The following is a 56463-nucleotide window of genomic DNA, read 5'->3' on the forward strand; positions in this document are numbered from 1 at the left end:
CCGGCATTGCCCGGCCATGAGCACTGCATCTTTTCCAACGAGGCCTTCGACCTCAAGGAACTGCCGAAGGCAATCATGATCGAGGGCGGCGGCTATATCGCCGTCGAATTCGCCAACATCTTTCACGGCCTCGGCGTCGACACGACGCTGGTCTACCGCGGCAAGGAGATCCTCAGCCGTTTCGACATGGACCTCAGACGCATGCTGCACGACACGATGGAAAAGAAAGGGATAAAAATCCTCTGCCACGCCGTGTCCGAGTGGGTCAGGAAGCGGCCTGACGGCCGGCTCGACGCGCTTGTCACCGGCGGCACGGTGCTGACGGTCGACCAGGTCATGCTCGCCATCGGCCGCATTCCCAATACCGAGAACATGGGCCTGGAAGGCGTCGGCATCGAGATGACCAAAACCGGGGCAATCCACGTCGACGAATACTCCCGCACCAACATCGACAACATCTGGGCAATCGGTGACGTCACCCATCGCGTGCAATTGACGCCGGTGGCAATCCACGAGGCGATGTGCTTCGTCGAGACCGCCTTCAAGGACAAGCCGACGGCGCCCGACCATGACACGATCGCTACCGCAGTCTTTTCGCAGCCCGAGATCGGTACGGTCGGCCTGTCGGAGGATGAGGCGGCAAAGCGCTTTTCGGATGTTGAAATCTACCGCGCCACCTTCCGGCCGATGCGGCACACACTGTCCGGCCGCGACGAAAAGATGCTGATGAAGCTGGTCGTCGACGGCGCCTCGAAAAAGGTCCTCGGCGCCCACATCCTCGGGCCGGATGCCGGCGAAATGGCGCAGCTTCTCGGCATACCGCTGAAGGCCGGCCTGACCAAGGATGATTTCGATCGCACCATGGCGGTGCATCCGACCGCCGCGGAAGAACTCGTCACCATGTACAAGCCGACTTACCGGGTGAGAGATGGTGAGCGCGTCTGACGCGACGACAACCCATCGCGGCAACGAAATTGCCGCGATGGAAGTGCGTGAGTTTTCTTACAGCAACGTTCCGCGCAGGATCACCAGCGCCACAGAAAAATAGATCACCAGCCCGGTGACGTCGACCAGCGTGGCGACGAACGGGGCCGATGCGCTGGCCGGGTCGAAGCCCATGCGCTTCAGGGCGAACGGCAGCATCGATCCAGACAGCGAGCCGAAGGTGACGATGCCAACCAGCGTGGCGCCGATCGTCATTGCGATCAGCGGCCAGTGCGGGCCGTAGTCGTAGAAGCCGAGATACTGCCAGAGCGCGATGCGGCAGACGCCGACCACGCCAAGAATCGAGCCAAGCACCAGGCCGGTGGGCAGCTCGCGCAATGCCACCCGCCACCAGTCGCCAAGGCCGATCTCGCGCAGCGCCAGCGCCCGGATGACGAGCGAGGTCGCCTGCGAGCCGGAATTGCCGCCGGAGCTCATGATCAATGGAATAAATAGCGTCAGCACGATCGCCTTTTCCAGCTCGCCCTCGTAACTTTGCATCGCGTTGGCGGTCAGCATCTCGCTGATAAACAGCGCGCACAGCCAGCCGGCGCGTTTCTGGATCATCGCCAGAAAGCCCATCTTCATATAGGGCTCGTCGAGAGCCTCCATGCCGCCGAAACGATGCACATCCTCCGTCGTTTCCTCGATCATCGTGTCGATAATATCGTCGATGGTAACGATGCCGAGCAGTTTGCCGTTGTCCACGACCGGAACGGCGAGCAGATCATATTTCGAGATCAACTGAGCAACCTTTTCACTATCGGTCAGCGGTGAAACGGTGATAGGCGCACGATCCGGCGCGATTGCCATGATCAGCTCGTCGGGCCCGCCAGCGATCAGTCGACGCAGGCTGGTCGAGCGCAACAGGACATGCGTTTGCGGATCGACGATGTAGATCGCGTAGACGGTTTCGCGCGTCCGCTCCACCTTGCGGATATAATCCAGCGTGCGGGCCACGCTCCAGTCCGGCGGCACGCTGACATATTCGGTCGTCATGAGCGAGGCGGCGCTGCCCTCGGGATAGCCGAGAATGGCAAGCAGCGTCGCGCGCAGCGGTGGCGCCAGGCCGCCGAGCAGTTCGGAACGAGCCGGCTCGTTCCGATCGCGCAGTATGTCGGCGGCGCGGTCGACCGACATGGCGGCAAGCAGTCTGCCTGCCTTGATGCGGGGCAGCGCCTCGACCAGTTCGGATGCGCCGTCGAGTTCAGGCTGGTCGAAGATCTCGACCAGCCGCTCGAACGGCACTTCGCAAAGCAGCTCCGATGCCGTCTCGCGGGGCTCCTGGTTCAAGGCCTCGACGATGTCGGCGACGTGTTCGTTGGCAAGTACGCGAGCGATGGCGATGGCATCGCCGCCCGCTGGGGGGGAAAACTCGTTCATGGCTCACTCCTTGCCGTCCGGCAGGACGTGAGCCTGTCAGGTCACGTCAAGCGGACGGCGGTTGCGTTCGACTGTGACTGTCGCCAGGCATGGCGCGGTGACCTTTCTGCTCGCGGGTTCGAGTTGAGATTCTGCAAGCCGGCGCAACATAGGAGCGCGCCTTGCCGAGTCAATCGCGAGAGCGGGTTAAAACGGCGGCAAACCGACTGGATCGCGAGACTGTGATCGGGCTACGTGGCAGGCTGGCTGGACGCTGGCAATGGTGCCGCAGCTATCTCTGCTTCAGCCGGCGGGGAAAGCGCAGCCACTTGTCCTCGGCCGGCCGCGTCGGCTGCGTGAGGATGGTGGTGAGCTCTACCGGCAAGCTCGGAACCAGCGGCTTCTTGGTGGCGACGCCGTCGGCGATCGCAACCACGCTGTGGTAGAATTCGGTGCCCGCGAGCGATCTCGGCGGCGTCGCCTCATGCATGATCGAGATCACAGTTGCATCAGGGCAATTGTCCTTGATCGCCTGGTGGAAGGCGATCCGTCCATCGGGGTCGAGCGCGCCGGTGGCTTCGTCGAGGAACAGCAATCCCGGCTGCTGCAGCACGATGCGGGCGACAACTAGCTTCTGTTTCTGCCCACCCGAGAGAACCTGATCCCATATCTTTCCTTCACGGCTCTCATCGGCCAAATGCTCGATGAAATCGCCGAGGCCGGCCTTGTGCAGGGCGGATGCGACCTGCACATCGGCATAGTCATGCTCGGAACCGGGCAGGCAGACCAGTTGCTTCAGCGAGACCTGCTGCAGCTTCACCTCCTGGGCGGCGTAGAAACTCTTGACCCCTTCCGGGAAGACGATGGTGCCGCGGCCATAAGGCCACAGGCCGTTGATCGCCTTGACCAGCGAGGTCTTGCCGCAACCGGATTCGCCCTTGAGGAAAGTCCACTCGCCACGCCGGAAGCGCAAGTTCGCGGCACTCAGGAAGGGCGTTGCGTCCTCGCCCTGATGCGCCAGTTCGAGCTTCTGGATGGTCAGGCCGAACACCGGGTTCTGGTGGTCGTAGCGGAACTCGGATCGGCCGGTCTGCTGATAGAATTCCTGCGGGTGCTGGACGTTTTCGATTGCCTGCGCCAATTCGATGACGCGCTGGCTGTTGGCGCGCAAGGTGGCGATCTCCGGCATCACATGGATGAACCACGAACAGTTGCTGATCAGCTTATCGACCTGGCCGGAAGCTGTCAGATAACCCTTGAGGTCGAGGCCGTTGTGGATGAAGGGCACCAGCCCGGGCCCGAAAGCGACAATCTTGGCACCGATGAAATTATAGATCAGCTCGAACGAGGTGTAGCCGGTATTGACGATGTTCAGTCTGGCCCAGGTACGGTCAATGTCTGCATAACGCTGGCTGTGTACAGTCTTCTGCACATTCTCGCCCTGCGATGCGGCGACATGAAAACTGCGGCGCAGGAACGTGATCAACTCGCTGCGGTAATTGCCTTCGGCCTGCTGCATTCTGACGTTTAGCCACTCCAGCATTCGGCCGAGTTTCAACGCGATCCAGGTGTTGAACGGCACATAGACAGCGATTGCCAGGAGAGCAAGGACGGCGCTGCCGTAGCTGCCGAGAAACTCCAGCCCCTTCACCTCGACAGAGTTTTTCAGCAATTCGCCGCCGAGAAAGTAGAACGAAGCGAAGACGCCTAGCACACCCGAAGCAAGCCCGATGGCTCCACCGGTCATGGCCTTGATGGATTCCTGCACGCGCTGGTCGATATTGTCGGGAGCTGCATTCCCGGAAGAGCCATGCTGGGCATGGAAATGGGTATGATTGGAGTCGAGCAAGGCCTCGTTGAATCGGCTATCCAGCCAGCCACGCCATTTGCGATGCAATGTCTTGGAAACAAGGTTGCGAATGCCGGCAATAACCAAGTCCTTGAGCACGACCAGCAGCACCAGCCAACCGGCGTTGGTCAGTATTGTCTTGAGTGGCGTCGTGTTCGCGGCATCGTGGAAAAAAGCGATCGAAGCCGCCAGCTCGGCCCCAGCCACCGTAAACCAGACGTCGGCTTTGCTGGACAGCGCGATGATCAGCGCGATCACCAGCGTCAGCGTCCAGGCTTCCCTCCAGCGGTCCGAGAACCAGTAGACCCGCATCAGCCCCCAGAAGCTGCGCATCGAAGATACGGGCGTCAGGGGCGACTGCCTTGCGGCACCGCGGAGCCATTTTTCCGATATTGAATGTCGCGTTGGTCTATCGACCCGAATCACTATCCCGCCCAAACGATTTTTCTTTTGTTACGGACAGTAACACCAATTGATCATTTTCCATTAGCTTTTCACCAGTCGCAGGTGGCTTAGCTTGCCGGCCGTTGCAGTGGAGCAACAGAATGAATGATCACGGCGCTGTGCCGTCACGTTTCGAGGGGCGGAATACCAACGCAATTTCAAATAGTTACTTGCCTGCGCCCGAGCAAGTAGAGATCTTCCCCAAGGGAAGGTCTTCACACAGCTTTGTGAACATAGAAGCGCCTTCCAGCGGCCGATCTTCACAGCCTGAACCGCCTTCACGGCCAGTCCGGCCTCGTCGGCGGGCAGGACGTGACCGTATGATTCGTGTTTGAAGCCGCCTTGTCAGGAACCCGTAATCGGCCAAGCAATGACTTTGCCGACACAGTCCAGGATGCGGATCAATATCAATTGGCCCGTGCTTTTTTAAAAGCGCGCCCAAACCGCGTTTGACAAAGATGCGCTTCGGATCGAACCTGCCGGACGCATCCAGGTTTGAACCGGGGGGAAGTTCTTCATGCTTGCACGGACATTGTTTGCGGCGATGCTCGCAACGTTCGCCTGGCTGCCGCAAACATATGCCGGCAGCCAGACCGTTCCCGCAAACGCCGAGGGACAGATCGAGTTCAACACGCCGTCCGGCAATATTGGCTGCATCTACACGCCGAAGGGCGGCACCAGCACCTACGAGCCACAGGATGGCGGACCGGAACTGAGCTGTTCGCGCGTCGAGCCCAGCTACGTCACCGTCATCCTCGGCCCGAAAGGTCCGGCGACGCTGATCAAGAATCCGGGCGAGCAAGGCTGCTGCGGCGACGTCACCAGGCTGGCGTACGGCAACAGCTGGAGCAAGGCGCCGTTTTCCTGCCAGTCATCCACCAAGGGATTGACCTGCACCGGCAAGCATGGCCATGGCTTTTTCGTCAGCAAGGCCAAGGTGACGGTGAAATAATCCGACTCAGTTCGCCGTCTCCAGTTCGCCGCGTGCCTTGGCCGCGGCGACCTGGCGCAGCGCATCGGCGAGCGTATCGGCGTCCTGGGCGCCCATCACCGCATATTTGCCTTCAAGCAGAAAGCACGGCACACCCGATATGCCCATGCGCGAAGCGGTGGCGATTTCGGTGCGCACCGCCTCGACATCGGCGTCGGTCGGCAGAAGCGTTTCGACCACGGACGCATCCATGCCGGCCTCGCGGGCGGCTTCGATCAGCACGGCATGATCGCCGAGATTGGCGCCTTCCTCGAAATTCAGCTGGAACAGCCGGCGCACCAGCCGGTTCTGAATGGCCTCGCCGGCCGTCCCGGCCCAGCGAATGAGACGGTGCGCATCCAGCGTATTGGGCGCGACCTTGATGGCGTCGAAGGCGAAGGAGATGCCTTCAGCCTCGCCCAGCGGTTCGATCCGGGCATGGATTTCGCGGATGCGTTGCTCGCTGCCGAATTTCGCCACCATATAGTCGCGGCGGTTCTTGCCTTCGGGCGGGATTGTCGGGTCGAGTTGGAAGGGCCGCCAGCGTATGTGAACGTCGATATCGACGGCGGCAATCGCCTTGTCGAGCCGTTTCTGGCCGATAAAGCACCAGGGACACACGACGTCGGAGACCACATCGACGGTAATCGAGTTCTCGTCGTTCATCTTGATCTCCTGTTGTGAAGAGGTCACTTCGGTTTGCGCCACCAGGTCGGCAACTGATAACCGTATATGGGCGTCTTTTGCGGATGTTCCAGATAGTTCCAATAAGCGAGCCATTGCTGGTTGTTGTGCTGCGTCGGCACCATGTAGTTGCCGGAGATCAGCAGCCGGTCGAGAACGCGGACGGCGGCGACGGAGTCCTCCTTCGAACGAGCTCTCAGCATCGCCTCGATCGCCGCATCCACCGCCGGATCGGCGACGCCGGCGAGGTTGAACGATCCTTCGGCCTTGGCGGCAGCGGATCCCCAGCGCCCGGTTTGCTCGATACCGGGCGACAGCGAGTTGTTGAAACCGGTCGAGCCGACCAGCACCTCGAAATCGAAACGCTGCTTGCGCGACTGGATCTGATCACCGTCGAGGCTGCGGATGCCGACATCGATGCCGAGCTTCTCAAGGGTGCGCTGATAGATAGCGGCAAGTCGCTCTTCGTCCTGCGAGGCGGTCAGGATCTCGAAACCGAACGGCTTTCCCTCGGGATCGAGCATCGCGCCGTCCTGCACCGTATAGCCCGCGCTCTTCAGCAGCTCGAATGCCGCCTTCAGCACCTTGCGGTCCTGGCCGGAGCCGTCGGTAACGGGCGGCCTGTAGGTGCCGTCCATGACATCTGCGGGCACGCGGCCGGGATAGGGGGCCAGCAGGGCCTTTTCCTTTTCGCTGGCCGGGTGGCCGAGCGCGGACAGCTCGGAATTCTGCCAAAAGCTCATCGTGCGCGTGTATTTGCCGCCGAACAGATTCTTGTTGGCCCATTCGAAATCGTAGAGCATGCCGAGCGCGCGCCGCACGACCGGATTGGAAAATTTCGGCAGCCGCGTGTTGAACAGGAAACCGTTGACCACCGGCGGAATGCCGGTATCGAAAGTTTCGGCGATGACCTCGCCCCTGTGGAAGGCCGGAAAATCGAGATCGCGCTCGCGTTTGACCGGGTCGCTGTCGTCGTCGATGGCGCAGATGCCTTTCTTGAACGCTTCCTGCTTGGCGTTGGCGTTGAGGAAATATTCGATGGTGATCTGGTCGTAATTGTCGAAGCCGCGCTTGGACGGCACGTCCTTGCCCCAATAGTCCGGATTGCGCTTGAACACGATGCGCTGACCGGGCACGACTTGCGCCACCGTGTAAGGCCCGCTGCCGATCACCGGCTTTAGCGTCGTCCTGTCGAAGGTGTCCTTGTTGAAGGCGTGTTTCGGGATGATCGGCGTCAGCGCAATGATCAAAGGAAATTCGCGGTCGGCCTTGTCGTTGAAGGTGAAGCGCACACTGCGGTCGCCGGTCTTTTCGAGCTTGGCAATCGCTTTCATTCGCTGGCTGTAAGGTGGGCGGCCCTTCTCGGTGAAGACGTCATAGGTAAACAACACGTCTTCCGGCGTCACCGGCTCGCCGTCCGACCATTTGGCGTTGGGATCGAGGTGGAATTCGATGCTCTTGCGCTCGGGATCCATGTCGGCGGTATCGGCGAGCAGGCCGTAGAGACTGAAGGCCTCGTCGTAGTTGCGCTGCATCAACGGCTCGAAGACAAGATTGCCAAAGGCTTGATCCATCATGCCGCGCGCGGTGGTGCGCAGGCTTCTCAGGATGAACGGATTGATATTGTAGAAGCTTCCTACGACGCAATAGGTAATGCTGCCGCCTTTCGGCGCGTCGGGATTGACGTAGTTGAAATGATCATAGTCGGCCGGCAGCGCCGGCTCGCCCTGCATGGCAAGCGCGTGCACCGGTTCCGACAGGGCCGGCTGCAGGGAAAGGCCGACAAACAAGATTGCGGCGATCAGCCAAACGACAACGCGGCCCATGACCGTCTCCTTCCCGATTCGATGCGCAGCATACATGAGCCGGTCGTGCACCGGCCAACCCCTTGAGCCTATCCCTTGGCCAAGATTCGCGAGACCCGGGCTGGATTCGGCACCGCTTGCAGTGTAACACGCCGTCCGAAGTCATTCTGTTGCCTCATTTCGGCAACAGGTAGCTGGACCACACGGCATGAAAAAAGCCGGTTCCGGGATCATTTGAGAGGAATGCACGACATGACGAGCCTTAACAGCAACGCGTACCGCCTGTCGGTCATGGCCGCGGGCGTGGTCGGCATTCTGGGCGCCGGGATTCCCGCTGCTTCCGCGCAGCAGCAACAGCAGATTCCGCAAGGCTGGTTCAAGGCCTGCACCAAGCAGGAAGACGTCGACATCTGCAATGTCCAGAACATCACCACCGCCGGCAACGGCCAGCTCATCACTGGCGTCAGCCTGATCGAATTGAAGGGCAAGGTGAACCGCAAGGTGTTCCAGGTGACGGTTCCGACCGGCCGTCTCGTTCCTCCCGGCATCGGCCTCCAGATCGACGGCGGCAAGGCGCAGAAGCTCGACTATGTGATCTGTTTTCCGGATCGCTGCGTGGCGGAAGTGCCGCTGACCGATCAGCTCGTCGCGTCCTTCAAGAAAGGTTCGAACCTGACGCTGACCTCGGTCAATTTCCAGAACCAGCCGAACCCGATCAAGATCGCGCTGACCGGCTTCAGCGGCGCCTTCGACGGCCCGCCGCTGCAGCAGTCGGACATCGAGGACCGACAGAAGAAGCTCCAGGAGTTCGTCGCCAAGAACAATCAGGATTTTGCCAAGAAGCTCAAGGAAGAGCAGGAAAAGGCGAAGGCCGCCAACTGATCGACGGGTTTTCGAACCAACAAAAAAGCGGGGGCTCATACCCCGCTTTTTTTGTTTGGACCGGCCGTTTGTCGGGTCCAGCCAAGTCTCAAGCCAGTCCCAGCCCGGCCAGATCCCGGCTAAGTCAATGTCTCAATTGGTGCTTCGGCTCGTAGCGCCCGTCCGGCTTCTTGTCGAACATTTCACCTATCTGCGGATGCCGGACCGGTTCGCCCGACCGGTCCTCGAGTAAATTCTGCTCGGACACATAGGCGATGTATTCCGTTTCGGAATTCTCGGCGAGCAGATGATAGAAAGGCTGGTCCTTGCGCGGCCGCACGTCAGCGGGGATCGCCTCGTACCATTCGTCAGTATTGGCGAATTGCGGATCGACGTCGAAAATGACACCGCGGAACGGAAACAGCCGGTGCCGAACCACCTGTCCGATCGAGAATTTGGCTGTCTTCATCGCACTCACCACTTGAACTTCTTGAACGCCACGCATCCTGGAACACGCAAGGAACGCTCCAGGACTTTAGATTCTTACGCACCCGTCCGGCAAAGATTGGCCCAGACCTTAAGGTCGACATCGTCATTATTTGGCGCAGACGCCGCGTCAATTCAATCCCGATCCCCTTGATGCCGGGTTGAGCATCGCGAGATGCGGATCAAGGGCGGTGGCCAAGATCGCTATCGCTCAGCCGGTTTTCGCAATCCGCCAAAAAAAGCCGCAAAACCGCTGCCGGGTCGAAGACCCTCGCGCATGAAAAACGCCCGTAACGGCGCAAACCCCTCAAGCGCGCCCAGGCCAGCGCTGCGCGCCAGCTGGGCCGGCAGCATGTCGGAAAGCAACGACATGTTCAGCAGGTTGACCGCGCTGCTGCGCGCCAGAATGTCCGGCCGCCGCTTGAAATCATAGGCTGCAAGCGCCTTGGCGACGCCCGGGTCCGAGCGGTTTCTGCTTGCTGCACCAATCAGGTCGTCGATGTCCCGGATGCCGAGATTGAGGCCTTGCGCGCCGATTGGGGGAAACACGTGGGCGGCTTCGCCGACTAGGGCTACGCGGCGCTGCGCAAACCGCCACGGGCTCACCGCTGAAAGGGGGTAGACCTGCCGGCCGGGCTCAACCGACACGCGGCCCAACATCGATTGCATCCGCTGTTCGACCCGCGTCGAAAGCTCGGCGTCGTCGAGTGCTGCAAGGTCCTTGGCGATATCGGGTTCGAGCACCCAGACAAGGCTGGACCGGTTGCCGGGCAGGGGAACCTGTGTGAACGGACCGGTCTCGGTGTGGAATTCGGTCGAGGTGAAGGCATGGTCGCTGCGGTGACCGAAATTGAGCACCAACGCCGCCTGCGGATAGGATCGGATCGAGGTCCGGATGCCGGCTGCCTCGCGGGCCGGCGACTGACGGCCATCGGCGGCAACTGCCAACGATGCCTCAACCTCGCTGCCGTCGGCGAGAACGGCATGGGCATGGTCGGCATCGAGGCGCCATGCCTCCACCATCGACTTTCGCCATTCGATGCCCGAATGCGCGACAGTCTCGGCTAGCGTGCGGTTGAGAACGCTGTTGGGCAAGTTCAGCCCGAATTGCTCTTCGTTGATCTCGCTGGCGCGAAAGGTCACTGTCGGGCTGCGGATCAGCCGGTTGGTTGCGTCAACGATACGCATCACCTTGAGCGGCGCTGCGTGCGGCCTGATTCCGTCGAAGATCCCTAGCCGTTCGAACATCTTCAGGGCAGGGTTCATCAAGGCTGTCGTCCGGCCGTCGGGGCCGGCTGCATCGGGTCCGACGAGCGTCACGGGAAAGCCCGCCTCGGCAAAGCCAAGCGCCGCGATCAGCCCCGCAGGGCCGCTGCCGGCGACCAGTATCCGTGCTGTTTCCCGATGGTTCAAATTCGGCTTCCGGATTGCGAGGTGAGGCCCGTCCGACCTGCTGGTCCATATAGGTCAGGTGATGCGGCTTGATCAACGCGGCGATTCGGCCCATTCGGTTGCCATGACCGGCCAACAAGACGATTTCAGCCACCTCGACGGCACCGGCCGCGCGATGGCGAGCGTTGCGTGCAGCCCTCGACTGACGGTGAGCGTCGTTGCCGGCATGGGCATCGCCCTTGCCTGGCTCCTTCTCGGCGCAATGGCAGTTCGTGGTGCCGTAAGCCGGCTCCCGGGCACCGATGCACCCGGCGACACGATGCTGGGGAACCTGCCGCAACTGCCGCTGCCGGATTTCCTTGCGCGTTTCTTCGCCCTTTGCCTTGCGCCGGCGCCGCTTCGCGCAAGCGTAGGGGCGCAAGGCGGGGCACTCACCGCGATGTGGCTGTTGATGGCCATCGCGACCATGCTGCCCTCCGCGGCGCCGATGATCCGCACCTATTGCGAGATCGCAGATACCGCCAGGATCAAGGGGGAACCCGTTGCCCATCCGTTGATCCTTGTCGCTGGATATTTGAGCGTCTGGCTTGCCGCCTCGGCAATATTCGCTGCCCTGACGCTCGCAGTCCATGCATTCGTGTCATCCGGGCAGATGCTCGATCCGCTGCTTGGAATTGCCGGAGCAGCCGCGCTGTCGATCGCTGGCCTCTATCAGTTCAGCTGGCTGAAGAAAGCCTGTCTGGAGAAGTGCAGAAATCCGTTCTCGGTCCTGTTCGCCAACTGGAGCGCCAGGCCCATTCGCATTTTCCGGCTCGGTATGGAGCAGGGCCTGTGGTGCCTTGGATGCTGCTGGGCGCTGATGCTGGTAATGTTTGCCGTCGGTGTGATGAACGTGTTCTGGATGGCGCTGATCGGCTTGTTCAGCCTGGTCGAAAAACAGACGGCAGGCAATCTGCCGACGCGGTTGGGCGGTGCGATACTGCTTGTCTGGGCAACCGCGCTACTAGTAGTCTCGGCATGAGGGGGAGAATTCGATGACAGATCAAAACTGGGCAATGAAGGGAGAGCTCATCCTTTCCTGCAATTGCACGGTTTTTTGCCCTTGCGTTCTGTCGCTCGGCAATCATCCGCCTACGGAAGGCTATTGCCAAACCTGGGCGGGGTTCCGGATCGATGCCGGCCATTTCGGCGAGGTCGACCTGTCCGGTCTCAATCTTGGGCTGGTCATGGAAATCCCCGGTTATATGAGCCGCGGCAACTGGACGGCGGGCCTGTTCATCGACAAGCGCGCCTCGGTTTACGCTGTGAAGGGACTGACGAAGATATTCACCGGCAAGGCCGGTGGAACCACATCGCTGCTCTCCATCCTGGTCGGACAGTTCCTCGGCGCCGAGCAGGTGCCGATCACCTACGAGACGCGTGAAAAAACACGCATCTTTCAGATACCGAAGATCATCGATGGTGCGGTGACGCCAATCACCGGCAAGGATCGCGACAAGGATACGGTCATCAGCAATTCGGAATACTGGATTGCGCCGGAAATCATCGTCGCCAAATCCGACAAGAGCAAAATGCGGGCCTTTGGCCGCAACTGGAACTTTGCTGGCCGTTCGGCCGAAATCTGCAAGCTGGACTGGCGGGGCCCGTGAGCAAGAAGACGACGGCCAGGAAAATCGCCGACCGGATTCCGCGGCCGAAGAAGAAAGTCACATGGCCTCAGGCGCGGGCGTTCTCGGTCCATCTCTTGACCGCGTCGGGCTCATTTCTGGCGTTTCTGTCGCTAGTGGCAGCAAGCGAGCAGCGCTGGACGGCGATGTTCTGGTGGCTGGGGCTGGCGCTTTTCGTCGACGGCATCGACGGGCCGATCGCCAGGAAGCTCGATGTCAAGGAAATCCTGCCGACTTGGTCGGGCGAACTGCTCGACAACATCATCGATTACGTGACCTACGTGTTGATTCCGGCCTTCGCGCTCTATCAGCGCGGTTTCATGGGCGAGCGCCTGTCGTTCCTGTCGGCGGCGATCATCGTGGTGTCGAGCGCAATCTACTATGCCGATACCGGCATGAAGACGAAGGAGAATTTCTTCAAGGGCTTTCCGGTCGTCTGGAACATGGTGGTGTTCACGCTGTTCGTCATCGAGCCCGGACAATGGGTTTCTTTCGCCGTGGTCGTGGTGGCCGGCATTCTCACCTTCGTGCCGATCAATTTCATCCATCCGGTGCGGGTGAAGCGGCTGCGGCCAATCAATCTCGGCATGACGCTGCTTTGGTGCGCTTTCGGCGCGCTGGCGCTGGCGCAGGCCGCACTTGCCTCCTTCTACGACCAGATCGGCGTGCTGGGCGAGCAGGTCAGCGATTTCATCAAGTTCGGGATTACGTTCACCGGGCTTTACCTCGCCTGCATCGGCGCTATCATGCAGTTCTTCCCAAATCTCGGCGCCAAGCCGGATAAGAAAGCCTGATCCCAAGAGAGCCAGAAAATGTCCAAAGCGATCCGCATCCATGCCCATGGCGGCCCGGAGGTCCTGACCTATGAGGATGCCGATCCCGGGCAGCCGGGCTCGGGACAGATCCTGGTCAAGCATACCGCGATCGGTCTCAATTTCATCGACGTCTATTATCGCTCTGGCCTTTATCCGCCGCAGGGCGGATTTCCGCTGATCCCTGGCGGCGAGGCGGCCGGCGTGGTCTTGGATGTCGGCTCGGATGTCGACTGGCTCAAACCCGGCGATCGCATCGCCTACGCCGTGACGACCGGCGCCTATGCCGGGCAGCGCGTGATCGCCGCCGACCGCGTGGTGAAGGTGCCGGACGGCATCAGCGACGAACAGGCTGCAGCCATGATGCTAAAGGGCATGACCGCCGAATATCTGTTGCGCCGTACATTCAAGGTGAAAGCCGGCGACACGATCCTGTTTCATGCGGCGGCCGGCGGTGTCGGGCTGATCCTCGGCCAATGGGCCAAGCATCTCGGCGCGACAGTGATCGGCACGGCGAGTTCCACCGACAAGATCGAGCTCGCCAAGGCGCATGGCTTCGACCACGTGATCAACTATCGCGAACAGGATTTCGTGGCCGGCGTTGCCGCTATCACCGGTGGCAAGAAATGCGACGTTGTCTACGATTCAGTCGGCAACGACACATTTCCAGCCTCGCTCGATTGCCTGCGGCCGCTCGGCACTTTCGTCAGCTTCGGTCAATCGTCTGGGCCGATCCCGCCCTTCAGCATCTCGTTGCTGGCGCAGAAGGGCTCGCTGTTCGCAACGCGGCCGACGCTGTTCGTCTATAATGCCAGGCGCGAAGACCTCGAGGCTTCCGCCGCCGCCTTGTTCGGTGTGGTGCTCAGCGGCGCCGTCAAGATCAAGATCAACCAGCGTTACGCGCTCAGCGAGGCCGGCAAAGCGCATTCCGATCTCGAAGGGCGCCGGACCACCGGGACAACAATACTTATCCCTTAGGCGCCCGCAGTTTCGGGCCGCCGATGCCGCCGTTCTTGCGAACTGCTCTTTACCGCTTGAGTTTCCGCTGAAATTCTTGAAGCTCTTTCAAGTCGTGAGGCGCTTACCGTAGAGAGCAGCCCGCGCATACGATGCTTGCGGGAACACAGAACATGTCTGGCAAACCAGATGGAGGCACCGTGAGTGCAGATCAGGACGGCGCAAACCTGCTTGAGGTTCGCGGCCTCACAAAGATATTCGGCACGTTGACGGCGTGCGACCATGTCGATCTCAACATCGCCAAGGGCGAGATCCATGCGTTGCTTGGCGAGAACGGCGCCGGCAAGTCGACCCTGGTGAAAATGCTGTTTGGATCGCTGGAACCGAATTCCGGCGAGATTTTCTGGAATGGCCAGGCGGTCAGGATCACCAGCCCCGGCACCGCAAAAAAGCTCGGCATCGGCATGGTTTTCCAGCATTTTTCCCTGTTCGAAGCGCTGACGGCGGCGGAGAACATCGCGCTGTCGCTGGATGACGGCTCGCCGATCAGCACGATCGCGGCCAAGGCGAGGGCGCTCTCCTACAGTTACGGCCTGCCTCTCGATCCGCTATCGCTGGTCGGTGATCTGTCGGTCGGCGAGCGTCAGCGTATCGAAATCATCCGCTGCCTGCTGCAGACGCCGCAACTCATCATCCTCGACGAACCAACTTCGGTGCTGACGCCGCAGGAGGCCGATAAGTTGTTCGAGACGCTCGAACGGCTGCGTTCGGAAGGAAAGTCCATCCTCTACATTTCGCACCGGCTGGAAGAGGTCAAACGCATCTGCGACCGCGCCACCGTGCTGCGTCACGGCAAGGTGGTCGGCCATTGCAATCCGCGCCAGGAAACCGCGTCTTCGTTGGCGCGGATGATGGTCGGCAACGAGGTGCTGGCCGTGGTGCGGGCGCCGGCCGAGGGTATCGAGACCGCGCCGGTGCTGCTTCAAATCCGCGAACTCACCCGCAAGCCGGCGACCCCGTTCTCGATTCCGCTCAGGAACATCAATCTCGAGGTCCGCGCCGGCGAGGTGATCGGCATTGCCGGTGTGGCCGGCAACGGCCAGGGCGAATTCTTCGAATCCGTTTCCGGCGAGGTGCTGCAGCAGGATGCCGGCTCGGTCCGCATCCGCGGCAAGGATGCCGGCGGCCTCACCATCACCGGCAGGCGCCTGATGGGCGCTGCCTTCGTCCCGGAAGAGCGGCTCGGCCATGGCGCAGCACCGCGCATGAAGCTTTCGGAGAACCTGCTTCTGTCGCGCCACGCCACCGATGGCAAGATGTTTGTCGGCGCCGGTGGAATGGTCAAGGGCGATGCGATCCATACCGCTTCGCAGCGCATCATAAAGGCAATGGACGTGCGCAAGAGCGCGCCGGATCCGGAGGCTGCGGCTCTTTCGGGCGGCAATCTGCAGAAATTCATCGTTGGCCGCGAACTCGACCGCCGGCCGAGCGTCTTGGTGGTCAATCAGCCGACCTGGGGGGTCGACGCGGGTGCGGCGGCCCACATCCGCCAGGCGCTGATCGAACTGGCGCGCAGCGGCTCGGCGGTGCTGGTGATCAGCCAGGACCTCGACGAGCTGTTCGAGATTTCCGATGCGATCACGGTCATGCACAATGGCGAACTGTCGAAGCCGCTGCCGATAGCTGAAGCGACGTTCGAGAAAATCGGGCTGCTGATGGGCGGCGCCGAACCCGGTCATGCCGAACATACGCTGGAGACGGCTTGATGCGCCTCGAACTTGTAAAACGCCCGCAGCGCTCGATGCTGTTTTCGGCACTCTCGCCTTTCATCGCTTTCGTTTTGACGATCATTGCCGGCGCCATCATGTTCGCGCTGCTCGGCGTCAACCCGTTGACTGCGTTCCGCATCTACTTCATCGAACCGATCAGCCAGGTGTGGCAGCTGCATGAGCTGGCGATCAAGGCCGCCCCCCTGATCCTGATCGCGGTCGGACTGTCGGTCTGCTACAAGGCTAACATCTGGAACATCGGCGCCGAAGGCCAGTTCATCCTGGGCGGCATTGTCGGCTCGATCATCCCCGTGCTGTTTCCGCAGTTCGAAGGCCCATTGGTGCTGCCGCTGATGCTTCTGCTCGGCATGGTCGGTGGGGCCGCCTATGCTGCAATCCCGGCACTGCTGAAGACGCGCTTCAACACCAACGAGATCCTGACCAGCCTGATGCTGGTCTATGTCGCCCAGCTCTTCCTCGATTGGCTCGTACGCGGGCCGTGGCGCGATCCGCAGGGCCACGGTTTCCCGCAGACCATCCAGTTCAACGACTCGGCCATCCTGCCGGAACTCCTCCCGGAATCCGGCCGGGCAAACTGGGGATTTGTCTTCGCGCTGATCGCGGCGATACTGATCTGGATCCTGATGAGCCGTATGCTGAAAGGCTTCGAGGTCCGCGTGCTCGGCTCAAGCCCGAGGGCAGGGCGCTTCGCCGGGTTTGGCCTTAACCGCATGGTCTTCTTTGCCTTCCTGCTGTCGGGCGCACTGGCCGGACTTGCAGGGATTTCGGAGGTCTCGGGAGCCATCGGACAATTGCAGCCGGTGATCTCGCCCGGCTACGGATTTACCGCTATCATCGTGGCATTTCTCGGCCGGCTCAATCCGCTCGGCATCGTCGCCGCAGGCCTTGTACTGGCGCTGACCTATCTGGGCGGCGAGGCAGTGCAAAGCGCGCTCGGCATCTCCGACAAGGTGGCGCGCGTATTCCAGGGCATGCTTTTGTTCTTCGTGCTCGGCTGCGACACGCTCATCCATTACCGCATTCGCCTGACCGGCTTTTTCGCGCCGAAGCTCGAGGCAGCGCCGAAGCTGGAGGGAGCCCGCTGATGGACATCACCGTCAACATCCTCTTGACCATCGCGACGGCGGCGACGCCGCTGCTGATCGCGGCGATCGGCGAACTGGTGGTCGAACGTTCGGGTGTGCTCAATCTCGGCGTCGAAGGAATGATGATCATGGGTGCCGTCGGCGGTTTCGGCGCCGGCTATCTCACCGGCTCGCCTTGGATAGGGCTGTTGGCGGCAATCACCATGGGGGCAGTGTTCTCGTTGCTGTTCGCCGTCATGACGCTGTCGCTGGCCACCAATCAGGTGGCCACCGGCCTGTCGCTGACACTGCTCGGCCTCGGCCTTTCCGGCATGATGGGAACGAATTTTGTCGGTCAGCCCGGCGAAAGGCTGCCAAACCTCGATATTCCCGGCCTGACCGCAATCCCGGTCGTCGGCAGGCTGCTGTTCGGCCAGGATCCAATCTTCTACATCTCGATCGCGCTGACCGCCGCCGTCATGTGGTTCCTGTTCAAGACCCGCACCGGGCTCACGCTGCGCTCGATCGGCGACAGCCATGCATCCGCCCATGCGCTTGGCATCCACGTCATCCGCTACCGCTATCTCTCAGTGATTTTCGGCGGCGCTTGTGCCGGCCTCGCCGGCGGTCACCTATCGCTGGTCTACACACCGCAATGGGTGGAGAACATGACCGCCGGTCGCGGCTGGATCGCGCTGGCTCTGGTCGTCTTCGCCTCCTGGCGGCCATGGCGGGTGCTGGCCGGCGCCTATATTTTCGGCGCGATCTGGGTTGGCCAGCTTCACGTCCAAGCCATTAATCTGCAGGACTTCGTCGACGCGCCCTGGTTGCTCTACAAGTTAATTGCGTTCTTAAAATCGTTTCCCTCGCAACTGCTTTCTTCGCTGCCCTATCTGGCAACCGTCGTGGTTCTCGTTCTAATCTCGCGCAACAAGCGTTTGACGATGATGAACACGCCGGCCTCCTTGGGCCAGCCATTCGTTCCGGATCGTTGACAACAAAAAGACGGAAGCTCCAAGGCTTAACTCAGAGAGGTAACACAATGAAAAAACTGCTTATTGCCCTGATGGCGACGACGGCCGCATTGTCGCTGGCGGCATCAGCCCAGGCGGCGGACAAGCTGAAGGCGTGCTGGGTCTACACCGGCCCGATCGGCGATTTCGGCTACTCCTACCAGCACGACCAAGGCCGCCTCGAGGTGGAAAAGGCACTCGGCGACAAGGTCGAGACCGCCTATCTCGAAAACGTCTCCGAAGGCCCCGATGCCGACCGCGCCTTCGAGCGCCTGGCGCGCGAGGGATGCAAGATCATTTTCGGCACGTCCTTCGGCTTCATGGACCCGGAAGTGAAGATCGCCAAGAAATTCCCCAAGGTGATGTTCGAGCACGCCACCGGCTACAAGACGGCCGAAAATCTCGGCATCTACAATGCGCGTTTCTACGAAGGCCGCTACGTGCTTGGCCAGATCGCCGCCAAGCAATCGAAGTCGGGCGTCGCCGGCTACATCGTTTCCTTCCCGATCCCGGAAGTGGTGATGGGCATAAATTCCTTTATGCTCGGCGCACAGTCGATCAACCCGAACTTCAAGGCGAAGATCGTCTGGGTGAACTCCTGGTTCGATCCGGGCAAGGAGGCCGATGCTGCCAAGGCATTGTTCGACCAGGGCGCCGATATCATCGTCCAGCACACCGACTCGACCGCTGCCTTGCAGGTGGCGGAGGAGCGCAAGCTGCACGGCTTCGGGCAGTCCTCCGACATGATCAAGTTCGCGCCGCACGCGCAGCTGACCTCGCTGACCGACGAGTGGGGTCCCTACTACATCAGCCGCGTCCAGGCGGCGCTCGACGGCACCTGGAAGCCCGACAATGTCTGGCTCGGCATTAAGGACGGCGCCGTCAAGCTGGCGCCGTTCACCAACATGCCCGACGACGTCAAGGCGATGGCCGAAGCCACCACCAAGAAGATCGCCGACGGCTGGAACCCCTTCACCGGGCCGATCGCCAAGCAGGACGGCACACCTTGGCTGAAGGAGGGCGAGGTCGCCGACGACGCCACGTTGCTCGGCATGAATTTCTACGTGAAGGGCGTCGACGACAAGCTGCCGCAGTAGGCGGTCGGAAACATATCGAACGAAAGGGCGCCACGCGGCGCCCTTTTCATTTTGGACGGAATATCAGACTGCTGAGCCGTAAAGGTCGTAAGCGTCGGCGCGCTCGATCTTGACCGTGACGATGTCGCCGGCGCGCAGTGGCCGCCGCGACTGGATATGGACCGAACCGTCGATTTCGGGCGCGTCGTATTTGGTCCGGCCCTTGGCCGAATTGCCATGCGCCTCGTCGATCAGGACCGGCAGGCGCTTGCCAATTTTCTTGGCTAGCTGCGTTGCCGAAATCTTCTGCTGGCGCTGCATGAAGCGGTGCCAGCGGGCTTCCTTGATCTCCTGCGGCACTTGCTCGAGGCCGAGCTCGTTGGAGCGGGCGCCTCTGACCGGCTCGTATTTGAAACAGCCGGCGCGGTCGATCTTGGCCTCGTCCAGCCAGTCGAGCAGCATCTCGAAATCGTCGTCCGTCTCGCCGGGGAAGCCGACGATGAAGGTGGAGCGGATAGCAAGGTCCGGGCAGACGTCGCGCCAGCCGCGAATACGCTCGAGCGTCTTTTCGCCATGAGCGGGCCGGCGCATGTTCTTCAGCACCTGCGGCGAGGCGTGCTGGAACGGGATGTCCAGATAGGGAACGATCTTTCCTTCGGCCATCAGCGGGATGACATCGGCGACATGCGGGTAGGGGTAGACATAGTGCATGCGCACCCAGATGCCGAGCTTGCCGAGTTCCTCCGACAGGTCGAGGAATTTTGCCCGCACTTCGCGATCGCCGAACATGCTGGTCTGGTATTTGATGTCGATGCCGTAGGCGCTGGTGTCCTGCGAAATGACCAGGATTTCTTTGACGCCGGCCTTGGCCAGTTTCTCGGCTTCGCGCAACACGTCGGCCGCCGGCCGCGAAACGAGATCGCCGCGCAGCGCCGGGATGATGCAGAAGGTGCAGCGGTTGTTGCAGCCTTCCGAAATCTTGAGATACGCATAGTGGCGCGGCGTGAGCTTGACCCCTTGCGGCGGCAAAAGGTCGATGTGGGGATCATGGCTCGGAGGGGCAGCCTCATGCACCGCCGCCATCACGCTTTCATAAGCTTGTGGTCCGGTGATGGCGAGGACGTTCGGATGTCTTTCACGGATGACGTCCGGCTCGGCGCCGAGGCAGCCGGTGACGATAACTTTGCCATTCTCCGAAAGTGCGGAGCCGATGGCGTTGAGCGATTCGTCGCGAGCCGAATCGAGGAAGCCACAGGTGTTGACGACGACCAGGTCGGCGCCGTCGTGCTTGCGGGCGATCTCGTAGCCTTCGGCGCGCAGGCGGGTGATAATGCGCTCCGAATCCACAAGGGCTTTCGGGCATCCAAGGCTGACGAAACTGACGCGAGGGGCGGACATCTAAGCTTTTCCGGATTTTCAGGATTGGCGGCGCAGTATCACACTTGTCGCGGCATTGGTATGGGCAGCGGCTGCGGCGAAACGCAACCGCCAGCGTCGCCGAAGGCTCGCCGAAGCTGAAAGGCCGACCGATGAGAATTCGAGTCGGCGTGTCAGCTCACCGCACTGCTGACATGCGGCAAGACTTCCACCGCGCCCCGGTAGATCATATCGAGTGCGACATAGAAGATGATCAAAAGGCCGATATAGGCGATCCAGCGATGGCGGTGCAGCAGCTTGGCGATGAAGCTCGCGGCAAGGCCCATCAGCGCGATCGACAGGACGAGGCCTATCACCAGCACCTGGAAGTGATCGCGCGCCGCGCCGGCGACCGCCAGTACGTTGTCGAGCGACATCGACACGTCGGCGATGACGATCTGCAATGCCGCCTGACCCAAGGTCTTCTTGCGCGCCTTGCCGGCCACCATATCATCGCTGTTGATATCGGAATTGGACAGCGCTTCGGTCGCCTCCACCTCGTCGGCATACGACGTGCGCAGCTCGCGATACATCTTCCAGCACACCCACAGCAGCAAGATGCCGCCGGCCAGCAGCAGGCCGACAATCTGTAACAGGGTGACGGTGATCGCAGCAAAACCGATACGCAGCACCGTCGCCGCCACCACGCCGATGAGAATCGCTCTCTTTCGCTGCTCGACCGGCAAGCCCGCCGCGGCCAAGCCGATGACGATGGCGTTATCGCCTGCAAGCACGAGGTCGATGGCGATGACCTGGAGCAGGGCAGAGAAGCCCGCGGCAGTGAAAATTTCCATCGACTGGAAGTCCCTTGCTGGTTGGCCGACCGTTCGCGTCGAATGCCTGGAGGGCCTAACGTGTATGGTTCCCGCGCGTCAAGGGACTGGTTGGAACAAGGCTGGCAATATACAGAGTTTGCGACGATCGGCCCGAAACACCGGCAAAATGCGGCCACAGGTCGCGAATGCCTAGTTATAGAGGTTGTATTTGGGCCAGTCGCTTTCCGGAATTTCATCACCGATCCGATAGCGGAGCTGCAGGACTTCCATATGGTCCGGCGCTGTTTCGCATTTGAATTTCAGCCGGTACCACTGTCCCTTGCTGCGAAACGCAGCACCCGGGCTCTTGATCGCATCGGCGCCCATTTCGGGCGTCGCAAAAGCGTAGGCGACGACACGATCGGCTTTGTATTTGTGGTCGTCGCGGGTAATCCGGTCGAGAATTTCGGCGTCGCATCGCTGCTCCAGCCGGGTTTGCGGATCGAGTTTCAGCAGGCCGGCGCGCAATGCGCTGTCCATTGCGCTGGCCGGCCAAGCCACTATCGTCCATCCGAGGACCGCAGAAAATAGTTTATTCATGGGCGGGAGAAGCATCATATTCGGGCGGAGAAATCAACCCGACGAGCGCGGCTGCGCGGCGGGTGACAGTCTTCGCTTTGTGGCAGGTTGTTGATTACGCAATAGTATCACCGGTACTTTGGTATCGTTGCCACGATCAGCACCTGTCGCATTTCAGCGACGCGAGAGGTGGTGCGCTGCATGGGGCAGAGCGGCGGTTCTCCCCGAAGCGGACCGGCCTGTTAAACCCAGGCAGTCGAGAATCCGACGAGCGGAAAACTCGACGTCATGCCTGCAGGATTGAAGAAATTGGCCGGATATGGCGGAGGGAGTGGGATTCGAACCCACGGTGGGCTTGCACCCACGCCGGTTTTCAAGACCGGTGCCTTAAACCGCTCGGCCATCCCTCCAAGGTGATTTTTCAATCACTTAGGATATCGCGAGAGGAGCGGGTTCGAGCTGTCGGTACCGGATTGGCACCAGGACGTTCCCCGACCGGTTCGCGCTCCATTCCTGTAAAGCCGCATTCAACACCAAGTCAACCGTGGCGGCCGCACCTTTCGGCGCGATCCAGGGCGGTGAGCAGCGTCATGGCGAGCTGTGTTTGTGCTGAGTGTGGAAAATCGTTTTTAAAACCCGCACGGACTATTAATCGTTGAGCGTCGATATGTGGAGCGCATTAGGCACATGTAAGTAAATCGTATTCTGGAGTTGATTTTGGCCGTACTTGGCGCTCTCCCGCCCGGTCTTCGCTGTAGACCAATCCGCGAAACCGACTGGGAGGGAGTGGTTGATTGCCTGTGCAGGGGCTTTCCGGCGCGTAACCGGAGTTACTGGATACACGCTCTGACCCGCTTGTCGCAGCGGCCTGTGGTTGCCGAGTTCCCACAATATGGCTTTGCTTTGGAGCATGCCGGTCGGATCGTCGGCGTTGTGCTCACCCTTTATGCTCGCTATCAGGGGTCGGAGAGCGAGGAAATCCGCTGCAATCTTTCAAGCTGGTCAGTCGATGCAGATTTCCGTCCCTATGGCGCCATGTTGGTTGCGGCGGTTCTCAAGCGGAAGGACGTGACCTACACGAACATTTCGCCTGCACAAGCGACATTGAAAGCCAACCGGGCGCTCGGCTTTCGGCTCTTCTCCAGCGGACAATTTACCTTCTTGCCGGCTTTGAGTTCGGCGCAGCGGTCATGTCGCGTGGTCGAAGTGCGTCCCGATCTTCCGGAATTGGCGATGCTGCCCGAGAGTGAGAGATACATACTCTCGGAACACGCCGCGCTGGGCTGCCTGTCGTTGATCTGCATTTGCGACGGAGCAGCGTTCCCCCTGGTATTGATGCCGCGCCGAATGTTGCACGGTGTTATCCAGTGCCATCAGGTCATCTATTGCCGCTCGCTTGCGGATTTGAGCCGCTGCGCCGGTGCGATGGGGCGCTTTCTCTTGCGAAGCGGAATCCTGGTTTGCTTTGTCGACGCCAAGGAGCCGATTCCAGGCTTGGTGGGATGGTACCGCCCAAACAAGGGGCTGAAATACTTCAAAGGTCCCAGACCACCCGCACCTGGAGATCTGACGTTCACCGAACTTGTGATATTCGGTCCCTGAATCTGCACTCGCAGCCACGCCAAGCCAGGGGCAAAGTGCGCCACGAACGGCGTTTCTGATCGATAAGCGATGGTTTTCATGCCGATCGGCGAGGCGGTCCGTGCCACAATCTCGCCCGGTTCCGACCACAATCGGTTAATACGGTGATAAACAATTCCTGCGCACAAAAAGGATTGGGGTAGGGCGTCGCCGGCGTTTCTGGAGTGGGTGCTTTGGCATCGCTGACGTTCATGCTGCGGTGCCTTCGTCGATGCTATAGGGGACAATCAAAATATGCAGACCACGGCGCGCCCGCGTCTTCGTCGCGCTTCCGCTTTCGCGCTGTTTGCCTTGTCGGCAGCCTTTCTTGCAGCATGTGCCGGGCCGCAGCAAAAGGCGATGGTCAACAAGAGACCTCGCTCCAAGGAATATTTTTCCGAAGCCGAATACGGCGTGAAAGCCAGCCCGCGCGTCATGTTCAAGACGTCTCGCGGACGCGACCAGCTCGGCAAGCCCTATCAGGTGCGCGGCAAGTGGTATTATCCGAAGGAAGACAAACGTTACGCCAAGGTTGGCCTCGCATCCTGGTACGGTGAGGCCTTCCACGGCCGGTTGACCGCCAACGGCGAAGTCTACGACATGGCAGATCTGACGGCGGCGCATCCGACCATGCCGCTGCCGAGCTATGCGCGGGTCACCAACATGAAGACCGGCAGCTCGGTGATCGTGCGCGTCAACGACCGCGGACCCTATCATGATGGACGCATCATCGATGTGTCGAAGCGCGCTGCTGAAATGCTCGATTATGCCAACATCGGTACGGCCGAGGTGAAGGTCGAATATGTCGGCCGTGCGCCGCTCGAAGGCAATGACGGGCAGTATCTTATGGCTTCGTATCGTCCAGGCAACAGGGCGCCGGATCCGTCGGACGGCCTGCCCAGCGGTGTCATGGTCGCGATGAATGGGCCGTCGCCAAGCCTGCCGGTGAGCGCTGCTGCCGTGCCGTTCCCCGTTCAGCTGACGAATTCCGGGCAGGGATCCGATGCAGGGCCTGTCATGGCAGTGCAAGCATCTGCTTTGGGAGACATTGTACTGCCCGATTTCGGCCCGATCGTGCCGGAGCGCCCGGAGATCAACCTGCCGGCGCAATCGCCGTTCACCATGGCGTCGCTGTCTTACGCCGACGAGCGCGTGCAGCGCGCCTCCAACGCGTTTGCCGGGCTGAATGGCACCGGCATGTCGCCCGCCGAGCTTCTTCAATCGTGGAAGCGGCAAGCCGCTCCCACCAACTATGTCGCGGCGGGTTCATTCGAGAATGCCGCCGAAGCGGAGCGTGTGGCTGCCCAGCTTTCCAGCTTCGGCAAGACCGAAATCCAGCGCTCGGAACTTGAAGGCAAGGACTGGTACTCGGTCAACCTCTTTGCCGACGGTCGTGGCAGCCTGGACGAGATGCTGCAGGCAGCGTGGTCGCATGGTGCGCCGGATGCGCTTGCGGTACGCAACTGAGCTTGGGCTGCCTGGTTTTTTCGCGCGCGATTGATACGCCAGGCAAAAGCCTGATAGCTTCTGCCAACTTGCAAAAGCGCCGGCTCACTGGTCGAACCTGATGAAATCTTTTCACCCTTTCACCGGGCTTATGGCGCTCGGCCTGCTGCTGCTCTCGCTTGCGCAGGCCTCAGCTCAGCTTTTCGAGACCAAGGCCGCGCAGGCCTTCATGATCGATGCCGAAACCGGAACCGTGCTGTTTTCCAAGGACGCCGACAGGTCGATCCCGCCGGCCTCGCTGGCCAAGCTGATGACGATGGAAGTGGTTTTCGACGCCATCAAATCAGGGCGCATGACGCTCGATGACACCTTCGTGGTGAGCGAGAACGCCTGGCGCAAAGGCGGCGCTCCTTCGGGGACATCGACCATGTTCGCCAAGATCAAGTCGACGATCCGGCTGGAAGACCTGATCCAGGGCGTGACCGTGCAGGCGGCCAATGACGGCTGTATCGTCATCGCTGAAGGGATGGCCGGGTCCGAAGCAAACTTCGCGGCGCAGATGACCGAGCGTGCCCGCCAGATCGGCTTGCAGAAATCGACTTTCGTCAATTCCACCGGTCTGCCGGCCGATGGGCAGCAAACGAGCGTTCGCGAACTCGCGCTTCTGGCGCTGCATATCTGGCGCAACTACCCGGATCTCTACCGCTATTACGGCCAGAAGGATTTTACCTGGAACAAGATTTCCCAGAGGAACCGCAATCCGCTACTGGCCATGGACATAGGCGCCGACGGGCTCGCGGTCGGTGCCAGCGAGCAATCCGGGTTCGGCATTGTCGGCTCGGTCAGCCACAACGGCACAAGGGTGATCGCGGCGATGAGCGGCCTGGCAAACGACCGTGAGCGTGCCGAGGAAGCGCGAAAGCTGCTCGACTGGGGCGTTCGCTCCTTCGAGAAGACTGAAGTATTCGCCAAGGACGAAGTGGTTGGCGAAGCCCAGGTCTTTGGCGGCGCCAAGTCCGGTGTCACGTTAAAGGCAAAAGGACCGGTGCAGATCTTCCTGCCGATCACCAACCGCGACAAGCTCACCGCCAGGATCGTCTATGACGGACCGGTGGCAGCGCCGGTGGAGGAGGGGCAGCCGGTGGGTACGCTGCGCGTCTGGATCGGCGATACGCTGAGCCAGGAGACGCCGCTGTTTGCCGCCGAGTCGATCGGTGTCGGTTCGCTGCCGCAGCGCGCGCTCGACGCCGCCAAGGAACTGGCCGTCGGCTGGCTGCGTTAGCACCGTCGCGGTGGACCTTTTTTCCCGCCGGGACTATACGGTCCCCGAAGTATGGACAAAGGCTTTGGCGCGCGGATTTTTCATCACTTTTGAAGGCGGCGAAGGAGCAGGCAAGTCGACGCAGATCGAGCGGCTGGCAAAGAAGATGCGCGCCAAGAAATACGATGTGCTGGTGACACGTGAGCCGGGTGGCTCGCCGGGCGCGGAGGCGGTCAGGCATGTCCTGCTTTCAGGCGCAGCCGAGCCGTTCGGCCCCAAGATGGAAGCGCTGCTTTTCGCCGCTGCGCGTTCCGACCATGTCGAACAGGTCATCCGGCCGGCAGTCGAGCGCGGTTCGGTCGTACTTTGCGATCGTTTCATGGATTCCTCGCGCGTCTACCAGGGCGTCACCGGCGGCCTCGACCCGGCATTCATGGACGCATTGGAGAAGGTCGCCATCAACGGCATGGTGCCGGACATGACACTGATCTTCGACATCGACCCCGCCGAGGGCCTGAGGCGCGCTACCGCCCGGCGGGGCAGCAGTGACGGACCGGACCGCTTCGAGAAAGAAACATTGGCCATCCACCAACGCCGGCGCGAGGCGTTTCTCGCGATCGCCTCAGCTGAACCCGAACGCTGCGTTGTCGTCGATGCCTCAGCCGACCTAGATGCGGTGGAGGATGTCGTTACCGCCGCGGTCTTCGCGGCTCTCGAGAGGATGATGCCGGCACAAAGAAGGCAGGCGGCGCCAGCATGATTTTCGAACGCATCGCGCCCGAACAGCACGACACGCTGGACGGGGTGCCCGAGCCATCCGAGACGCCGCGTCTTGTCGGTCACCTGCAGGCGGCCAACATGCTCGCCACCGCTTACCGCTCGGGAAAGCTGCCGCACGCACTGATCTTTGCCGGACCGGTTGGCATCGGCAAGGCGACGCTGGCCTTTCACCTGGCGCATCATCTGTTGAAGCACCCGGTCTTCGAGCAGGCGCCGGAAAGCCTTGCCGTTCCAGATCCGGCTTCGTCGCTGTTTCGACAGATCGCCACCGGCGCGCATCCTTCGGTGCTGCATCTTACACGCCCGGCGAACGACAAGACCAAGAGCTTCAAGACAGTGGTCACGGTCGACGAAATCCGCAAGGTCAGCCGTTTTCTGTCGCTGACCTCCCACGACGGCAGCTACCGGGTGGTTATCGTCGATCCCGCCGACGACATGAACACCAATGCTGCCAATGCCTTGCTGAAGAATCTTGAAGAGCCACCCGCGCGCACCTTGTTCATCCTCATCGTCCATGCGCCGGGCAGTCTGCTGCCGACGATCCGGTCGCGCTGCCAGATGGTGCGGTTGGCGCCGCTCGATGCCGAGAGCTTGATGACGGTTCTGGAAGGCATCGAGCCGCCGCCACCGGAGGATCCTGGGGCGCGCGCGGCGCTGGCGGAGCGGGCAGGGGGCAGCGCGCGCAATGCGATCCTGTTGACGCAGTATGGAGGGCTCGAAATCGCCGCCACCCTCGACGCCCTGGTGATGTCCAAGAAGATAGATGTCGCAGGCGCCTACCGTCTTGCCGAGGCGGTCGCCGGCCGCGACCAGGCAATCCCGTTCGAGATATTCAATCGCCGCGCGCTTGATCTGCTGTCGGCCGGCGCCAGCCAGGCCGCGCTCGCCGGCGATCTCGCGCGGGCCAAAACGCTGTCGGATACTTGGCACGAGGCTTTGAACGCTATATCTGAAACCGAGACCTACAATCTCGACAAAAAGCAGCACGCCCTGACCATGATCGACCGCCTGAATTCTGCAATGCGAATGTGACGGCCGCTGGCGTGGCTTTGAAGCCCCTGGGTATTGATCCCAATCAGTCGCAGGAACTTCGAAGCCACCACATTGGCGTCGGATGGCAATTGCCGTTTCGATGCGATATCTCACCGCGACATCTTTCATTCAGACATTCATGACGGCTCATCCATGGCACGCGAAAAATACTACGTCACGACGGCTATTTCCTATCCGAACGGCAAACCGCATATCGGCCATGCCTACGAGTTGATTGCCACCGACGCGCTGGCCCGCTTCCAGCGGCTCGACGGTAAGGACGTGCTCTTTCTCACCGGCACCGACGAGCACGGCATCAAGATGCTGCAGACGGCGAAGAGAGAAGGTATTTCAGCGCGCGAGCTGGCAGACCGCAACTCGGCCGATTTCGAGCGCATGGCCGTCGCGCTCGATGCCTCCAACGACGATTTCATCCGCACCACGGAAAAGCGGCACTACAAGGCCTCGCAGGCGATCTGGAAGGCGATGGCCGCCAATGGCGACGTCTATAAAGGCGGCTATGCCGGCTGGTACTCGGTGCGTGACGAAGCCTATTACGGCGAAGAAGAGACCGAGGTGCGTGCCGACAATGTCCGCTATGGGCCGCAGGGGACGCCGGTCGAATGGGTCGAGGAAGAGAGCTACTTCTTCCGGCTGTCGGCCTATCAGGACAGGCTCCTTGCACTTTACGAAAACCAGCCCGATTTCGTCGGTCCTGCCGAGAGGCGCAATGAGGTGATGAGCTTCGTCAGGTCCGGCCTGAAGGACCTATCGATCTCGCGCACCACGTTCGACTGGGGCATCCCGGTGCCGGGCGACGAGAAGCATGTGATGTATGTCTGGGTCGACGCCTTGACCAACTACATCACCGCCGCCGGCTATCCGGATCCGGCCAATGAGAGATGGTCGTTCTGGCCGGCAAACGCGCACGTCATCGGCAAGGACATCGTCCGCTTCCACGCGGTCTACTGGCCGGCTTTCCTGATGTCGGCTGGCATCGAATTGCCGAAGCGCGTGTTCGCGCATGGTTTTTTGTTCAACCGCGGCGAGAAAATGTCGAAGTCGGTCGGCAACGTCATCGACCCGTTCGCGATGATCGAGCACTACGGCCTCGACCAGGTGCGCTATTTCTTGCTGCGCGAAGTGCCGTTCGGCCAGGACGGCAGCTACAGCCATGATGCGATCGTCAACCGCACCAATGCCGACCTTGCCAATGGCCTCGGCAATCTGGCGCAGCGCTCGCTGAAGATGATCGCCAAGAACTGCAGCGGCGCGGTGCCAAAGCGCGGCGAACTGACCGAAGCCGACAGCGCCATCCTCGACCAAGCGGTGGGGGCACTCGCCGTCGCGCGAAAGGCGATGGCGGATCAGGGCATCCATTTGGCGCTGGCGGCGATCTTCGGAGTGGTGGCCGAAGCTGACCGCTATTTCGCCTCTCAGCAACCCTGGGCGCTAAGCAAAAGCGATCCAGAGCGTATGAAGACAGTTCTGTGGACGACGATCGAAGTCGTCCGGCGCGTGACGCTGCTCTGCCAGCCCTTTGTTCCGGGGTCGGCTGCTAAGCTGCTCGACCTGCTGGCGGTGCCGGCAGACAACCGTGACTTTGCGCATGTCCACGCCGACTATGCGCTGGTGCCCGGCACAGCATTGCCTGCGCCGGAGGCGGTCTTTCCGCGTTACGAAAAGCAGGACGCGAACGCCTGATGCTGGTCGACAGTCACTGCCACCTCGACTTTCCGGATTTCGCCGAAGAGCGGGCGGCCATTGTCGCCCGCGCCCTAGCGGCCGGCATCGGCCGAATGGTGACGATCTCGACGAGGGTGAGGCGATTTAACCAAGTGCTTGAGATTGCAGAGACTTTCGATGAGGTCTATTGCTCGGTCGGCACCCATCCGCATAATGCGGCCGAAGAGCTTGATGTCACTGTCGATGATCTGGTGCGGCTCTCTGCTCATCGCAAAGTGGTGGCGATCGGCGAGGCCGGACTCGACTATTTCTACGATCATGCGCCGCGCGACGCACAGGCGCAGGGCTTTCGCACCCACATCGCCGCGGCGCGCGTGACCAGCCTGCCGCTGGTCATCCATTCGCGCGACGCCGACGACGACATGGCTGATATCCTCGAAGAAGAAACGGGGAAGGGCGCCTTCCCCTTCATCCTGCACTGTTTTTCGTCGGGGCGCCGGCTGGCCGAGATCGGCGTGGCGCTCGGCGGCTACGTCTCGTTTTCCGGCATCCTGACCTTCAAGAACTCCGCCGAGCTGCGCGCCGTCGCCGCCGATGTGCCGCGCGACCGTCTGCTGGTCGAAACCGACGCGCCATACCTTGCGCCGATCCCGTTTCGCGGCAAGCGTAATGAGCCCGCCTATGTCGCGCATACAGCCAAGGTGCTGGCCGAGACGATCGGCTTCAGCGAGGCCGAGATCGCTAATATCACCACGGATAATTTCTTCCGGCTGTTCAGGAAAATGCCGCGCCCGAGCGCGCCGGGCGCCTGACGCATGAGCGACCGGTTACGTCTTACCGTCCTCGGCTGCGGCTCATCGCCGGGCACGCCACGCATCACCGGCGACTGGGGCAATTGCGATCCCGCGAACCCCCGGAACCGGCGCACGCGCACCGCAGCGCTCGTCGAGCGGATCGCGGCGAGTGGCGCCCGGACCACGGTCGTCATCGACACCGGCCCGGATTTCCGCGAGCAGATGCTGCTGGCATCGGTCAAGCGCATCGATGCGGTGGTCTATACACATCCGCATGCAGACCATATCCACGGCATCGACGATTTGCGCGGCTTCGTGCTCGAGCAGCGCCACCGGATCGACATCCATGCGGATCAGGCTACCATGCTGCGCCTACGCGAGGCGTTCCGCTACTGTTTCGAAACACCGAAAGGCAGTTCGTATCCGCCGATCGTCAACGCCCATGTCATCGACCACCACAGGCCGGTGGTGATCGCAGGCGAGGGCGGCGCCCTCACCCTCGAACCGCTGCTGCAGCTCCATGGCGACATCACCTCGCTGGGTTTCCGCATCGGTGGGCTGGCCTATTGCCCTGACGTCAGCGACTTTCCGGAGGCGACCGCCAAGCGTTTGCGCGGGCTGGACATGCTGGTCATCGACGCGCTGCAATACACCGTCCATCCGAGCCATCTGTCGCTTGGCCAGGCGCTTGGCTGGATCGAAAGACTGGCGCCGAAGAACGCGGTGCTGACGCATATGCATGTGCCACTCGACTACGCTACGGTAATGGCCGAGACGCCGGCCAACGTCGAGCCTGCTTATGACGGCATGACGATCGAAATCCCTTACGAATCAGCGTGAAAGACTAAGTTTTTACGGCCTGGGTTCCCGAGTTGGATATCGCGAGGTGCTATCTTCACGTCACATCCAATCGGCCAAGCTAGTTCCATAATCTATCTTATGCGACTACGCCTATAGCATCCGTTGGCGGTGAGATCAGGCCGGTCACTCTTAGACATTCGCAACAGCGCTGTGGGGCAACGGGCATGCTAGGGTTGCGACTCATGAACACGCTTCCGCTGCTTGCAAGTCTTGCCCTCACCCTCGCCTGCGCGCTCACTGGCGCGCGAGCGCAGGACCTTGATCGTGCGCCAGGCGAGAACGACTTGGCTTTCGCCAAACGTGTTGTTGGGTTCGCCGACAATGCTGATCCGCACACCACAGCCGTGAGCTGGAACGGCCTCCAGACACTCTTCGTCGATTACCAGACCGCTGAGGACTATCCGGAACGCCCGCTCGTCGCGCTGCAACGGCTAGCTGACAATAGATATCGCGCAATCCAGGTCACGATCGGTGAACAAGAGGGTGACACACCGGACATAGCGCTCGGCCTCGCCAACGCCGACCACGACCCGGCGAAGGAACTGATCGTGATACTTTCCTGGGCTCAGATGCACTACGATGTCGAAGGGACGCTCTACGAAGTTCGCATCTTCGATGGCCCCAAGCCAGGCCAGAAGGCGCTGACTCAATTGAAAGCGAGCCGGAAGTTCGACGCCACATGCGACTGCCATTGGCGCGACGGCACAACGAAGCACTTCCGCTTCAAGACGATCGCAGCGGTCAAGGCTGAACTGAAGCGCCTGGGTTATTAGCCGCCGGCGAGGGCTCGCTTCCCGGATGTTGCCCTCGCCATCTCGCCTATGCTGACCCGCAATCGTCCCCAGCGCCGGTACAGGCACAGTCTGGGTCACTCATCAGAACTCCATATCACCGAAGTCACCATCACCGAAGTCACCGCCATTGTCGGAGCTGGCATCGCCTGCCTGATCGGCTTCGTCCGGCTGCGGCGTCGGCTGTTCAGCTGCCTTCGCTTCGCTGCCGCCAAACATGCCGGCGATCGCGTTGCCGAGCAGCACGCCGCCGGCCACGCCCATCGCGGTCTGCGCAGCGCCGGCAAGAAAACCGCCGCCTGCCCGCTGTGGCGTGTCCTGCGGCCCTTCAGTTGCAACGGAGGCGGCGCGCCCTACCCGCGGCACCGAGCCTGAGCGCCTGCCGCCGCTGCGGCCGAAGAAGCCGCTGAGCGGTCCACCGCCGGCCGGCTGCCGCGCCTGCTCCTCCAGTTCTTCGATGCGCGCCTGAGCTGCGTTCAGGGCCTGCTCCTGCACCACGATCGTCTGGGCCATGTAATATGGCGCCCCAGGCTGCTGGGTGATCTGGTTCTGGATGAAGCGCTCTGCTTCGGCATCGCGCGGCGGCGCCTGGCGCTCGGCGCTTGCCAACTTCTCGAAGAGCTGTCCGATCGCTTGCTGATCGTTTCTGTCCATGATGTCCAACTCCGGTCTTGGTTCAACGCCGGCTATTCGCGCTCGCCGGTGAAGTTCAACAGCAGTTGGAAGATGTTGATGAAGTTCAGATAGAGCGAGAATGCACCGAAGACAGCGAGTTTCTGCTGTGATTCCGCGCCGAAGTTTTCCGCATACTGCTCCTTGATCGTCTGGGTATCCCAGGCGGTGAGGCCGATGAAGACGGCGATGCCGATCACAGAGATCGCGAATTGGAGCGCGGTCGAGCCCAGGAAGATATTGACGATGCTGGCGATCACCACGCCGATCAGGCCCATGATCAGGAACGACGAAAACTGCGTCAGGTCGCGTTTGGTCGTGTACCCGTAAAGGCTGGTCGCGCCGAACATGGTGGCGGCGATGAAGAAGGTGCGTGCGATGCTGGTGCCGGTAAAGACCAGGAACACGGAAGCCAGCGACAGGCCCATGACCGCGCAGAATGCCCAGAACATCGCCTGGGCGCCGGCTGCCGACATCGCCTGCATCCGAAACGAGAACAAGAGCACAAAGGCCAGCGGGGCCAGCATCACCACCCATTTCAGCGGTGTGGAGAAGATCGGCACGTAAAGGGCGGGCGTGGAAGCCACCACGAACGCGATCACGCCCGTAACGACGAGGCCAAGGCCCATATAGTTATAGACGCGCAGCATGTGCCGGCGCAGGCCTTCATCGTAGACGGCTCCGGCTCGGGCTCCGGCCCCGATATATCCGAGATTGTTCATGTGGTTCTCCTTCTTGCAGGTCGATCAGTAAAGCGTTTTGGCGAGCGCTTCGGCCGTGCGATCGAGACCGCCGACATCGCTGCGTCCGACGACCGCGTAGGCGACCTCGCCGATCTGGAAATAAGCCGAGGAAACTTCGCCCGAGGGAACGACGGTCGGCTTGACGACGTCGAATGTTCCGGGCCTGATCGCGAACAACGAGACCAGCCCCATCTCTTTCGTCTCGACAGCCATCTCGACGCTCGGTCCGAATTGCGATGGATAGATCTGCACGTCACGGACCGTCCAGTCCGCTGGCAGCGATGGCATCACGATCGCCGTCACGGCGCGGATTTCGTCGGCATTGTAGTCAGGCGCCTCGAGTTGTGACGACATCGCCTCGCGCACGAGCGTCGTCCGATGCGCCCGGACTGCGTCCTCCACATAGGCGGGCGGATGGGTCGAAGCGACGACTTCCGTCACCGATATCGGTCCGATGAGCCCGTTCGCAAGCCAGCCGGCAGCGACGAAGACAGCGACTGCCGCAGCTCGCTGCAAAGCACCAAGGACGCGGCCGCGCGCCAATCCTCGCTCCAGCCGCCGTGCAGCATCGGCCGTCGCGGGCCGCGCCATGCCTTTCGATCCGGCAAGCGCCACGCGCAATTCGTCACGCATCCGCAGGTCGGACATCACCCGCGCGGCCGCGTCCGGGCGGGCCGAAAGGAACGCCTCGACCTCGATGCGACGAGCCACGTCCAGCTGATCGTCGACATAGGCGTCGAGATCGGCGTCGGTCACGGGATCGCGCAGTTGGTTCATGATCCACCTCCGACGATCTTCAGATGGCCTTTCGCGCGTGCCGGCACCGCGTCCTCCATCTCGCGCAGGGCCGCACGCGCCCTGCCGATGCGCGACATCAGCGTGCCAAGCGGCACGCCACTCACCTCAGCGGCCTGGCTGTAGCTAAGCCCCTCGATGGCGACGAGATGCAACGCCGAACGCTGCTCCTCCGGCAATTCGAAAAACGCTTCGCGCACCTGCGCCAGACGGACCGAATGTTCCTGCGGAGCCTGGACATTCGCCTCGGCGAGATAGCCGGCCTGTTCGATTCGCATTGCTTCGGATTTGCGGGACCGCAGACCGTCGATGAATGCATTATGGACGATCGACAGCAGCCATACGCGAAGATTTCCGCCGGAGCGGAAGCTGCCGCGTCGCTCATAGGCACGCACCAGCGCATCATGCACCAGATCCTCTGCATCGGCGCTGTCGCGCGTCAGCGAGCGTGCATAGCGGCGCAGCGAACCGAGCTGTCCCAGAATATCGAAGCGTGGCATCGGCCGTTTCATGTCCTGTTTACGGAGCAGGTCGGGATGTTAATCCCGCTCTCCCCGAAATTTTCTTACGGCTCGCCGCGTTCTCGTCCTGGGAGATATCGGGCCGCTCTCGCCCGCCAGATAGTATCGGCCGCCCTCGAGGCAAACCGGCGCCGAGTTGACGCATATGAAACTGCTGGCAAAGTACGGCCGGTTTGCGTATCACTCCGCCGCCAACGGAACCTTATCGATGTTCGAAAATCTCCAGCCCGCGCCTGCCGACAAGATCCTGGCCTTGATCGGCCTCTATCGCGCCGACCCGCGTCCCGACAAGGTCGATCTTGGGGTCGGCGTTTATAGGGATCGCGACGGCAAGACGCCGGTGATGCGCGCGGTGCGCGAAGCCGAAAAGCGGCTGCTGCAGGGCCAGGATACCAAGACCTATCTCGGCCTTGCCGGCGATACCGCCTTCAACGCGGCGATGGCCAGGTTGGTGTTCGGCCCAGCCGCCGACATGACGCGCATTCGTGCGGCGCAGGCGCCAGGCGGCTCCGGCGCGCTGCGGCTGGTAGCAGAGCTGCTGAAAAGGACCCGCACCGACGCGATGGTCTGGCTGTCGGATCCGACATGGCCGAACCACATGCCGGTGATGCGCGCCGCTGGCCTGCAGACACGCGAATATCCCTATTTCGACGCTGCTTCTGGTGCGGTTCGCTTCGACGACATGCTGAATGCATTGAGAACCGCGAATCCTGGCGACGTCGTATTGTTGCATGGCTGTTGCCATAACCCGACAGGCGCCAATCTAGACATCTCGCAATGGGCTGCCATTGCCGATCTTGTCGTTGAGCGCGGCCTGCTGCCCTTTGTCGACATCGCCTATCAGGGCTTTGGCGAGGGACTTGATGCGGATGCCGCCGGCTTGCGCCTTCTGGCGGCAAAAGTTCCGGAAATGGTCGTTGCCTCCAGCTGCTCGAAGAACTTTGCCGTCTATCGCGACCGAGTCGGTGCAGCGCTGATCATGGCGAAAGGTGGCGTGCAGGCGGATTTGGCGATGGGCCAGATGCTGTCGGCGGCGCGCGCCATGTATTCGATGCCGCCGGACCACGGCGCGGCGGCGGTGCGCATCGTGCTTGAAGACCCCGCATTGCGTTCCGACTGGGAGGCAGAGCTTGAAGAGATGCGGCTGCGCATGCTGCGGCTGCGCGTCCAGTTCGCCGAGGCGCTGCGGCGGCAGTCCAACTCCGACCGTTTCGATTTCGTCGCCAGCCATCGCGGCATGTTTTCCCGGCTTGGCCTGTCGGAAGCGCAAGTCGAGCGGCTGCGCGCCGAGCATGCCATCTATATGGTCGGCGACAGCCGCATCAACGTTGCCGGCCTGCCCGAGGACGGCATGGATGCGCTCGCCAAGGCGATAGTCTCCGTGCTCGACTGATACTTTTTGCTAGTTAGGATCTTTTCCGGAAACCGGCTTCCACTTTCGGATCATGGTCTGGCCGCCCATCTGTGGACAAGACGCCCTCGCCGGCTGAAGCCGTTGGCCGCGCGGCCAGGTACAGGATAGCGTTCGCCTGATGAAACCCTCGAAAGACATTTCCCGGCTGATCGAGATCATGGCCGCGCTGCGGGCGCCGGAAACCGGCTGCCCGTGGGATATCGAGCAGGACTTTTCGACAATCGCGCCGTACACGATCGAGGAAGCCTACGAAGTGGCGGACGCCATTGCGCGCGGCGATCTGGACGATCTGCGGGATGAACTCGGCGATCTCCTGCTGCAAGTGATCTACCACGCGCAAATGGCCGAGGAGGCCGGCGAATTTTCATTCGGCGATGTGGTCCTGGCCATCACCACAAAAATGATCCGCCGCCACCCCCATGTCTTCGGCGACAACAAGGCGCGCAGCGCCGGCATGGCCAAGGGCATGTGGGAAAAGATCAAGGCAGAGGAAAAGGCGGAGAAGCGCAGTGCGCGCCTCACCCGTGGGCTCGACCCGGAAGACCATGGCAAGGGCTTTCTCGACAGCGTGCCGGTCGCCCTGCCCGCACTGACCCGAGCGCTCAAACTGCAGGAAAAGGCCGCCCGCGTCGGCTTCGACTGGAGCGAGGCGGCACCGATCCTCGAAAAGATAGAGGAGGAGATCGGCGAATTGCGAGAAGCGCTGGCCAAAGGCGACAGCGCGCCGATCAAGGATGAGTTCGGCGACATGCTGTTTGCGGTCGTCAATCTCGGCCGGCACCTCAAAATTGATTCCGAAGCGGCACTCAGCGGCACCAACGAAAAATTCCGATCGCGCTTCCACTATGTCGAGCGGACGCTGCAAGCGTCGGGAAACAGCCTCGAAGAGGCGACGCTGGACGAGATGGAAGCGCTCTGGCATCAGGCAAAAAGCGCGAAGTAAACGCCTCTACCCGTTGTTTTGACGGCGCAATCGGCTTTCGATCTCCTGCCGAGCGCTGTGTGTAGCCTTGAGCGCGACGGTCACGCTGCCATCCTCATTGTCGTCGCGCGAGACGATGTCGCCGTTGCGGTAAAGCCAGTCGACGACGCCGAGTTGGTCGGGCTTGAGTGTGACGGTGAACGTCTCCAGTTCGCCCGACATCATCGTCTCGATGATCGTCTTCAGCGCATCGATGCCCTCGCCGGTTACCGCCGATATGGCGATCGGCGGTGCCTTCTTGCCGTCAGCACCATCGGCAAGCAGCCGCGCCCGGTTGCCCTCGTCGAGCCGGTCGATCTTGTTCCATACTTCGATGACGCGCTTGCTATCGCGGGCATCGACGCCGAGATCGGCAAGGATGCGCTCGACATCTTCGGCCTGCGCGGCCGTATCGGGATCGGAGATGTCGCGCAGATGAATGACGAGGTCTGCCTCGACCACTTCCTCCAGCGTCGCCCTGAAGGCCGCGACCAGATGCGTTGGCAGGTCGGAAATGAAGCCGACCGTATCGGAAAGGATGATCGGCGTGCCGTGCGGCAGACGCACGCGGCGCAGCGTCGGGTCGAGCGTGGCAAACAGCATGTCTTCGGCCAGCACCCCTGCTCCGGTCAGCCGGTTGAACAGAGTCGACTTGCCGGCATTGGTGTAGCCGACGATCGCCACCACCGGAAATGGCACCTTCTTGCGCTTGGCGCGGTGCAGGTCGCGGGTGCGGCGCACAGTTTCGAGCTCGTGCTTCAGCTTGGTGATCTTGTCCTGCAGCACACGCCGATCCGACTCGATCTGGGTCTCGCCAGGGCCGCCGAGAAAGCCGGCGCCGCCACGCTGGCGCTCGAGGTGGGTCCAGCTCCGCACAAGGCGGCCTTTCTGGTAGTTGAGATGGGCAAGATCGACCTGCAGCGTGCCTTCCTTGGTGCGGGCGCGCTCGCCGAAAATCTCCAGGATCAGCCCGGTGCGGTCGAGCACCTTGGCGTTCAACTCTTTTTCGAGGTTGCGCTGCTGTACCGGGGTCAGCGGATGATCGACAATGACCACTTCCGCGTGGCCCTCTTTGACGATCTCAGCGAACTCCGCCACCTTGCCGCTGCCGAGCAAGGTCGCCGGGCGTGGATCGTTGACGGTCACCACCGCCGTGTGGACCAGGTCGAGGTCGATTGCGCTGGCGAGGCCGACGGCCTCGTCGCGACGAGCCTCGGCGGAACGGGTCAGGCGGGGGCGGTTGGTGTCGTCGTCGCCACGAGGCTGCCGGGTAAGCACCGGCACGATAACCACCGCCCGGGTCGGGCCGTTGGCCTCTGTCCCGGTCTGATGTGCTGGTTTTCCGCGAATGCTGCGGTCCGCGTCTTTCTCACGTGCCAATCAGGCGCCCTGGCTTTCCTCACCATCGAACATCTGAACCGGCTGGCTCGGCATGATCGTGGAAATAGCGTGCTTGTAGACAAGCTGGGAATGGCCGTCGCGACGCAGCAGAACGCAGAAATTGTCGAACGAAGTGACCACGCCGGTCAGCTTCACGCCGTTGATGAGAAAGATGGTGAGTGGATTTTTGCTCTTGCGAACTGAATTCAGGAACAGGTCCTGAAGATTTTGCGATCGTTCCGCCATTGTTCTTGTCTTTCGCCGATCCCCTTCGGTTTGCAGGCCAATGCGCCAAATTAGCCGGCACATGTCAAGCACGCAAACACCATCTTGCCGTCAGTAACGACAAGCAGAACGAGATATATTGATGTTCATTCCATCTGTGCGGTTATCAGGCTGGACTTTTTTCCGCAACGTCAAAAAAGGCCTGCCGTAATGAAACTGTTATCGAGCCCGGGTGGCCGTTGGCGACGGGAGCGCCATCGATCGCCACCACCGGCATGGCAATCGTGGTCGCGGAGCTGATGAAAACCTCGCGCGCGGCCTTGGCTTCAGCCACCGAAAAACCGCGCTCCTCGATCTTCAGGCCGAGCTTGGCGGCCACGTCGAACAGCGTCGTACGGGTGATGCCGCGCAGGATGCCGTGGTCGGCCGGCCGCGTCACCAGCACGCCATCCCCGGTGATGATCCAGGCGTTCGACGATCCACCTTCCTTGACGGTGCCGTCGACATCGACGAACCAGGCCTCCTGAGCGCCGGCTTCCTTGGCTTTCTGCTTGGCCAGCACGTTCGGCAGCAGGCCGACCGACTTGATATCGACCCGATCCCACCGGTTCTCCGGCACCGTGATAACCCGGATCCCGCTCTCGGCGCGCTTCGCGGCAGCTGCAGGATCGGCTTTTTTGGCAGTCACCACCAGCGACGGCTTCGTGTCCGCCGGCGGAAAGAAAAACTCGCGGCTGGCGACGCCGCGTGTCACCTGGACATAGACCAAGCCGTCGACGACATGGTTGCGGCGCACCACCTCGCGCATGACGAGCGGCAGCACGCCGCGCGTGATCGGCCAATCGATCGAGAGTTCGGCAAGTGAGCGGTTCAATCGGGCGAGATGGCGCGGCATGTCGACGATGAAGCCTCGTGCCACCTCGCAGACCTCGTAGACGCCGTCGGCGAATTGATAGCCACGGTCCTCGATATGCACGGAAGCTTCGGCGTGAGCGACGTAGCGCCCGTTCACATACGCAATGCGCGGCATGGCTGATCCCTGAAAGAAGTCCAGCTTTCTTATGCGATTCCAAGACCGCCGTAACCGATAATTGGGTGGGCCACGACTGGTTTGGCTGTCAGACGCCCAGCGACTTCAGCTTGCGGTGCAATGCAGAGCGTTCCATGCCGATAAACTCTGCCGTCTTCGAGATATTGCCGCCAAAACGGTTGATCTGGGCGATCAGATAGTCCTTCTCGAATTGTTCGCGCGCTTCCCGCAGCGGCAGCGCCATTATGTGCTGATCGGATTTGTTTGGAGTGCGCGGCATGACGTCGCCGATCTCGGCAGGCAGGAGATCGGCGGTGATCGGCGCATCGACATCGTCGCCGCGCGCCAGGATCATCAGCCGCTCGACATTGTTGCGCAACTGGCGAACGTTGCCCGGCCAGTTATGCGCCTGCAGCACCGCCAGCGCGTCGTCGCCGATGCGGCGCGGCTTGATGCCGGCCTGGCGAGCGATCTGCTTCATGAAATTGTCGACCAGATAAGGAATGTCCTCGCGACGCTCGGCCAGTCCCGGCACCATGACCGGAACCACGGCCAGGCGATGATAAAGGTCCTCGCGGAAACGGCCGTCGGCGATCATGGCTTCCAGGTTCTGCGAGGTCGACGAGATGATGCGCACGTCGACCTTGACCCGCTTGGTGCCCCCTACCCGCTCGAACTGCTGTTCGACCAGCACGCGCAGGATCTTGTTTTGCGTCTCGCGCGGCATGTCGGCCACTTCATCGATGTAGAGAATGCCGCGATGGGCTTCCTCCAGCGCGCCGACCTTGCGTTCGACGCCGTTCGATTCGGTGCCGAACAACTCGATCTCCATACGCTCAGGCGTGATGTTGGCGGCGCTCAGCGTCACAAACGGTGCACTCTTGCGCGCTGAGAGCGCGTGGATGGCGCGCGCCGCCAGTTCCTTGCCCGAGCCGGAGGGGCCGATAATCATGACGCGGCTGTTGGTCGGCGCGACGCGCTCGATGGTCTGGCGCAATTGGCTCATTGCCGATGACATGCCGATGAGGTCGAAAGTCTCGCCGCTGCGCAGCTTGAGATCCGAAACCTCGCGTCTCAATTTGGAGGTTTCGAGCGCCCGTTCGGCGATGAGGATCAGCCTGTCGGCCTTGAATGGCTTTTCGATGAAATCATAGGCGCCGCGGCGGATGGCCGAGACTGCCGTTTCGATATTGCCGTGGCCCGAGATCATCACCACCGGCAGGTTCGGGTGCATCGTCTTGATCTCGTCAAGCAAGACAAGGCCATCGAGCCGCGAGCCCTGCAGCCAGATGTCGAGGAAAATCAGCCTGGGTGCCCGGTCGGCAACCGCCGCAAGCGCGCTGTCGGCGTCAAACGCCGTGCGTGTTTCGTGACCTTCGTCGCTCAGGATACCGGCGACGAGTTCGCGGATGTCTTCCTCGTCATCGACGATGAGAATATCAGACGCCATTACCGACCTTTTCAGTTTCTTTTTCGTGTTCCGTCTTGCCCTCGCCGCGTACCGGAACGGTGGCGGCAACCGGCAGGATGATGCTGATCATTGCACCCCGCCCATCGTGGAAGTCCGCTGGTGCATCGTGCAATTCGAGTCGCCCGCCATGGTCCTCCACGATCTTCTTGACGATAGCGAGGCCAAGCCCGGTGCCTTTCTCGCGTGTCGTCATGTAAGGCTCGAGCAAGCGCTGCCGGTTTTCGCGCGGCAAGCCCCTGCCGTTGTCGATGACGTCGATTCGAATCGCGCCATTCTGACGCCCGGCTTGAATCCGGATTATGCCGTGCGGACGATCCTCTGCATCAAGTCCGTCGATGGCTTCGGCAGCATTCTTGATGACGTTGCCGAACGCCTGCGCCATCAGGCGGCTGTCGAACGTGCCTTTGAGCGGCTCATTGCCGAAGACGCGCTCGAAGGTGATGTCGGCGCGGCTCACCTCGACCAGGAACGAGGCCTCGCGCAACGAATCGCGCAGATCGATTGCCTTCATTTCCGGTTTCGGCATGCGGGCGAACGCCGAGAACTCGTCGACCATGCGGCCGATGTCCTCCACTTGCCGGATGATGGTGTCGGTGCATTGATCGAAAACCTCACGGTCCTCGGTGATGACCTTGCCGTAACGGCGCTTGATGCGCTCGGCCGAAAGCTGGATCGGCGTCAACGGGTTCTTGATCTCGTGGGCGATGCGCCGCGCCACGTCGGCCCATGCAGAGGAACGCTGTGCCTGGACCAGATCGGTAATGTCGTCGACTGTCACGACGTAGGATTTATCCTCCGAACCGTCGTCGCCGGCTTCAATCGTGATCTGCACGTTGAAGGTCCGTTCGGTGCCGGCACGATAGAAGGTGACCTGTTCGCGATAGACCGGCTTGCCCGATTTGCGGCCGATCTCGAAGACGCGGCCGACATGCGGCAGCACGGCGGAAAGGTTCTGCCCAAGCGCTGCCGTGGCGGATATGGCCAGCATCGTTTCGGCCGAACGGTTGACGATGGTGACGATGCCATATGGATCGACGCCGATGACCCCGGCGGTGACGCCGGCAAGCACCGCCTCCGAAAAGCGCCGCCGCTCGTCGATCAAATCCTTGGCCGACAGGATCTCGTTGCGCTGCGATTTCAGCTCCATCAGCATCTTGTTGAAGGTGTCGCCGAGCGAGGCGACGTCACCGTCGGAGGGGCGGACAGGCACGGCTACGTCGAGATTGCCGGTAGCGACCTCATCGGCCGCGCCGATGAGCTGACGAATCGGCCGCACCAGGCGGTCGGCCACCGCAATGCCGGTCCAGATGGCGGACAGGATGATGATCAGCGTCAGCGACAGATAGGGAAGCGCGAAAGCCACTTGCGAGGTGCGGCGATTGTCTTCGAGACCGCGATATTCGGCGGTGTTGGATTTGACGATCTGCCGCGCCTTGATCACCTCGGGATCGACGAGGCGGATGGTGTAGAGATAGAGGCCGTCGATCTCGCGCAGCTTGACGATGGCACCCATGATGTTGCGGGTGCGCGGTTCTATCAGCACCGGCTTGCCGTCGGCAGCGCTTGCCACGGCGCCCTCAGGCGGCTCCGGCATGGCAAAGTCCGCGTCGGTCTTGGCGCTCATAACGAAGGAACCATCGGGCTTGATGAGTGCTGCGTGCGCCAGCGAGCGTCCCACCGCCTCCTTGTTCATGAGGTCGAGAAAACCGGTACGATCGAGGCCGTAAAGCGTGCGCGAAGCGTCGAGGTCGTAAGCCATCGACAACGTCGTGCCCTGAAGATTTCGCGCGTTTTCCTGCACATAGGCGTCAGCGATAGACAACGACGAATTGACGATCGTCTTGGTGCGGATCTCGAACCAGCGGTCGAGGCCGATGTCGAGCGTGATCGACGCGATGATCGCCACCATGATCGCGGGGATGGCGGCGACTAGCGCAAACATCGCCACTATGCGCACATGCAGGCGCGACGCAGCCTTGCCATGCCGTCGTGCCATCAGGATGCGATGCACCTCGCGGCCGACCAGCAAGATCAGAAACAGGACGAACGCCGCATTAAGCGCAATCAGCGCCAGCGTCGTCCTCGCGTCGGGCGTGATCGGCGTCGCGCCGACCAGAATGGCGAAGGAGATCGCCGCCGTCACCAGCGCACCGGCAACGGCGATCACGCCCGGCAGCGCAAGCAGCCGGCGACCGTCTCGCGCGCCCGTATTGCTGAAAAGCGATTTGCTCAGTGTCGGTGCGTGCAGGGCCATGTCGCCGTCTAGAGCCAGTGATTGCGTCGGATGTATGCAACGCATTGTGGCGATTATGCAACAAGTGTGGCCGAGACGGAAATCTTTCGGTAATCGATCCCCTGGAAAGCGCTCGTAAAGGGATTCGTCTAGACCTGCCTGGACGATTTGTAGACGTTGACGCCGAGTTCGCGAATCTTTTTGCGCAGCGTGTTGCGGTTGAGCCCCAGCAATTCCGCAGCCTTGATCTGGTTACCGCGCGTTGCGGTCATCGAGGCGAGGACCAGCGGGTATTCGACCTCGGAGAGGATTCGCTGATAGAGCCCGGCCGGGGGCAAGTCGCCGGCAAACGAGGCAAAATAGCGTTGCAGGAAATGCTCCACCGCCTGGCCGATGGAAAGGTCATCGGGAATGAGGTTGCCGCCACCTGGAACCACAGGCCTTTCGCCGGTCTTCAACTCCGCCTCGATGATCTCGGCGGAAATCTCGTCCTGCGAATACAGTGCGGCCAGCCTGCGGATGAGGTTTTCGAGTTCGCGCACATTACCGGGCCATGGGTAGCGCTTCATCAGTTCGATGCCGCCGGTGGAAATGCGCTTGGTCTGCAGGCCTTCACTGGCGCCGAGCTTGAAGAAGTGCCGGACGAGGTCCGGAATGTCCTCCGACCGCTCGCGCAGCGCCGGCAGCCTGAGCGGCACAACGTTCAAGCGGTAGAACAGGTCCTCGCGGAAAAGCCCCTGATTGATCAGTGTGCGCAGGTCCTTGTTGGTGGCAGCGACGATGCGCACGTCGGTCTTGATCGGCGTGCGGCCGCCGACCGTGGTGTACTCGCCCTGCTGCAACACACGCAGCAGCCGCGTCTGCGCTTCCATCGGCATATCGCCGATCTCGTCGAGGAACAGCGTGCCGCCTTCGGCCTGCTCGAAACGGCCAGTGGAGCGGTTCTGTGCGCCGGTAAAGGCGCCCTTCTCGTGCCCGAATAGTTCCGATTCGATCAGGTCGCGTGGGATCGCCGCCATGTTGATGGCGACGAAGGGGCCACCACGACGACGGCCATATTCATGCAGCGCGCGCGCCACCAGTTCCTTGCCGGTACCCGATTCGCCCGAGATCATCACCGTCAGGTCGGTCTGCATCATGCGCGCCAGCATGCGGTAGATGTCCTGCATGGCCGCCGAGCGGCCGACCAGCGGCATCGTTTCCGGCGGCTCGTCGGCCCGCGTATCGATCTTGGGCCGCCGCGGTTCGGAAAGCGCGCGGTTGACGATGTTGAGCAACTCCGTCAGGTCGAACGGTTTCGGCAGATATTCATAGGCTCCGGTTTCGGAGGCCCGGATCGCGGTCATGAACGTGTTCTGCGCACTCATGACGATGACCGGCAGTTCCGGTCGCGCCTTCTTGATGCGCGGTAGCATGTCGAAGGCGTTCTCGTCGGGCATGACAACGTCGGTGATGACCAGATCGCCCTCGCCCGCCGCCACCCAGCGCCACAGCGTCGAGGCATTGGAGGTGACGCGCACGTCGTGACCGACGCGCGAAAGCGCCTGGTTGAGGACTGTGCGGATGGCCGCATCGTCGTCAGCGACGAGAATATTGCCGCGAACGGTCATTTGCGGTCTCCTTCACCGTCGTCGTCGGTGCCAAACTGAGTTTCTTTCCACGCCGGCATCAGGATACGGAAGGTGGTGCCGCGCGGCGTCGATTCGCATTCAATGATGCCGCCATGTTCGCCGACGATCTTTGCGACCAGCGCCAGACCGAGACCGGAGCCGTTCGGCTTGGTCGTGATGAAGGGATCGAACAGGATCGGCAGGATATCCTCGGAGACACCCGAACCGTTGTCGCGCACGCAGAATTCCAATGGCAGCGACACGCGGTCCTGCGTTCCGGGCACGGAAACACGGATGCCCGGGCGGAAGGCGGTCGACAGCATGATCTCGCCCTGCGGATCACTGCCGATCGCCTCGGCGGCATTTTTCACCAGATTGAGGAAGACCTGGATGAGCTGGTCGCGATTGGCAAAAACAGGAGGCAATGATGGATCATAATCCTCCAATATCTTGATCCGCTTGGCAAAACCGTTCTTGGCGATTGCCTTGACATGGTCGAGCACGACATGGATGTTGACGGGGTAGCGGTCGATCGGCCGCTCGTCCGAAAACACCTCCATGCGGTCGACCAGCGAGACAATGCGGTCGGTCTCGTCGGTGATCAGCCTGGTCAGTGCGCGATCCTCGTCGGACGCCGACAGCTCAAGCAGCTGCGCGGCACCACGAATGCCGGACAGCGGGTTCTTGATCTCATGGGCAAGCATCGCGGCAAGGCCGGTGACCGAGCGCGCCGCACCGCGATGCGTCATCTGCCGGTCGATCTTGTCGGCCATTGAGCGTTCCTGGAACATTACCACGACGGAGCCTGGAAATTCCGTCACAGGCGCGACGTAGAGATCGACCACCTTCTCGATGCCGAGCCGCGGCGACGACACGTCCACCCGGTATTCGTTGACTGGCGCCCGGCGCTCGCGCACCTGGTCGACAAGCGTCAGCAGCGGACTGCCGAAAGGAATGAGCTTGTGTAGCGTATTGCGCGCGAGCATCGTGGCGCTCGACCGGAAAAAATCCTCGGCATCGGCATTGGCGAAGGTGATGAAGCCTTGCGGATCGACCATGATCACCGGCCGACGAATGGTGTTGAGCACAATATGCGCGGCGTCCGCCATATCCGTGCTCTGTGTGACGGTGGCGTTCATGCCGCACTCCGCAGGTTCGCCGCTTCGGGAGCGCTTGAAAATACGTCGCGCAGCAAGGAAATGACGCGCCCAGGCTCGAAAGAAGTGAGTATGGCCTTGCGCCGGTCGTCGCTTGTGGTGGCGTGGCGGTCGAGATACCAGCCGAGATGCTTGCGCGCCTGGCGCAATCCGCTTTCCACGCCATAGAGCGTCAGCATGTCTTCGTAATGGGCAATGACGTAATCGGTCAGCGCTTGCGGGCTTTCCGGCATGCCGGATAGTGCCTCGGCCAGCGCGGCCGCTACAATGCTGCCGGCGGTCCACGGCGCGCCATAGTGCGCACGGCCGATCATCACCGCGTCGGCGCCGGATTGGTCGAGGATCGACGCAGCCTCTGCCGGCGAGCCGACATCGCCATTGGCAACTACAGGGATCGAGACGGCCTGCTTGACGCGTGCGATGGCACGCCAGTCGGCCGTGCCCTGATAGAACTGGCAACGTGTGCGGCCATGCACCGTCACCATCATCACCCCGGCCTGCTCGGCGCGTCGCGCCAGCATCGGCGCGTTGAGCGCGCCTTCGTCCCAGCCGAGCCGCATTTTGACCGTGACCGGCACGTCGACCGCGCCGACTACCGCTTCGATCAGCGACAGCGCGTGGTCGAGGTCTCGCATCAGTGCCGAACCGGCATAGCCGCCCGTCACTTTTTTGGCCGGGCAGCCCATGTTGATGTCGATGATGTCGGCGCCTTCGCCGACCGCGATTCGCGCGCCCTCGGCCATGTGCATCGCCTCGCGGCCGGCAAGCTGGACCATGTGGACAGGCAGCCCGGAATGACGGATGCGCAGGCCCGAGCCAGCCCTGCCCTTTGCAAGCTCACCGCTCGCCACCATTTCCGAAACGACCAGCCCGGCGCCATGCGCATGGGCGCGCTGCCGGAACGGTTCGTCGGTGATGCCCGACATCGGCGCGAGAAACACGCGGTTGCGGATTCTCACGCCACCCACATCCAGCGGCGAAGCCAATTTGGTCACATCAGGCATGCACAAAAACCAAGCACCTTCGGTTGCTGCACATTCTCTAGCCAGAACGACGGCAATGTGCAACGCGCAATGTCGTGACATTAAGGCGCATTTGGGAAAAAAAGGATCGCCGCACCGCATCAATCCTGGGTCTTCTGAAAGCGATACCACTTTTCTGGATCATGCGCTAAGCGTCTCGGCATGAGAGACGTGAGCGAAAAGCATGCTGCCGACGACAAGGTCGCCGTGGTCATCGTTGCTGCCGGTCGCGGCGCGCGCGCCGGACAGGCCAATGGACCGAAGCAATATCAGCAGATTGGCGGCGGCGCCGTTATTGCACGCACACTCGACGCCTTTCTGACGCATCCGAAAATTGGAGCTGTCGTCGTTGCTATACATGCCGAAGACGACGCGCTTTTCCGCCGCGCCGCCGGCGCGAACGCCGACCGTGTCGTCGCTGTGATCGGCGGTACGTCACGCCAGGAGTCCGTCCGGCTTGGACTGCTGGCGTTGAGAAGCCATGCGCCGGGCCGGGTCCTGATCCATGATGCGGCTCGGCCGTTTGTCGATGCGGAACTGATAGACCGTACGATCGCCGCCATTGAAGAGCGCCAGGGAGCGCTGCCTGCTTTGCCCGTTGCCGATACGCTGAAGCGCGAAACGGCCGAAGGCATGATCGGCGAAACAGTGTCCAGGGCCGGGCTCCATGCCGCACAAACACCACAAGGCTTTCCCTTCTGGCCGATCCTGGCTGCGCACGAAAAGGCTCATCATCTGGGCAAGGCGGATTTCACCGACGATGCGGCTATCGCCGAATGGGCGCATATTCCGGTGAAGATCGTTCCCGGCTCGCCGGACAATGTCAAACTGACCTGGGCGCGGGATATTGCAATGGCGGATCAGCGGCTTTCCAGCGCCCCACGTTTTCCCGACATCCGAACCGGCAATGGCTATGACGTGCATGCGTTCGAGCCCGGCGACCATGTCACCCTGTGCGGCGTCGCCATTCCACACGACAGGAAGTTATCCGGCCATTCGGATGCCGATGTCGGTCTCCATGCCTTGACCGACGCCCTGCTGGCCACCTGCGGCGCCGGTGACATCGGCACGCATTTCCCGCCCTCCGACCCACAGTGGAAAGGGGCCGCTTCACGCATCTTCGTCGAACACGCGGCCAAGCTGGTGCGCGCGCGCGGCGGGCGCATCGCCAACGCCGACATCACCCTGATCTGCGAGGCGCCGCGCGTCGGCCCACATCGCGAGGCAATGACCGAAGCGCTTTCGGCAATGCTGCGAATTTCGCGCAATCGCATCTCGATCAAGGCGACAACCAATGAGAAGCTCGGCTTCGTCGGCCGTGAGGAAGGCATAGCGGCCATCGCGACCGCCAGCGTTGTGTTTCCAGGGGATGTCCCCGAGTGAGCAATAGCGATCTCGCAGATGCCCTGCTTCAGGCCTGCCAGCAGCGCGGCATCATGCTGGCGACGGCGGAGAGCTGCACCGGCGGCATGATCATCGCCGCGCTGACCGACATTGCCGGCTCTTCCACGGTGGTCGATCGCGGCTTCATCACCTATTCCAACCAGGCCAAGACCGAAATGCTCGGCGTCTCGGCCGCTACGCTCGAAGCGCACGGCGCGGTCTCGCGCGAGACTGCGGTGGAGATGGCGGCCGGGGCCTTGGCCCATTCGCCGGCCGGGCTCGCGCTCGCGGTGACCGGCATCGCCGGTCCGGGCGGCGGCTCGGCGGAAAAACCTGTCGGCCTGGTCTGGTTCGGCGTTGCCGTGGCTGGCCGGCCGGTAGTCAGCGAATGCCAGCTGTTCGCCGACAAGGGCCGTGATTTCATCCGCCGGGAGACGGTCCAACATGCGCTTGAACTGGGTTTACGCGCGCTCGCCGCGGATCAGGCTGCCGATGGCGCGCCGTAGATGATTTCGGCACGTTTCTCGAACGCCTCGGAGAACATGCGGAAGGCGCGGTCGAACATGGTTCCCATGAGCGCACCCAGAATGCGGCTCTTGAACTCGTAGTCGATAAAGAAGCAGACGTTGCAACCGCCGCCGTCCGCCGGGTCGAAGCGCCAGACATTGCTGAGATATTTGAACGGGCCGTCGATATATTTGACGTCGATGGCGTTCTCGTCAGGCTTCAGCAGCACCTGCGTGGTGAAAGTCTCGCGGATCGCCTTGTAGCCGATGCTCATGTCCGCGATGAGCAGGGTGCGTCCGTTGCGTTCCTTGCGCGAACGAACCGTAAGTGCCTCGCAAAGCGGCAGGAATTGCGGATAGGATTCGATATCGGCAACCAGAGCGAACATCTGTTCCGGCGTATGCGCAACGCGGCGATGGGCTTCGAATTGTGGCATGAAACCAGTGTGTTAGGCGGACTTCCTGAGAAACGCTTCGCGCGCCGCGCGCAACCTGGCAAAGTCGTCCCCGGCATGGTGCGACGAGCGCGTCAGCGGGCTCGACGCTACCAGCAGGAAGCCCTTGGTCCTGCCGATCGTCTCAAAGGACTTGAATTCCTCCGGCGTGACGAAGCGGATCACCGGATGGTGCTTCTTCGACGGCTGCAGATATTGGCCGATGGTCATGAAGTCGACATTGGCCGAACGCAAATCGTCCATCAGCTGCAGGATTTCGTTCCGCTCCTCGCCAAGGCCGACCATGATGCCGGACTTGGTGAAGATCGAGGGGTCGAGTTCCTTGACCCGCTGCAAGAGCCTGATCGAGTGGAAATAGCGCGCGCCCGGCCGAACCGTCAGATAGTTAGACGGCACGGTCTCGAGATTATGGTTGAAAACATCCGGCTTGGCCGCCACGACGATCTCCAGCGCACCGTCCTTGCGCAGGAAATCGGGCGTCAGGATTTCGATCGTCGTCGACGGGGTTGCTGCCCTGATCGCACGGATGACATCGGCAAAATGCTGGGCCCCGCCATCGGCGAGATCGTCGCGATCGACGGAGGTGATGACGACATGGCTCAAGCCCATTTGCTTGACCGCATGTGCGACACGCGCCGGCTCGTCGGGATCGAGTGCGGTCGGGATGCCGGTGGCGACATTGCAAAAGGCGCAGGCCCGCGTGCAGATCTCGCCCATGATCATGAAGGTGGCGTGCTTCTTCTCCCAGCACTCGCCGATATTGGGGCAGCCCGCCTCTTCGCAAACCGTCACCAGTTTGTGAGACTTCACGATTTCGCGCGTCTCGGCATAGCCTTTCGACATCGGCGCCTTGACGCGGATCCAGTCAGGCTTGCGCAGTACGTCCTGATCCGGCTTGTGCGCCTTTTCGGGATGCCGCAGGCGCGGCGCATTGGCAATCGTGTCGAGGACGGTGACCATGTGAAACCCGGCTCATTGGCAAGCGCTTGTCCAGCGCTCGCTCTACCCACGTCATCTAGGACTTTTCGGCGAAAAGAAAAAGGCCGCGATCACGCATGCCGCGGTGGCCTTTTTCGCATAGCAAGTGCCGACAGAGGTTAGCGGCGCACCAGTCGTCCGACCGCAATCAGAATGCAGGCACCGATGAAGCCGGTGATCAGATAGGCTATCCAGCCGACGCCGAAGATGCCGATGTTCAGGGCCTGCAAGATGGCGTTCAACACGATCGCGCCGACAATGCCGAGAACGATGTTCATGAGGATGCCGGTATTGCTCTTCATGACCATCTCGGCGAGCCATCCCGCCAAGCCGCCGATGATGATGGCTGCAACCCAGCCCACGCCGTTCATTTCCATATGCCCTCTCCTTGTATGATGGATGATGCCTGCGAAACGAATTGCTCTGCCGTCGAGTTCCTTTGTGTCTTCCGTGTGAGACTCGCCCAACTAATTTATCATGCATTCAGTGCGCGGCCATAGGCGTCGAGTACACTCTCCTTCATCATCTCCGACAGCGTCGGGTGCGGGAAGATCGTGTGCATCAGCTCTTCCTCGGTGGTCTCCAGATTCATCGCCACGACGAAGCCCTGGATCAGTTCGGTTACTTCTGCGCCGACCATGTGGGCACCCAGCAACTGGCCGGTCTTCTTGTCGAAAATGGTCTTGACGAAGCCTTGGTCTTCGCCCAGCGCAATCGCCTTGCCGTTTGCCGCGAACTGGAAGCGGCCGACGCGGATGTCCTTTCCGTCGGCTTTCGCTTTGGCTTCCGTCAGTCCGACCGAGGCGACTTGCGGATTGCAATAGGTGCAGCCCGGGATCTTCAGCTTGTCAATGGCATGCACGCCGGGGAAATTGGCTATCTTTTCCACACAGACCACGCCCTCATGCTCGGCCTTGTGGGCGAGCATCGGCGGTCCGGCAACGTCGCCGATGGCGTAGACGCCCGGCACATTGGTCTTGCCGTAGCCGTCGACGACGACGCAACCGCGGTCCGTCTTCACGCCGAGCGTCTCGAGGCCGAGGTTCTCGATATTGCCCTGTACGCCGACGGCCGAGATCATGCGGTCGGCGGTGATCTTCTCGACCTTGCCGTCCTTCATCTCGACATGCGCCGTGACCGAATTGGCGCCCTTCTCGACCTTGGTCACCTTGGCCTCGAGGATGATCTTCATGCCTTGCTTTTCGAACTGCTTTTGCGCGAATTTCGAGACTTCGGCGTCCTCGACGGGCATCACGGCCGGCAGCAGTTCGACCACCGTCACCTCGGCGCCCATGGTGCGGTAAAATGAGGCGAACTCGATGCCGATGGCGCCCGAGCCCATCACCAGCAGCGACTTAGGCATCTCTTTCGGCACCATCGCCTCGAAATAGGTCCAGATCAACTTGCCGTCCGGCTCGATGCCGGGCAATGCGCGCGGCCTGGCTCCGGTCGCCAGGATGATGTGCTTGGCGCTGTAGGTGCCCTCGCCCTTGACGCCCTTTGGCGCCGGCGGCTGCGGCTCCATCGGCTTCTTCGACGATTTTGACACGACGATCTCGCCGGGTTTCGTCAGCTTGGCTTCGCCCCAGATGACGTCGACCTTGTTCTTCTTCATCAGGAAGCCGACGCCGCCGTTGAGCCGCAGCGAGACCTTTCGCGAGCGATCGACGACGGCGGCAGTGTCGATGCTGACCTTGCCATCGATCTTCAGGCCGTAGTCCTTCAGATGATCCGAATAGTGCATGATCTCGGCGGAGCGCAGCAGCGCTTTGGTCGGAATGCAGCCCCAGTTGAGGCAGATGCCGCCCAAGTGCTCGCGCTCGACGATCGCCGTCTTGAAGCCAAGCTGGGCCGAACGCACTGCAGTGACATAGCCGCCGGGGCCGGAGCCGATGATGATGACGTCGTAGTTCTCAGCCACGGCTTTCTCCTTCACAATTCCAACATGAGGCGCACGAGCGGCGCCAGCGCTTGCCCGACGTTCCGCGTGTTTTCCGCGTCCAGGTGGACGCCGTCGAGCGGCGTGGTTTTGGCCACCGTGCCGGCATCGAAGAAGCCGCAGCCGGCCTCGTCGGCAAGGGCGGAATATTGCGGCGCCAGCCGCTTTGACGCGTCATCGCCGCCGGCGAACATTTCCTTGAACTCGGCGTTTTCCGTGCGGCTGACTACGGGCGGCGCGACGATCAGGATCCGCGGCGCCGGCCAATCGAACGGGTAATCGTGACCGCGCACGATATCGATCAGGCGTTGCATGCCTTGTTTGGCCGCGACCGGATTACCGTGAATCCACGGCTTCATATCGTTGGCGCCGAGCATGATGACGATCAAGTCGATCGGCGCATGCGTCGTCAGGATGGTTGGCAACAGCCTTGCGCCATTGCGGTCCGCTCCGGCCAAGTGATCGTCAAAGGCGGTGGTTCGGCCATTCAGGCCTTCGGCGATGACTTCGACGCCGCTGCCCAATGCCGCCTGCAGCACGCTCGGCCAGCGATCTTCCAGCGGAAGCCGGCCGAGGTTTGCCGCGTCATAGCCCCAGGTAAGCGAATCGCCGTAGCAGAGGACCGTCTTCATGTACCTGCCCCGCCGAAACCTGGTTGCGAGCGCGCCAATCGCCAGCGCACGAAAAGCCACTGGACCAGCACTGTAGCGATGCCCGGCAGGACGAGACCGGCGACTATGGGAAGATCGCCCGACCACTGGCTCTTGCCTGGGGGCTGGGAGAAAGTCCAGCCGATCAGGGAAACTCCAACGAGCACAAAAAACGCTACCCCTATGGTCGCCGTCAGCTTTGTTGCCCGTCGTGGGTCCGACATGAATTGTGCGATGAAGAACGCGACCGTCACGAGGACGGTGACGAGAGCCGAGATCATGAACACAAGGATGTACTCTACGTCGGCATTGGTGGCGACGGCGAGCCACTGCGCCACCAATCCGCCCGCCAAACCGGAAAGAAAGAAGGCAAAAAGGCTGGTGAAGAATTTCTGCACCGCCCTGTTCCCTTCTCTTAAACCAGCATGCCCATCGGGTTTTCGACCATGCGTTTGAAGGCGACGAGCAGCTCGGCGCCGAGCGCACCGTCGACGGCGCGGTGATCGGTCGACAACGTCACCGACATGATCGTGGCGATCTTGATCTCGCCGTTCTTGACCACCGCGCGTTGCTCGCCGGCGCCGACCGCCAGGATCGTCGCATGCGGCGGGTTGATGACGGCAGAAAAATCCTTGATGCCAAACATGCCGAGATTGGACACCGCCGTGGTGCCGCCCTGATATTCTTCCGGCTTCAGTTTGCGGCTGCGGGCGCGGCCGGCAAGATCCTTCATCTCGTTGGAGATGACGGACATCGTCTTTTCGTCAGCACGCCGGATGATCGGGGTGATCAGGCCGCCGGGGATCGATACGGCAACGCCGACATCGGCGTGCTTGTGCTTGATCATGGCGTTTTCTGTCCACGACGCATTGGCATCGGGAACCGCCATCAGCGCCATGGCAAGAGCCTTGATGACCATGTCGTTGACCGACAGCTTGTAGGCCGGCGTTTCGCCCTTCTCGGTCTTCTTCACCGGCGCGGCCGCATTGATCTGCGTGCGCAGGGCCAGAAGTGCGTCGAGCTCGCAGTCGAGCGTCAGATAGAAATGCGGGATGGTGGTCTTGGCTTCGACCAGCCGCCTCGCAATGGTCTTGCGCATATTGTCGTGCGGGATCAGCTCGTAGGAGCCTTCGGCAAACAGTTTGAGCACCTGCTCGTCAGACATCGCCTTGGGTGCTGCGGCCGCAGGTGCCGGAGCGCCGACGGGAGCTGCTTTTGCTGCTGGCGCTGCCTTGGCGCCGCCACTGGAAATTGCGGCATCGACATCGGCCTTTACTACGCGGCCGCGGGGGCCGGAGCCTGTCAGCGCCGCGACATCGACGCCGGCTTCCCTGGCAATGCGCCGGGCCAGCGGCGAGGCGAAGATGCGCTCACCGCTTGCGTGGCCGTTGGCGACCGGCACCCCTTCCGCCTTAGGCCCAGGTGCGGCAGGCTCCTGCTTCGACGCTTCGGGCTTTGATGTTTCAGCTTTGGGGGCTTCCGCTTTCGGAGCCTCAGCCTTGGCCGGCGCAGCGCCATCACCGCTTTTGGCGGCAGAAGCAGCATCCTCGCCCTCGGCAGCCAGCACTGCGATCAGCGCATTGACCTTGACGCCTTCTGTGCCGGCCGGAACCACCAGCTTGGCGACCGTGCCCTCGTCGACGGCTTCGACTTCCATCGTCGCCTTGTCGGTCTCGATCTCGGCAATCACGTCGCCGGGCGAAACCTTATCGCCTTCCTTGACCAGCCACTTGGAAAGATTGCCCTCTTCCATTGTGGGCGACAGCGCCGGCATGGTGATGTTGATCGGCATTTTGTCCTCCCGCCCTGCTCAGCGATACGTGACGGCTTTGACCGCCTCGACGACCTCGCCGACATTGGGCAGCGCCAGCTTTTCGAGGTTCGCCGCATAGGGCATCGGCACGTCCTTGCCGGCAATTGTAATGACCGGTGCATCGAGGAAATCGAAGGCGCGCTGCGAGACCTGATTGGCGATATGGTCGCCGACCGAGTTCTGCGGAAAGCCTTCCTCGACCACCACGAGGCGATTGGTCTTTTTGACCGAGGCGATGATCGTGTCGAAGTCGAGCGGGCGGATAGTGCGCAAGTCGATGATCTCGGCATCGATGCCCATGCCGCGCAACTCCGCCTCCGCCTTGAGCGCGTAGGTCATGCCGATGCCGAACGAGACGATGGTCACGTCCTTGCCGGATTTGTGAATGCGCGCCTTGCCGATCGGCAACACGAAATCGTCCATCTTCGGCACGTCGAAGGAGTGGCCGTAAAGGATTTCGTTTTCGAGGAAGATGACCGGGTTCGGATCGCGGATCGCCGCCTTGAGCAGACCCTTGGCGTCGGCGGCGGTATAAGGCATCACCACCTTCAATCCAGGAATATGGCTGTACCAGGCGGCATAGCACTGCGAATGCTGCGCGGCGACGCGGGCAGCAGCGCCGTTCGGGCCGCGAAAGACGATCGGGGCGCCCATCTGGCCGCCGGACATGTAGAGCGTCTTGGCGGCTGAATTGATGATCTGGTCGATCGCCTGCATGGCGAAGTTGAAGGTCATGAATTCGACGATCGGCTTCAGGCCGGCCATCGCCGCGCCAACACCAACGCCGGCAAAGCCGTGCTCGGTGATCGGCGTGTCGACCACGCGTCTCGGACCGAATTCCTGCAACAGGCCTTGTGTGATCTTGTAGGCGCCCTGGTACTCGGCGACTTCCTCGCCCATGACGAAGACGTCGCCGTCGCGGCGCATTTCCTCCGCCATTGCGTCGCGCAAGGCTTCACGCACTGTGGTCGAGACCATTTCGGTGCCGGCCGGGATGTCCGGATCGGCGGCAATTTCCAACCCGGGCGCAGCGGCAACAGGTGCTGCCGCTTCGCTCTTGGCCGCAGCAGCCGCGGGGGCCGGAGCGGCAGCGGGCGCTGCTGCTTGCGCCTCAACAGCCTCCTCGCCGATACCTTCGCCTGCCTCGTCGATGTCTTCGCCATCGACGGCCAGCACAGCGATCAGCGTGTTGACCTTGACACCCTCGGTGCCGGCAGGAACCACGATCTTGGCAAGCGTGCCGTCGTCGACGGCTTCGACTTCCATCG

Annotated in this window: 53 protein-coding genes and 1 tRNA gene (2 of these 54 only partly in view); 24 read left to right on the top strand and 30 right to left on the bottom strand. The window is 61.7% G+C overall.

The features are described from left to right. On the top strand, window positions 1-945 hold the 3' portion of the coding sequence (gene gor / locus NKI18_RS07960; protein WP_352577867.1) for a glutathione-disulfide reductase. Its footprint begins 444 nt before the window's first position; only the last 945 of its 1389 coding nucleotides appear in the window; the start codon falls outside the window, past its left edge; it ends in the stop codon at window positions 943-945. A gap of 57 nt (window positions 946-1002) precedes the next feature. On the opposite strand, the gene mgtE is transcribed toward gor, so the two are convergent. Beyond that, window positions 1003-2367: a magnesium transporter gene (mgtE, locus tag NKI18_RS07965; protein ID WP_352577866.1), complete on the bottom strand. Its 1365-nt coding sequence runs from the start codon at window positions 2365-2367 to the stop codon at window positions 1003-1005. 271 nt (window positions 2368-2638) lie between these two features. Further along, window positions 2639-4528: an ABC transporter ATP-binding protein/permease gene (locus tag NKI18_RS07970; protein WP_352615804.1), complete on the bottom strand. Its 1890-nt coding sequence runs from the start codon at window positions 4526-4528 to the stop codon at window positions 2639-2641. A gap of 628 nt (window positions 4529-5156) precedes the next feature. Here NKI18_RS07970 and NKI18_RS07975 point away from each other — a divergent pair. Beyond that, entirely contained in the window at window positions 5157-5591 is a 435-nt protein-coding gene (locus NKI18_RS07975) for a hypothetical protein (RefSeq protein WP_352615801.1), read from the top strand. Between the two features lie 6 nt (window positions 5592-5597). Here the strand turns inward: NKI18_RS07975 and NKI18_RS07980 are convergent, their stop codons facing one another. Continuing rightward, complete coding sequence (locus NKI18_RS07980) at window positions 5598-6275, bottom strand: DsbA family oxidoreductase (RefSeq protein ID WP_352456761.1); 678 nt, start codon at window positions 6273-6275, stop codon at window positions 5598-5600. Window positions 6276-6298: 23 nt separating this feature from the next. Next, window positions 6299-8119 carry an extracellular solute-binding protein gene (locus NKI18_RS07985; protein ID WP_353019316.1) on the bottom strand — a complete coding sequence of 607 codons (1821 nt, stop codon included), beginning with the start codon at window positions 8117-8119 and terminating at the stop codon, window positions 6299-6301. Window positions 8120-8350: 231 nt separating this feature from the next. Between NKI18_RS07985 and NKI18_RS07990 the strand changes: the two genes are divergently transcribed. Next, window positions 8351-8980 (top strand): invasion associated locus B family protein, encoded by a 630-nt coding sequence (locus NKI18_RS07990; RefSeq protein WP_023675042.1) that lies wholly within the window; start codon window positions 8351-8353, stop codon window positions 8978-8980. A 124-nt stretch (window positions 8981-9104) separates the two neighbouring features. On the opposite strand, the gene hspQ is transcribed toward NKI18_RS07990, so the two are convergent. After that, the gene (gene hspQ, locus NKI18_RS07995) at window positions 9105-9428 is read right to left on the bottom strand and encodes a heat shock protein HspQ (RefSeq protein WP_023675043.1); all 324 of its coding nucleotides are present in this window, start codon (window positions 9426-9428) and stop codon (window positions 9105-9107) included. A gap of 221 nt (window positions 9429-9649) precedes the next feature. Then, on the bottom strand, window positions 9650-10858 hold the full coding sequence (locus NKI18_RS08000) for a UbiH/UbiF family hydroxylase (RefSeq protein WP_352615795.1): 1209 nt from the start codon (window positions 10856-10858) through the stop codon (window positions 9650-9652). Window positions 10859-10961: 103 nt separating this feature from the next. Here NKI18_RS08000 and NKI18_RS08005 point away from each other — a divergent pair, with 103 nt between their 5' ends. The 8 genes from NKI18_RS08005 (at window position 10962) to NKI18_RS08040 (ending at window position 19237) form a co-directional block, all read left to right on the top strand. Further along, complete coding sequence (locus tag NKI18_RS08005) at window positions 10962-11858, top strand: DUF2182 domain-containing protein (protein ID WP_352615794.1); 897 nt, start codon at window positions 10962-10964, stop codon at window positions 11856-11858. 13 nt (window positions 11859-11871) lie between these two features. Continuing rightward, window positions 11872-12486 (top strand): DUF1326 domain-containing protein, encoded by a 615-nt coding sequence (locus NKI18_RS08010; protein ID WP_352471871.1) that lies wholly within the window; start codon window positions 11872-11874, stop codon window positions 12484-12486. Window positions 12487-12521: 35 nt separating this feature from the next. Next, window positions 12522-13298 carry a phosphatidylcholine synthase gene (gene pcsA, locus NKI18_RS08015; protein WP_502896505.1) on the top strand — a complete coding sequence of 259 codons (777 nt, stop codon included), beginning with the start codon at window positions 12522-12524 and terminating at the stop codon, window positions 13296-13298. An 18-nt stretch (window positions 13299-13316) separates the two neighbouring features. Continuing rightward, window positions 13317-14294, top strand: a complete 978-nt coding sequence (locus tag NKI18_RS08020) for a quinone oxidoreductase family protein (protein WP_352616169.1) — start codon at window positions 13317-13319, stop codon at window positions 14292-14294. A gap of 152 nt (window positions 14295-14446) precedes the next feature. Then, entirely contained in the window at window positions 14447-16039 is a 1593-nt protein-coding gene (locus NKI18_RS08025) for an ABC transporter ATP-binding protein (protein ID WP_502900668.1), read from the top strand. Beyond that, window positions 16036-17148, top strand: a complete 1113-nt coding sequence (locus tag NKI18_RS08030; RefSeq protein WP_352615790.1) for an ABC transporter permease — start codon at window positions 16036-16038, stop codon at window positions 17146-17148. Before NKI18_RS08025 ends, NKI18_RS08030 begins: the two co-directional genes overlap by 4 nt. Next, window positions 17148-18122, top strand: a complete 975-nt coding sequence (locus NKI18_RS08035; RefSeq protein ID WP_352448916.1) for an ABC transporter permease — start codon at window positions 17148-17150, stop codon at window positions 18120-18122. Before NKI18_RS08030 ends, NKI18_RS08035 begins: the two co-directional genes overlap by 1 nt. Window positions 18123-18169: 47 nt before the next feature. Continuing rightward, window positions 18170-19237, top strand: coding sequence for a BMP family ABC transporter substrate-binding protein (locus NKI18_RS08040; protein WP_352568622.1), 1068 nt, complete (start codon window positions 18170-18172; stop codon window positions 19235-19237). 63 nt (window positions 19238-19300) lie between these two features. On the opposite strand, the gene rimO is transcribed toward NKI18_RS08040, so the two are convergent. The 4 genes from rimO to NKI18_RS08060 all read right to left on the bottom strand — a co-directional run bounded on the left by rimO (window position 19301) and on the right by NKI18_RS08060 (window position 22376). Then, the gene (gene rimO, locus NKI18_RS08045; RefSeq protein WP_352615788.1) at window positions 19301-20614 is read right to left on the bottom strand and encodes a 30S ribosomal protein S12 methylthiotransferase RimO; all 1314 of its coding nucleotides are present in this window, start codon (window positions 20612-20614) and stop codon (window positions 19301-19303) included. Between the two features lie 152 nt (window positions 20615-20766). After that, window positions 20767-21426, bottom strand: coding sequence for a TerC family protein (locus tag NKI18_RS08050; RefSeq protein ID WP_023675054.1), 660 nt, complete (start codon window positions 21424-21426; stop codon window positions 20767-20769). Between the two features lie 171 nt (window positions 21427-21597). Next, a complete protein-coding gene (locus NKI18_RS08055) occupies window positions 21598-22005 on the bottom strand; it encodes a DUF930 domain-containing protein (RefSeq protein ID WP_352577861.1) in 408 nt (135 codons plus the stop codon). A 281-nt stretch (window positions 22006-22286) separates the two neighbouring features. Beyond that, window positions 22287-22376 (bottom strand) — tRNA-Ser (locus tag NKI18_RS08060). Between the two features lie 460 nt (window positions 22377-22836). Here NKI18_RS08060 and NKI18_RS08065 point away from each other — a divergent pair. From NKI18_RS08065 to NKI18_RS08105, 9 genes are all read left to right on the top strand, one after another. Further along, on the top strand, window positions 22837-23568 hold the full coding sequence (locus tag NKI18_RS08065) for a hypothetical protein (protein ID WP_352615785.1): 732 nt from the start codon (window positions 22837-22839) through the stop codon (window positions 23566-23568). Window positions 23569-23841: 273 nt separating this feature from the next. Further along, a complete protein-coding gene (locus NKI18_RS08070) occupies window positions 23842-25053 on the top strand; it encodes a septal ring lytic transglycosylase RlpA family protein (protein ID WP_352615783.1) in 1212 nt (403 codons plus the stop codon). A 130-nt stretch (window positions 25054-25183) separates the two neighbouring features. Continuing rightward, window positions 25184-26314 (top strand): D-alanyl-D-alanine carboxypeptidase family protein, encoded by a 1131-nt coding sequence (locus tag NKI18_RS08075; protein ID WP_353019362.1) that lies wholly within the window; start codon window positions 25184-25186, stop codon window positions 26312-26314. Window positions 26315-26378: 64 nt separating this feature from the next. Then, on the top strand, window positions 26379-27053 hold the full coding sequence (tmk, locus tag NKI18_RS08080) for a dTMP kinase (RefSeq protein ID WP_352448921.1): 675 nt from the start codon (window positions 26379-26381) through the stop codon (window positions 27051-27053). After that, the gene (locus NKI18_RS08085) at window positions 27050-28105 is read left to right on the top strand and encodes a DNA polymerase III subunit delta' (RefSeq protein WP_352615782.1); all 1056 of its coding nucleotides are present in this window, start codon (window positions 27050-27052) and stop codon (window positions 28103-28105) included. Before tmk ends, NKI18_RS08085 begins: the two co-directional genes overlap by 4 nt. Before the next feature lie 153 nt (window positions 28106-28258). After that, complete coding sequence (gene metG, locus NKI18_RS08090) at window positions 28259-29809, top strand: methionine--tRNA ligase (RefSeq protein WP_352577858.1); 1551 nt, start codon at window positions 28259-28261, stop codon at window positions 29807-29809. Beyond that, a complete protein-coding gene (locus tag NKI18_RS08095) occupies window positions 29809-30603 on the top strand; it encodes a TatD family hydrolase (RefSeq protein ID WP_352615779.1) in 795 nt (264 codons plus the stop codon). The genes metG and NKI18_RS08095 overlap by 1 nt, the downstream gene beginning before the upstream one ends. A gap of 3 nt (window positions 30604-30606) precedes the next feature. Beyond that, on the top strand, window positions 30607-31425 hold the full coding sequence (locus NKI18_RS08100) for an MBL fold metallo-hydrolase (RefSeq protein WP_352615777.1): 819 nt from the start codon (window positions 30607-30609) through the stop codon (window positions 31423-31425). 203 nt (window positions 31426-31628) lie between these two features. Then, window positions 31629-32219 (top strand): hypothetical protein, encoded by a 591-nt coding sequence (locus NKI18_RS08105; RefSeq protein WP_352615776.1) that lies wholly within the window; start codon window positions 31629-31631, stop codon window positions 32217-32219. 102 nt (window positions 32220-32321) lie between these two features. Here the strand turns inward: NKI18_RS08105 and NKI18_RS08110 are convergent, their stop codons facing one another. The 4 genes from NKI18_RS08110 to NKI18_RS08125 are packed head-to-tail and all read right to left on the bottom strand — an operon-like array spanning window position 32322 to window position 34959. Continuing rightward, window positions 32322-32891 carry a DUF2076 domain-containing protein gene (locus NKI18_RS08110; RefSeq protein WP_352615774.1) on the bottom strand — a complete coding sequence of 190 codons (570 nt, stop codon included), beginning with the start codon at window positions 32889-32891 and terminating at the stop codon, window positions 32322-32324. 32 nt (window positions 32892-32923) lie between these two features. Continuing rightward, window positions 32924-33631 carry a Bax inhibitor-1/YccA family protein gene (locus NKI18_RS08115; protein WP_352448927.1) on the bottom strand — a complete coding sequence of 236 codons (708 nt, stop codon included), beginning with the start codon at window positions 33629-33631 and terminating at the stop codon, window positions 32924-32926. Between the two features lie 24 nt (window positions 33632-33655). After that, window positions 33656-34429, bottom strand: a complete 774-nt coding sequence (locus NKI18_RS08120; protein WP_352615771.1) for an anti-sigma factor family protein — start codon at window positions 34427-34429, stop codon at window positions 33656-33658. Next, window positions 34426-34959, bottom strand: a complete 534-nt coding sequence (locus NKI18_RS08125; RefSeq protein WP_502896622.1) for a sigma-70 family RNA polymerase sigma factor — start codon at window positions 34957-34959, stop codon at window positions 34426-34428. Before NKI18_RS08125 ends, NKI18_RS08120 begins: the two co-directional genes overlap by 4 nt. 217 nt (window positions 34960-35176) lie before the next feature. On the opposite strand from NKI18_RS08125, the gene NKI18_RS08130 reads away from it, so the two are divergent. Both NKI18_RS08130 and mazG read left to right on the top strand, forming a co-directional pair. After that, complete coding sequence (locus NKI18_RS08130; RefSeq protein WP_352615769.1) at window positions 35177-36361, top strand: amino acid aminotransferase; 1185 nt, start codon at window positions 35177-35179, stop codon at window positions 36359-36361. Window positions 36362-36500: 139 nt separating this feature from the next. Further along, window positions 36501-37325 carry a nucleoside triphosphate pyrophosphohydrolase gene (gene mazG, locus NKI18_RS08135; protein ID WP_352615767.1) on the top strand — a complete coding sequence of 275 codons (825 nt, stop codon included), beginning with the start codon at window positions 36501-36503 and terminating at the stop codon, window positions 37323-37325. A gap of 6 nt (window positions 37326-37331) precedes the next feature. On the opposite strand, the gene hflX is transcribed toward mazG, so the two are convergent. From hflX to dusB, 8 genes are all read right to left on the bottom strand, one after another. Further along, a complete protein-coding gene (hflX, locus tag NKI18_RS08140; protein ID WP_352615765.1) occupies window positions 37332-38723 on the bottom strand; it encodes a GTPase HflX in 1392 nt (463 codons plus the stop codon). Beyond that, entirely contained in the window at window positions 38724-38969 is a 246-nt protein-coding gene (gene hfq, locus NKI18_RS08145; protein WP_006202172.1) for an RNA chaperone Hfq, read from the bottom strand. A gap of 145 nt (window positions 38970-39114) precedes the next feature. After that, window positions 39115-39978: a D-amino-acid transaminase gene (locus NKI18_RS08150; RefSeq protein ID WP_352615763.1), complete on the bottom strand. Its 864-nt coding sequence runs from the start codon at window positions 39976-39978 to the stop codon at window positions 39115-39117. An 88-nt stretch (window positions 39979-40066) separates the two neighbouring features. Further along, window positions 40067-41428, bottom strand: a complete 1362-nt coding sequence (gene ntrX / locus NKI18_RS08155) for a nitrogen assimilation response regulator NtrX (RefSeq protein WP_352615761.1) — start codon at window positions 41426-41428, stop codon at window positions 40067-40069. Then, entirely contained in the window at window positions 41418-43703 is a 2286-nt protein-coding gene (locus NKI18_RS08160) for a sensor histidine kinase NtrY-like (protein ID WP_352502927.1), read from the bottom strand. Before NKI18_RS08160 ends, ntrX begins: the two co-directional genes overlap by 11 nt. Before the next feature lie 128 nt (window positions 43704-43831). Then, a complete protein-coding gene (gene ntrC, locus NKI18_RS08165; protein WP_023675074.1) occupies window positions 43832-45292 on the bottom strand; it encodes a nitrogen regulation protein NR(I) in 1461 nt (486 codons plus the stop codon). Further along, window positions 45289-46431, bottom strand: coding sequence for a two-component system sensor histidine kinase NtrB (locus NKI18_RS08170; RefSeq protein WP_023675075.1), 1143 nt, complete (start codon window positions 46429-46431; stop codon window positions 45289-45291). The genes ntrC and NKI18_RS08170 overlap by 4 nt, the downstream gene beginning before the upstream one ends. Beyond that, complete coding sequence (gene dusB, locus NKI18_RS08175; protein WP_353019337.1) at window positions 46428-47453, bottom strand: tRNA dihydrouridine synthase DusB; 1026 nt, start codon at window positions 47451-47453, stop codon at window positions 46428-46430. The genes NKI18_RS08170 and dusB overlap by 4 nt, the downstream gene beginning before the upstream one ends. A 180-nt stretch (window positions 47454-47633) precedes the next feature. Between dusB and NKI18_RS08180 the strand changes: the two genes are divergently transcribed. Then, window positions 47634-48854 (top strand): bifunctional 2-C-methyl-D-erythritol 4-phosphate cytidylyltransferase/2-C-methyl-D-erythritol 2,4-cyclodiphosphate synthase, encoded by a 1221-nt coding sequence (locus NKI18_RS08180; protein ID WP_352615754.1) that lies wholly within the window; start codon window positions 47634-47636, stop codon window positions 48852-48854. Beyond that, window positions 48851-49360, top strand: coding sequence for a CinA family protein (locus NKI18_RS08185; RefSeq protein ID WP_352615751.1), 510 nt, complete (start codon window positions 48851-48853; stop codon window positions 49358-49360). The genes NKI18_RS08180 and NKI18_RS08185 overlap by 4 nt, the downstream gene beginning before the upstream one ends. Here the strand turns inward: NKI18_RS08185 and NKI18_RS08190 are convergent. The 8 genes from NKI18_RS08190 to NKI18_RS08225 form a co-directional block, all read right to left on the bottom strand. After that, complete coding sequence (locus NKI18_RS08190; protein WP_352457493.1) at window positions 49336-49797, bottom strand: type II toxin-antitoxin system RatA family toxin; 462 nt, start codon at window positions 49795-49797, stop codon at window positions 49336-49338. The two genes, NKI18_RS08185 and NKI18_RS08190, sit on opposite strands and share 25 nt — an antisense overlap. A gap of 12 nt (window positions 49798-49809) precedes the next feature. Then, window positions 49810-50775 carry a lipoyl synthase gene (lipA, locus tag NKI18_RS08195; protein ID WP_352457494.1) on the bottom strand — a complete coding sequence of 322 codons (966 nt, stop codon included), beginning with the start codon at window positions 50773-50775 and terminating at the stop codon, window positions 49810-49812. Between the two features lie 137 nt (window positions 50776-50912). Beyond that, window positions 50913-51170, bottom strand: a complete 258-nt coding sequence (locus NKI18_RS08200; RefSeq protein ID WP_023675081.1) for a GlsB/YeaQ/YmgE family stress response membrane protein — start codon at window positions 51168-51170, stop codon at window positions 50913-50915. A gap of 98 nt (window positions 51171-51268) precedes the next feature. Further along, window positions 51269-52714: a dihydrolipoyl dehydrogenase gene (gene lpdA / locus NKI18_RS08205; protein ID WP_352615748.1), complete on the bottom strand. Its 1446-nt coding sequence runs from the start codon at window positions 52712-52714 to the stop codon at window positions 51269-51271. 11 nt (window positions 52715-52725) lie between these two features. Beyond that, window positions 52726-53364, bottom strand: coding sequence for an SGNH/GDSL hydrolase family protein (locus NKI18_RS08210; RefSeq protein WP_352615745.1), 639 nt, complete (start codon window positions 53362-53364; stop codon window positions 52726-52728). Beyond that, window positions 53361-53780: a hypothetical protein gene (locus NKI18_RS08215; RefSeq protein ID WP_352615742.1), complete on the bottom strand. Its 420-nt coding sequence runs from the start codon at window positions 53778-53780 to the stop codon at window positions 53361-53363. Before NKI18_RS08215 ends, NKI18_RS08210 begins: the two co-directional genes overlap by 4 nt. Window positions 53781-53797: 17 nt before the next feature. Continuing rightward, on the bottom strand, window positions 53798-55174 hold the full coding sequence (locus NKI18_RS08220; RefSeq protein ID WP_352615740.1) for a pyruvate dehydrogenase complex dihydrolipoamide acetyltransferase: 1377 nt from the start codon (window positions 55172-55174) through the stop codon (window positions 53798-53800). 18 nt (window positions 55175-55192) lie between these two features. Next, on the bottom strand, window positions 55193-56463 hold the 3' portion of the coding sequence (locus NKI18_RS08225; protein WP_352615737.1) for a pyruvate dehydrogenase complex E1 component subunit beta. The gene runs 133 nt beyond the window's last position; only the last 1271 of its 1404 coding nucleotides appear in the window; its start codon lies off the right edge, out of view; its stop codon occupies window positions 55193-55195.

Source organism: Mesorhizobium sp. M0800 (genome assembly GCF_040320095.1).
Classification (GTDB): domain Bacteria; phylum Pseudomonadota; class Alphaproteobacteria; order Rhizobiales; family Rhizobiaceae; genus Mesorhizobium.

What these genes read in the sequence shown, in the direction of transcription:
- NKI18_RS08035 (WP_352448916.1), top strand. Translation starts at nt 17,148, where the DNA reads ATGGACATCACCGTCAACATCCTCTTGACCATCGCGACGGCGGCGACG.
- NKI18_RS08040 (WP_352568622.1), top strand. Translation starts at nt 18,170, where the DNA reads ATGAAAAAACTGCTTATTGCCCTGATGGCGACGACGGCCGCATTGTCG.
- NKI18_RS08190 (WP_352457493.1), bottom strand. Translation starts at nt 49,797, where the DNA reads ATGCCACAATTCGAAGCCCATCGCCGCGTTGCGCATACGCCGGAACAG.
- NKI18_RS08100 (WP_352615777.1), top strand. Translation starts at nt 30,607, where the DNA reads ATGAGCGACCGGTTACGTCTTACCGTCCTCGGCTGCGGCTCATCGCCG.
- lipA (WP_352457494.1), bottom strand. Translation starts at nt 50,775, where the DNA reads ATGGTCACCGTCCTCGACACGATTGCCAATGCGCCGCGCCTGCGGCAT.
- NKI18_RS08210 (WP_352615745.1), bottom strand. Translation starts at nt 53,364, where the DNA reads ATGAAGACGGTCCTCTGCTACGGCGATTCGCTTACCTGGGGCTATGAC.
- NKI18_RS08200 (WP_023675081.1), bottom strand. Translation starts at nt 51,170, where the DNA reads ATGGAAATGAACGGCGTGGGCTGGGTTGCAGCCATCATCATCGGCGGC.
- hspQ (WP_023675043.1), bottom strand. Translation starts at nt 9,428, where the DNA reads ATGAAGACAGCCAAATTCTCGATCGGACAGGTGGTTCGGCACCGGCTG.
- NKI18_RS07990 (WP_023675042.1), top strand. Translation starts at nt 8,351, where the DNA reads ATGACGAGCCTTAACAGCAACGCGTACCGCCTGTCGGTCATGGCCGCG.
- NKI18_RS08130 (WP_352615769.1), top strand. Translation starts at nt 35,177, where the DNA reads ATGTTCGAAAATCTCCAGCCCGCGCCTGCCGACAAGATCCTGGCCTTG.
- NKI18_RS08110 (WP_352615774.1), bottom strand. Translation starts at nt 32,891, where the DNA reads ATGGACAGAAACGATCAGCAAGCGATCGGACAGCTCTTCGAGAAGTTG.
- ntrC (WP_023675074.1), bottom strand. Translation starts at nt 45,292, where the DNA reads ATGACCGTTCGCGGCAATATTCTCGTCGCTGACGACGATGCGGCCATC.
- NKI18_RS08070 (WP_352615783.1), top strand. Translation starts at nt 23,842, where the DNA reads ATGCAGACCACGGCGCGCCCGCGTCTTCGTCGCGCTTCCGCTTTCGCG.
- ntrX (WP_352615761.1), bottom strand. Translation starts at nt 41,428, where the DNA reads ATGGCGTCTGATATTCTCATCGTCGATGACGAGGAAGACATCCGCGAA.
- NKI18_RS08105 (WP_352615776.1), top strand. Translation starts at nt 31,629, where the DNA reads ATGAACACGCTTCCGCTGCTTGCAAGTCTTGCCCTCACCCTCGCCTGC.
- NKI18_RS08160 (WP_352502927.1), bottom strand. Translation starts at nt 43,703, where the DNA reads ATGGCCCTGCACGCACCGACACTGAGCAAATCGCTTTTCAGCAATACG.
- metG (WP_352577858.1), top strand. Translation starts at nt 28,259, where the DNA reads ATGGCACGCGAAAAATACTACGTCACGACGGCTATTTCCTATCCGAAC.
- NKI18_RS08220 (WP_352615740.1), bottom strand. Translation starts at nt 55,174, where the DNA reads ATGCCGATCAACATCACCATGCCGGCGCTGTCGCCCACAATGGAAGAG.
- NKI18_RS07985 (WP_353019316.1), bottom strand. Translation starts at nt 8,119, where the DNA reads ATGGGCCGCGTTGTCGTTTGGCTGATCGCCGCAATCTTGTTTGTCGGC.
- hfq (WP_006202172.1), bottom strand. Translation starts at nt 38,969, where the DNA reads ATGGCGGAACGATCGCAAAATCTTCAGGACCTGTTCCTGAATTCAGTT.
- mazG (WP_352615767.1), top strand. Translation starts at nt 36,501, where the DNA reads ATGAAACCCTCGAAAGACATTTCCCGGCTGATCGAGATCATGGCCGCG.
- NKI18_RS08050 (WP_023675054.1), bottom strand. Translation starts at nt 21,426, where the DNA reads ATGGAAATTTTCACTGCCGCGGGCTTCTCTGCCCTGCTCCAGGTCATC.
- mgtE (WP_352577866.1), bottom strand. Translation starts at nt 2,367, where the DNA reads ATGAACGAGTTTTCCCCCCCAGCGGGCGGCGATGCCATCGCCATCGCT.
- dusB (WP_353019337.1), bottom strand. Translation starts at nt 47,453, where the DNA reads ATGCCTGATGTGACCAAATTGGCTTCGCCGCTGGATGTGGGTGGCGTG.
- NKI18_RS08125 (WP_502896622.1), bottom strand. Translation starts at nt 34,959, where the DNA reads ATGAAACGGCCGATGCCACGCTTCGATATTCTGGGACAGCTCGGTTCG.
- NKI18_RS08180 (WP_352615754.1), top strand. Translation starts at nt 47,634, where the DNA reads ATGAGAGACGTGAGCGAAAAGCATGCTGCCGACGACAAGGTCGCCGTG.
- NKI18_RS08010 (WP_352471871.1), top strand. Translation starts at nt 11,872, where the DNA reads ATGACAGATCAAAACTGGGCAATGAAGGGAGAGCTCATCCTTTCCTGC.
- NKI18_RS08055 (WP_352577861.1), bottom strand. Translation starts at nt 22,005, where the DNA reads ATGATGCTTCTCCCGCCCATGAATAAACTATTTTCTGCGGTCCTCGGA.
- NKI18_RS08025 (WP_502900668.1), top strand. Translation starts at nt 14,447, where the DNA reads ATGTCTGGCAAACCAGATGGAGGCACCGTGAGTGCAGATCAGGACGGC.
- NKI18_RS08115 (WP_352448927.1), bottom strand. Translation starts at nt 33,631, where the DNA reads ATGAACAATCTCGGATATATCGGGGCCGGAGCCCGAGCCGGAGCCGTC.
- NKI18_RS08020 (WP_352616169.1), top strand. Translation starts at nt 13,317, where the DNA reads ATGTCCAAAGCGATCCGCATCCATGCCCATGGCGGCCCGGAGGTCCTG.
- NKI18_RS08005 (WP_352615794.1), top strand. Translation starts at nt 10,962, where the DNA reads ATGACCGGCCAACAAGACGATTTCAGCCACCTCGACGGCACCGGCCGC.
- NKI18_RS08085 (WP_352615782.1), top strand. Translation starts at nt 27,050, where the DNA reads ATGATTTTCGAACGCATCGCGCCCGAACAGCACGACACGCTGGACGGG.
- NKI18_RS07975 (WP_352615801.1), top strand. Translation starts at nt 5,157, where the DNA reads ATGCTTGCACGGACATTGTTTGCGGCGATGCTCGCAACGTTCGCCTGG.
- NKI18_RS08120 (WP_352615771.1), bottom strand. Translation starts at nt 34,429, where the DNA reads ATGAACCAACTGCGCGATCCCGTGACCGACGCCGATCTCGACGCCTAT.
- NKI18_RS07980 (WP_352456761.1), bottom strand. Translation starts at nt 6,275, where the DNA reads ATGAACGACGAGAACTCGATTACCGTCGATGTGGTCTCCGACGTCGTG.
- NKI18_RS08170 (WP_023675075.1), bottom strand. Translation starts at nt 46,431, where the DNA reads ATGAACGCCACCGTCACACAGAGCACGGATATGGCGGACGCCGCGCAT.
- NKI18_RS07970 (WP_352615804.1), bottom strand. Translation starts at nt 4,528, where the DNA reads ATGCGCAGCTTCTGGGGGCTGATGCGGGTCTACTGGTTCTCGGACCGC.
- NKI18_RS08095 (WP_352615779.1), top strand. Translation starts at nt 29,809, where the DNA reads ATGCTGGTCGACAGTCACTGCCACCTCGACTTTCCGGATTTCGCCGAA.
- NKI18_RS08075 (WP_353019362.1), top strand. Translation starts at nt 25,184, where the DNA reads ATGGCGCTCGGCCTGCTGCTGCTCTCGCTTGCGCAGGCCTCAGCTCAG.
- rimO (WP_352615788.1), bottom strand. Translation starts at nt 20,614, where the DNA reads ATGTCCGCCCCTCGCGTCAGTTTCGTCAGCCTTGGATGCCCGAAAGCC.
- NKI18_RS08150 (WP_352615763.1), bottom strand. Translation starts at nt 39,978, where the DNA reads ATGCCGCGCATTGCGTATGTGAACGGGCGCTACGTCGCTCACGCCGAA.